Genomic DNA, 57,358 nt, shown 5'->3' with positions numbered 1-57,358 from the left:
TAGACGAGGGCGCCCTTGCCGAACGGAAGCGGCAGGACCGCCTTGTCCCAGCTGTTCAGGCGGATGGCGGGATTGCAGCTCATGCCGATGAACAGGACGGGCGCGCCCGAGATTTTCGCCAGCATGGGCAGGCCTTCGGCCATCTGACGGGCCGGACCGCGCGGGCCGTCGGGCGTGATGGCGAGGCCGCCGACCTTCAGCTGTTTCAGGCCGTCGCGAAGGGCCTGGGTTCCGCCCTTGGCCTTTTCCGCCTTGTCCTTGTTGCTGGACGAGCCGCGCACGGCGGGAAAGCCCTGTTTGGCCACGGCCTTGGCGATGAACTCGCCGTCGGCGCTGAGCGAGATCAGGGCCTTGGCGGGGGTGGCGCGATCCAGAGGCCAGCAGGCGGGGCTGAGGCCGATGCGGGAGTGCCAGAAGACGGCCAGCACGCCGCCGCCCTGTTTCCAGACGGCTTCGGCCACGCCCTCGTTCTGGTGCGTCCAGCGGATGGTGGCGAAGCAGAAGCGCATCCACTGGGCCAGAACCCAGGCGAGGGTGGACTGGATGACGGGATTTCGCAGCGGCCTCACGAGACGACCTCCACGGAATCGCCGTCCAGCGACTGTTGCCGGGCCAGTCGGGCGTAGAGGCCGCCCTTTTTCACCAGCGCCGCGTGGGAGCCCTGTTCGACCACCTTGCCCGCCTCGATCACATAGATGCGGTCGGCATTGCGGACGGTGGACAGGCGGTGGGCGATCATCAGGGTGGCGCGGCCCTCCATCAGGCGGTCCAGCGCGGCCTGGACCAGGGCTTCGCTCTCGGTGTCGAGGGCGGAGGTGGCCTCGTCCAGCAGCAGGACGGGCGCGTCCTTCACAAAGGCGCGGGCGATGGCGATGCGCTGCCGCTGGCCGCCGGACAGTCGCAGGCCCGCCTCGCCGGCGCGGGTCTGGTAGCCCTCGGGCAGGGCGGTGATGAAGTCGTGGGCGGCGGCGTTGGCGGCGGCGGCCTCGATCTGCGCCTGCGTCGCGCCGGGACGGCCATAGGCGATGTTGGCGGCGATGGTGTCGTCGAACAGGAAGGGCTCCTGCGTCACCAGGGCGATATGGCTGCGCAGGTCGTGCAGCCTGATCTCGCGAATGTCCTGACCGTTCAGGGTCACGGCGCCGGCCGTCACGTCATAGAAGCGCGGCAGCAGGCTGAGGATGGTCGACTTGCCGCCGCCCGACGGACCGACCAGGGCGACGGTCTCGCCCGGCTTCACCGTCAGGGACACGTCGGACAGGGTGGGCGCGCCGCCCTCGGCCGCGGGGGCGTAGGCGAAGCTGACGCGATCCAGCGCCACGGTGACGGGGCCGTGCACCAGGGGCGTGGCGTCCGGCGCTTCGCGGATTTCGGGCTGGATGTCGAGCGAGCCGAACAGCCGGCGCGCGGCGGTCAGGCCCTCGGTCATCACGGTCTGCAGGTTGGTCACCTGGCGCAGTGACTGGCCCGCCGACATCAGCAGACCGATGTAGGCGGCGAAGGCGCCGACGCTCATCTGGCCCTGACGCGCCTGCCAGCCCGCATAGGCCATGACGGCGGCGACCACGACCATGGCGACCAGATTGGAGAAGGGACCGGCGAAGGCGCGGGAGTCCGCGGACTTGATGACGTGGCGCTGGCGGCGGTTGACCACCTCGGCCACGCGGGCCTCCTCGGCCGCCTCGCGGTTCTCGATCTTGATCAGGCGGACGCCGTCGAGGTTTTCCATCAGGGCGGTGGACAGGTTGCCCGTCTCGACCATGGCGCCGGTGGTGGCCTTGCGCATGCGCTTGCCGAAGCGCTGCAGGACGAAGGCGATCAGGGGCGCGCCCAGCAGGACGATCAGGGTCAGCTTCCAGTCCGACCACGCCATATAGGCGATGACCGCGATCAGGGTCAGGCCGTGCTGGGTGTAGTTGACCACGCCGTTGGTGAAGGCCTCGCGCACCAGATTGGCGTCGAACAGGACGGTGGCGACGAAGCCGCCGGAATGCTGGCTGCGCAGGCGGGCCAGATCGGCGCGGATCATGGAGCCGAACAGCTTGACCTGGATGTCGCCGACGATGCCGTGGCCCAGCCGGTTGACCAGCGCCGCCTGACCCAGGGCCGCGATGGTCCAGATGACCCCGGCGCCGACGATGATGGCGGGAATGCCCAGCAGGGCGTGCTCGGGCTGGATGGTGATGACCCGCCAGATGGTGACGGGCCGGCCCAGGAACAGACCGTCGATGGCCGGCTGCAGCAGCTGGAGCACGGTGGCGGCCATGATCCCGACCACGGCGGCGCAGGCGATGGACAGGAACAGCGGCGTCCGGTGGTGCGAGAGATAGTCCCGCCAGATGCGTCCCAGCAGCGGGCGCAGGGCTTCCTTCTCGTCGTCGGCGGGAACGGGCGTCGTCATCGCTCCGAGGTCGGACGGCTGGGGGGGGAAGTCAAGCGGCCTATGACTTCAGCGGGGTCCGCGCGTCATCATCCGTAATCAGAACCACGCCTTCGGCCTCCGTGACACGCTCGGCCGGCGCGACTGTGGGATTGGACGGATAGCGGGCGCCGTCGAATTTCAGGCGCGCCTCATATCCCTCCGTGACGCCGCCGCCCGCGACGTGCACGCCGATATCGGGCAGGCCGTTCGTCCGGGTCGATAGCAGGCGGATCGGTGCGCGCGTGACGGTGGTGTCGCCCACCACCGCATAGCCATCCCCCGATCGCCGCAGGATCAGCAGATTGCAACCGCCGCTGCCGCAGACCTCGGGCCCGACGAGATAGACCAGCGTCAGGGCGTCCGCCCCGTCGCCGACCGAGCGGGCGACGTAGCTGAGCGGCGGCATGGCGTCGCGGGTTCGCGTTTGAAGGAAGGCCGTAAGGGCGGCGTCGGGCGAGGCCTCCTGCGCCGTCGCTGTCGCCGCCGCCGCACGGGGTGGTGCGTCGGGGGCGACCGGCGGCGTGGCCACCCCGGGGGTTTCGGCGGCGGGCTGGCAGGCGGCGAGGAGCACAGCGAGGGCGAGGAGCGACGAGGCAGCTTTCATGGCGCGTCTCCGGCGTTTGGCGGTCGGGATTATAAAACCACCAGATGACGATTGGCTCCTGACCCTCTATTTCCGCACCCATGTCGTCCTACGATCTCTCCACCGCCGTCGGTCGCTTCAGGGCGAAGTGGGACTATGTCTGGAAGGATCACGCCTTCCTGCGGCGATGGTTCATGAACGCCCACTGGCTGGGGCCGGATCTGGTGCGGACGAACCAGCCGTCGCCGCGGCAGCTGGCCTACTGGAAGTCGCAGGGGATCAGGACGGTCATCAACCTGCGCGGGGCGCGGGACGAGGCCTATTATGCGCTGGAGAAGGACGCCTGCGCGAAACTGGGCCTGACGCTGATCGATGCGCCGCTGGACAGCCGGGACCCGCCGCAGACGGACCGCATCCACCGCGCCAAACGGCTGTTCGAGACGATCGACTATCCGGTGCTGATCCACTGCAAGTCTGGCGCGGACCGGGCGGGAATGATGGCGGTCTTCTATCGCCACTTCCATCTGGGCGAACCGATCAGCGAGGCCATCGGCCAGCTGTCGAAGAAATACCTGCACCACCGCGAGGGCCTGACCGGGGTGCTGGACTATACGCTGGAAAAATACCTGAAGGAGGTGGAGCCGACGGGCGTCAGCTTCCTCGATTGGGTGGACAGCCCGGCCTATGACCCGAAGGCGATCCGGGCCGAGTTCAAGGGCCAGTGGTGGGGGACGCTGCTGACCGAGAAGCTGCTGCGGCGGGAGTAGGGCTCAGCCCCAGGGGCCGCGCGGACCGTCCGAGGAGGGGCCGCCGTGGCCTTCACGCTCCAACTCCGCCTCGCGGCGCGCCTTGCGTTCGGCCTCCCAGGTCCGGAACCAGCGCTTCCACGCCATCTCGCCACGCAGGGACATGGTCCACAGCACCAGCGCCATCAGCATGAAGACGAGGGCGCTGATTTCCTCGGCGCCGAGGGTGCGGCCGAACAGGGTCATGGTCGGGGGCTCTCGTCGGGGGCGGAGACCGGCGACGCGGCGGGCGTGACCGGGTCATTCCACGCGGTGTCCGCCTCGCGCGGGGCGTTGCTGCTCAGCTTCGGTTTGCGGCGCGTGGCCCAGACGACGATGCCCACAGCGAGCGCGCCGAGGGCCAGGACGATGAGGATCGGAATCATGCTCGGGCCCTCCTCTTGGCTTGGCCTTGAGAGGAAGCGCCCGAGCGGATCGGTTCGTTCCCGAAGACTAGTGTTCGGCCACGTCGCCGCGCGGGTCAATCAGACGGTGCGCGTGCAGGATGAAATACCGCATGTGAGCATTGTCCACTGTGGCCTGGGCGCGGGCCTTCCAGGCCTTGCGGGCTTCCTCATAGCTGGGGAAGGCGCCGACGAACTCGATCTGGCTCAGGTCGCGGAAGACGGGCGCATCCAGATGGCGCAGCTCGCCGCCGATGACGATGTGCAGCAGTTGGGTCGGATCAGCCTGGGTGGTCATGTTTCTATCCCGGGGGGAGGGCGGTCGTTGGGTTCACCATCTCACGCGCGGGTCTGGATAACCTGACGGAAACGGATCAGCGGGGCGCGAGCGGAATAGGCGCTGTACGCCGCACGATCAACGGGTGAAGGGCCGGAGCCGTGCAGATCAGGCTGGTTTGTCGCGGATCGGGCTGATTGAAGCGCCACGGCCGGCCGTGGTGGTCGCTGACCCTTGCCCCCGCCTCTTCGGCGATCAGGGCGCCGGCGCAGACGTCCCAGTCCCATTTGGGCGTCAGGGCGATGGCGGCGTCAAAGGCCCCGGCGGCGACCAGGGCCATGCGGTAGGCCAGGGCGTTGCGCTTCTCGTAGCGCATGGCGGGCCAAGGCTCCGGCCAGTGCGGACCCTCCATCAGCCGGGCGTCGGCCAGCACGGCGGCGTCATCCAGATCGGTGGTGTCCGACGCGCTGATCGGGCGTCCGTTCAGGGTGGCCCCGCCGCCCAGGGTGGCGACGAAGGTCTCGTTCAGCATCGGCGCATGGATGACGGCGGCGACCGGGCGGCCGTCCTCGACCACGGCGATGGGGACGCACCACCACGGCTTGTCCTTCATATAGGCCACGGTGCCGTCGATGGGATCGACCACGAAGATGCGGCGCTTCGTCAGGCGCTCGGTGGTGTCGGCGGTCTCTTCCGACAGCCAGCCGTAGTCGGGGCGGGCGGTCAGAAGGCGGTCGCGCAGCAGGGCGTCGACCGCCAGATCCGCCGAGGTGACGGGCGAGCCGCCGGACTTGGACCAGATCTTCAGCCCGGCCTCACGCTCGGCCAGCGCCAGTTCACCGGCGGCGAGGACCGCGTCGCGGATCAGGTCGAGATCGTCGGCGTAGTCCGTCATTTGCCCGCGATGGCGACGGCGTCGAACAGCAGCGACGGGCTGTTGAAGCCGCCGCGGAATTCGAGGTCGGAGCCGGGCACCAGGCGCGCCCACAGATCCTTGAGATTGCCCGCGACGGTGACTTCGCTGACCGCATAGGCGCGTTGGCCGTTCTCAAACCAGAAGCCCGAGACCCCGGCGGACCAGTCGCCCGTATTGCCGTTCAGCGAGGGGCCGAACATGGAGGTGATCAGCAGGCCGGTCCCGGCCGCGCCCATCAGGCCCGCCAGATCCTGTTCGCCGGGCTCCAGATGCAGGTTGTGGGTCGAGACGCCCGGCGGTCCCGCGAGACCGCGCGAGGCGTGGCCGGTCGAGGCGAGGCCCAGCTGGGCGGCGCTGGAACTGTTCATCAGCCAGGTCGTCAGAACGCCGTCCTCGACGAGCGACTGCTTCCAGACGGCGATGCCCTCGTCGTCAAACGGCGTCGACCCCAGACCGCGCGGGCGGAAGGGGTCGTCGATCAGGTTCACGCCCGTCGGCAGCACCGGCTGGCCCAGTTTGTCCTTCAGGAAGGAGGTCCCACGGGCGATGGAGGCGCCGGAGATGGCGCCCAGGAGGGGCGACAGCACCTGTGTCGCCACGCGGTTTTCGAAGATGACCGGAGCGGTGGTCGAGGCGATCTTGCGCGGCCCGGTGCGCTCGACCGCACGCTGGCCCGCATAGGCGCCGATGGATTGGGCGGAGGGCAGGTCGGACAGGTGGCGCACGGCGCGATGTTCGCCGCCCCGCTCCATGGCCCCGTCCTTTTCGGCGATGACGCCGACGCCCAGCGAGAAGGCCGAACCCTGGTAGGACCCGTCGAAGCCGTGCGAGGTCACCAGACGCCAGCGGCTGGACGAGGCGGCGGCATGGCCGCCCTCGGATTTGGCCACGCCGTCGATGGCGAGCGCGGCGGCCTCGGCCTCGGCGGCGGCGGCTTCCAGATCGGCGGCGCTGCGCTCGGTCGGGTCGTAGAGATCGAGGTCGGGGAAGGGGCCGTGGGCCAGGCGGTCCTGCGGGGCCAGGCCGGCGTAAGGGTCTTCGGGCGCGAGCCGGGCCATGGCGACGGCGCGCTCGATCAGGCGCGCCCGGGTCTTGTCGGACAGGTCGGAGGCCGAGACGGTCGCCTGACGCTTGCCGATGAAGACGCGCAGGCCGAGGTCGCGGCTTTCCTCACGCTCGACGTCCTCCAGCGCGCCGTTGCGCACGCCGATGGAGAGGGAGGCTCGCTCGGAGGTCACCGCCTCGGCGGCGTCGGCTCCAGCCCTGAGGGCGGCGGCGATCAGATCGGGCAGGATGTCGGAGGCGGCGGCGTCACGCGGGGAGGTCATGCCCCGATATGGCCGGGCCTCCGCCGTGGCGCAACCGCCGTCAGCCGACGGCGGCGAAGATCAGCAGGCCTGCAGAGGCGATAAAGGTCAGGTAGGTCAGCAGCATGCCCAGCATCCGACCGAGCGCGGGCTGCTTGTCCTGCCCCATGCCCCAGGCGTGCAGGATGCGGCCGAGGAAGAAGGCGCCGCCCAGCACATGGACGACCGGGGCGCTGTAGAAGACCGCCACCACGGCCAGCGCGACCAGCGCGACCGGGATGTACTCGACGGCGTTGCCGAAGGCGCGCGTGCTGTTCGTCAGCACGGGGTGGCCGCCATCTCCGACCGAGACCTTCAGCTTGCGCCGTCCGGCGCTGATCCGCATCGACAGCCACAGGATCAGCAGCAGCGACAGACCGGTCCACAGGCCGACGGCCCGGAAGGCTTCGGTGTGGAAGGCAAGCGCCTGTTCGATGGTCATGGTGTCCCTCCCCGGGGGTGTCGTCAGTTTTCGCGCGCCACCGGATAGAGGCGGTAACGATCATCGTAGAAGGGCGTGCGCTCGTAGAACCACTGCAGGCGGGCGTCGCCATTGGCGGCGAAGTCAGGCTCGGCGGCCAGCTTGGCCTCGAACGCCGCCTTCAGCGCCGGATCGGCGGCCATCATGCGCTCGGCCAGCGGGGCGATGGCGTAGCCTTCGATATATTCGACGCGGTTGAGCACCTCGGGGAACAGGCCCCAGGCGAAGAAGCTCTCCGACGATTGCGGCTCCAGCAGCAGGACGACGATGTCGCCCAGCGGCTGATCCGTCGGGACGCGGACCGAGCCCGTGGGGAAGGTCCAGTCGCGCGACTGCGGCGTGACCTGGGTCACGCTGATCTGGACGTGACCTTCGTTGGTGCGGGTGGCGATGCGCGGATCGTTCAGGCGCAGCATTTCGACCGGCACGGTGCGCGGCGCCGACAGGGTCTCCATCGTCACGCCGTGGACGCGCAGGCGCTCGATGATGTCGGTCCGGTAGGACGGCACCCAATAGGCTTCGGGCCGGCGCAGGGTCAGGGTCGGATGGGAGCCGTAGAAGGGCATTTGCCAGACCTGCGGGTCAGGCTGTCCCAGCCAGCGGATCTCCTGACGGCCGGAGGCGGGGCTGTCCCAGGTCTCGTAGGTGATGCCCTTGAACGGGCGCGTCGAGGACGGCTCGGCGTCGGATACGAAATTCGTCGGGATTTCCGCCGGGCGAAGCGCGCTGTCGGCGGCGATGGCGGTGCGCAGGTCGCGGCCGTCAGACGCCAGTAGCCTGAGCGCCTGTTCCAGGAAGACATAGGTGCCCAGCACGCGCTGTTCATGCGGTTTGAGGCTGTGGTTCTCGATCAGGATGGTCGGGACGTGGGCCGCCGAGCCCCAGCCGTTCGAGAACCGCTCGCCCAGCCCGCCGTCGTTCAGGCCCGCGCGCGGGTTCTGGTCGTCGATGCCGAACACCAGTTCGCCGGGGATGTGACCGCGCGCTTCCAGCGCCGCGTTGATGGCGGGCTTGAAGGCGGTGTCCAGCCACGTCGCGGTGGCGGGCGAGCGGGACCAGACGCCGTCCTCGCCGTTGTAGCCGTAGGTGACGTCGTACTGGTAATCCATGCCGTCAGTGACGTGGATGTCGACATAGAGATCGGGCCGGTACTTCACGATCAGGCCGCGCACGGCCCGCATCTCCGGCTGGTCCAGCTTCAGGTAGTCGCGGTTGAGGTTCTGGTTGGTCGCCGTGTGACGCCAGCCCTGGATGCGCGGTCCGCGCTGGTTGGGACGGCTGTAGGGCGAGGCCCGTTCGTGCCCGTCGACCGACAGGATGGGGATCAGGATCAGGTTGGCCCGGTCCAGCAGGTCGTCCTTGCCATAGAAGGCGATGTCGCGGAGCAGCATCATGCCCGCGTCCTTGCCGTCGATCTCGCCCGGGTGGATGCCGGCCTGGGCCAGCAGGACCGGCTTGGACGGATCGAAGGTCGCGCCGTCCTTCGAGGCGATGACGGCGTAGATCGGGCGGCCTTCGGGCGAGACGCCGAACTGCTCGATGCGGATCAGGTCCGACGCGGCGTCCAGACGATCGAACCAGGCGCGCGTGTCGGCGTAGGTCGGGCTGAAGTCATGGGCGGGGTCCGCCTCGAACGCCGTGACCCAGGGGTCCGAGGCGTCGCGCAGCAGGTCGCGGCTGGCGCCGTTCCACTCCGGCGCGGGCGGCAGGAAGGGCTGGTCCCACGGCGCGGTGTTCGGAACGGACTGGGACATGGCGGGACTCGCGAACAGAAGGGCGGCTGCGATCAGAAGGGGCGTGCGCATGACGCCCTTCCTCGACCAAATGTCCGTATCGGGCAAGCGGTGAGGCGGCGGGACTAGTTGACCCCCAGCGCGGGCGACCAGACCCCGGCCGAAATCAGGTTCAGGGCCGACATGCAGAGGGTCCACAGGCTGTAAACCAGCACTGTCAGCAGGGCGCCGACCACCACGGGCCGCCAGGGCGAGAAGGCCGCCGTCGCCGTGCCGAGGAAGAAGATGCCGAAGCCGACCCACAGACGCACCGTCGACAGGGCCGCGAAGCCCTCGTTCAGGCTCATCAGGGTCAGGAACAGCAGCCCGACAATCAGGTTGGCCGCCATGATGCAGCCGAACACCAGTCGGCGGTAGCGCCAGAAATGGTCGGTCAGGTCGATCGGCGCGTCGCTGCCCTCGGCGGAGACGCGCGGGAAGGTGACGCTGGCGGCGACATAGAAGGTCGCGGCGATGATCAGGCCCGCGATGAGCAGGGCGTGGTTGAAGGGCGCGCCCCGGAAGATGACCCAGGCCTGATTCCAGAAGGTCGCCACGTCCAGCGCCACGAAGGTCGCCAGCAAGGGCGTCAGCCAGCCGAAGCGGACCCGCTGTTTTTCCTGCAGGATGCGGGCGAAGCCGCCGACCAGTTCGGCGACGGACAGGCCCAGCAGAAGGCCGTAGAAGCTGAAGAAGAACTCGAACGCGCTCATGAAATCCCGCCCCGACGCCGCCCGACCTGCCCCGGTCGGCCGGCGCACCCTATGGGGACGGGCGCGCCGCGTCACCCCGGTGTCAAGGTTCCGGATACAGAAACGGCGGCGGTGGAAACCACCGCCGCCGTTTCAGGCCCACCTGTCTTGAGGGTCGTTCAGGAGCCGCGCTTGGCGGTGAGACGGTCGACGGTCGCCTGGGCTTCATCGCGACGGGCGGTGTGGGCGGCGATCTCGGTGCGCTGGGCCTCCGTCAGGCCACCGGCGGCGGCGCCCGCGGCCTGAAGGTTTTCGATCTGGCTGTTCAGGTCGGTGACGAGGTCTTGGGCGTCCCAGAGCTGCTGTTGTTCCGCCTGGGAAAAACGCGGGGCCTCGACACGACGGGGACGCGAAGCGCCGCGAACGCCGCCACGGCCGGTCAGGACCTGGGCGTCGGAATAGGTGGGGATGCTGATCACCGGCATGGCGGTGGCGAGGGCGAGAACAGCGACGAGAGCGCGCATAGGGAGGACTCCGTGGGCAAACGAAGTCACGACGATAGATTACAAGACTGTCATTTGAAAAGCGGGTTTCTGACACACGGCTGCGTGGTGCGGTAAAAATGCCCGCGCCCGTCCCGGGCGGCCGGGCGGTGGCGCACGATCGCCACCGCCCGTCGCGTCAGAGGGCGAATTCAGGTCGCCGGATGCTCGATGTCGTCCATCTGGCCGACGGCGCTGTTGTACCGATCGACGACCCGTTCACGGTCATCGTCGTCGCCGTCCACCTTGTAGTCCCGGTAGTAGCCGATCATGCCGTCGAGATAGTCGGCGATCATCTTGAACTCGAGCTTGTTGCCGTCGTCGGCGGCGAGGGTGCCCTCGGCCTTGCGCACCTCGGCCACGGCGGCTTCCAGCGCGGGCAGCTGGCGGTCGGCCTCGGCCCTGTTGTCAGCGATGACGGCGTCGCTGAAGTGGTCGGCCTTCTGCATCGCGTCCATCAGGGCGGCCAGTTCGCCGTGACCGGCCTTGCGGTAGGCTTCCAGCTGGGCGGCGTCACGCTTGCGCAGATAGTCGGTCAGGGCGGCGTCGAAGGTTTCGATGCCCTCAACGGCGGCCTGATAGGCGGCCTTCAGCCCGGCGTCCGCCGCCTTGCCCTGGGCCAGTCCGTCTTCACGGTAGCGTCGGGTCTCGTAATAGGGATCCAGGGTCTTCCACTGGGTCAGCAGCGCTTCAAGCCGGGGCAGAAGCGTGTCGACCGCGGCGTCCGCCGGGCCGGCCAGATCGCCGCCGCGCAGCGCACGACCTTCCTTGAGCGCCTCGATGGCGCCTTCCAGGGTCGTGATGTTTTCCGGGAAGTAGATGGAATCGCTAGAGGATTTGTTCGGAATGTCGAGTTGCTGGTAGTTGTTGAAATTCGAGCCGACGCCCCAGCTGTCATCGATCAGCTTGTTGAAGCCCTCGACGTAGTGGTTGAACTTCTCCTGCGTCGCCTGATTGCCGGCAGCCTCGGCCACCGAGGCGTTCCCGCCCTTGGCCGCGCCGCCGTCACCGCAGGCGGCCAGACCCAGAGTGAGCAGGCCGGCCGTCGCCAGAGCCAACGCACGCGTTCCCGTCTTCACCATCGAACACCCCTGTCAAAGCGGCGCGAACATTCGCGCCGGGAGATGAACGGCGAAGGTTGCGAGTGAGTTGCGTCGTCAGACTGAGGAAGGTGGTTACTTCCAGATCGGCGTCCCGTCGCCGGGCAGGCCCAACCGGTCCCACATCGCCGAAACCCGCTCGACGACCTCGGTCTCCATACGGATTTCCTCGCCCCATTCGCGCTTGGTCTCCGGCTCCCACTTGTCGGTGGCGTCGAGGCCGATCTTGGAGCCCAGACCGCTCTCGGGACTGGCGAAGTCGAGATAGTCGATCGGGGTGTTCTCGATCAGGGTGATGTCGCGGGCCGGATCCATCTTGGTGGAGATGGCCCACATGACCTGTTTCCAGTCGCGGGCGTCGATGTCGTCGTCCACGACGATCACCCATTTGGTGTACATGAACTGGCGCAGATAGCTCCAGACGCCCAGCATCACCCGCTTGGCGTGGCCGGGGTAGGCCTTCTTCATCGACACCACGGCGATGCGGTAGCTGCAGCCCTCGGGCGGCAGCCAGAAGTCGGTGATCTCGGGGAACTGCTGACGCAGCAGGGGAATGAAGACCTCGTTCAACGCCTCGCCCAGCACCGAGGGCTCGTCCGGCGGGCGGCCGGTGAAGGTGGTCAGGTAGATCGGGTCCTTCCGCATGGTGATGGCGGTGACCTGGAAGACGGGGAAGGTCTCGACCGAGTTGTAGTAGCCAGTGTGGTCGCCGTAGGGGCCTTCGGGCGCATGCTCGTCGAGCAGGACGTGGCCCTCCAGCACGATCTCGGCATTGGCCGGGACCATGAGCGGCACGGTCTTGCAGGGGACCAGCTCGGCCTTGGCGCCGCGCAGCAGGCCGGCGAACTGGTATTCCGACAGGGTGTCCGGCACCGGCGTCACGGCGGCGAGAATGGTCCCCGGATCGGCGCCGAGCACAATGGCGGCGGGCAGGGGGCCCGTCTTGCGCTTCTTGTGCCGGGCATAGTGCTGGGCGCCGCCGCGGTGGGCCAGCCAGCGCATGATCGCCCTGTCCTTGCCCAGCACCTGCATGCGGTAGATGCCGAGATTGAAGTCGTCCTCGCGCGCGTCGGACGGGCCCTTGGTGACCACCAGGCCCCAGGTGATCAGCGGCGCGGGTTCGCCGGGCCAGCAGCCCTGGATCGGCAGCGAGGTCAGGTCGATCTGGTCGCCCTTCAGCACGACCTGCTGGACCGGCGCGGTCTTCACGACCTTGGGCCGCATGGCCATGACGGTCTGCATCAGCGGCAGCATCTCCATGGCGTCGCCCAGACCCCGCGGCGGGGTCGGGTTGCGCAGGAAGGCCAGCAGTTCGCCGACCTCGCGCAGTTCGGCGGCGGTGGTGCGCTTCTTCTTGTCCAGCGTCACGCCCATGGCGACGCGCTTGACCGTACCGAACAGGTTGGCGAGGCAGGGGATGGGGCTGATCGTGCCGTCGGGCATGACCGGCTTCTCGAAGATGACCGCCGGCCCCCCGTTGCGCAGCAGCCGGGTCTGGATCTCGGTCATTTCCAGATGGGTCGAAACCGGCTCGGTCACCCGCACCAGTTCGCCCTCGGCTTCGAGGATTTCGATGAAGTCGCGCAGGGATTTGTAGGCCATGCGCTGGATTAGGCGGACGCGCGGCTCCTGTCACCTCGTCCGAGGGTGCGGTCGATCGCCACGATGATCAGGCCGACGATCAGGAACAGGGCGAGCATGGCCGTGAACCAGAAGGCGGCTTTCGCAAGGCCCAGCGCCGGCAGGTTCACGAACCAGTAGGGCCACCAGTCCGAGGCGTAGCCGTGGACCACGGTCCAGACCATGTAGAGCAGCGGGACCGACAGCCATTTGACGGCGTCGATCCAGCGCAGACGGCCCTTCGGCGTGAACAGCAGCCAGTCCAGCACGAAGGCGATCGGCATGACGTAGTGGAGCAGGCCGTTCGACACGAACAGCCAGCCCTGCGGGTCCCAGACCTGTGAAAGCAGGAAGTGGTAGGTCAGGCCGACGACGGCGATGTACATGGCCACCGCCGCGCGCACGCCCTCGCTGGATGTCGAGCGGCCCACACGGCTGTTCGGCGTCAGCGCCGGACCGGTCAGGGCCAGGACGACGATCACATTCGTCAGGATGGTGAAGTAGCTGAAGAAGTTCAGCGTCAGCTCGGCCGCGCCCTTGCCGGTCTCGCCGGTGAGCATCAGCCAATACTGCAGGCCGATGGCGAACCCGCCGACGACGGCGAAGACCGCCCGGTAGGCGCGCGACGCCGACACCCTCAGTACGCCTGCGTGTCCGACACCAGCGCCCACAACGGCAGGTGCAGGGCAGTGGTCGCGGCGCCGACGCCGAGGGTGTCGAGATGGGCGCGGCCCGCCTCGATCCGGCGGGCCTCCTCGGGCGTGATGTTCAGGCGGGCCGCGAGGTCGTCGAGGCTCATGCCGCGCTGTTCGCGCCACCGCTTGAGCCTTGCGCCGACCGCCGCGTCAGACGGATCGACGCCCGGAAAACCGAGCACCGAACCCATTGAAACCTCCCGGTGGGACGTCCTCTCGTTCGGGACGCCTCACGCCCATTCTTCATCCCATTGGAAGGTCTTGTCGAGCCAGTCGCCCAGACGGCCGTCCGGACGGGCCAGCGAATGGATGCGGTCCATCTCCTCGGCGGACAGTTCGAAGTCGAAGATGTCGAAGCTTTCCTCGGCCCGGCTGACCTTGCTGGTGCGCGGGATGGCGATGATGTTTTGCTGGATCAGCCAACGCAGGGTGACCTGACCGGCGGACTTGCCATGCGCCTTGCCGATCTCGATCAGGGTCGGATCGGTGGCGATATTGCCCTGCGCCAGCGGCGACCAGGCGGTGATCGAGGAGCCCAGCTCCCTGGCCGTGGCGATCAGCGCGGTGAGTTTGAGGTAGGGGTGGTACTCGACCTGGTTGGTGACCAGCTTCGCCTTCGACAGGCTCTGGGCGCGGGCGAATTCGAACGACGGGAAGTTCGACAGGCCGATGCTCTTCGTCAGGCCCTGTTCCTGCGCCGCGTTCAGCGCGCCCAGCGTTTCCTCGAAAGACGGTTCCGGCTTGGGCCAATGGAGCAGCAGAAGGTCGGGGGTGAAGCCGAGCGCCTCGGCTGATTCCTTCGCCTGCTTCAGCAGGCCGGCGCGGTCGAAGTGGGCGACCCAGATCTTGGTCGTCAGCCAGATGTCGTCGCGCGTCACATGACCGGCGGCGATGGCGTCGCGGATGCCGTCGCCGACGGCGGCTTCATTCTTGTAGATCCAGGCGGTGTCGATGTGGCGATAGCCGATGCGCAGCGCCTCGGCGACCATGCGGCGGGCATCCGCGGGCTCCAGGTTCCAGGTGCCGAAGCCCAGCAGGGGGATGGCGTGGCCGTCAACGGTGATGGCGGGCTGGTCGGTCATGGAACGCTCCGGGGGCAGGGGAGGCGCTTACCTATGCCGTCGCGGCGGGGGTTCAAGCAGCCAGTCCGCCATTTGATCCCAAAGGGGCTCCATGCCCTTGCGGAAGGCGCCCTCGTGGCCGATCCGTTTCACGCCGAGATCGGCGGGGGACAGGACGGTCATCTGGCGCGGGGCGTTGGGATAGATCTGCATCAGGATCGGCCCGGTGACGGGCGTGGCGATGGGATCGTCGGTGAAGATCCAGGAGTGGATCGGCGCCGTGACCGCATCGAAATGATGGGGCTTCAGCCGATCCTTCAGCTCATCGAGGAAATAGGACTCCTTGAGGCACCAGCGGCGCCAGGTTTCCCACACGCCGCGCGGCAGGTCGGTCCCGGCCCACAGGCCGCCGCCCTTGATGTAGCCGTGGCGCGCCAGGCTGAGCGGGCCGAAGCCGAGCCAGAAGAACAGCTCCATGGGATTGTAGCGGCGGTGGTGACGACCCCAGTAGCCGCTGCCGACGGAGACGAAGGCGTGTTTCGCAATGCGGTCCTGATTGGCCATGAAGCCGAGGAAGTGGCCGCCGACGCTGTGGCCGACGTGGACGACCGGCAGGCCGGGCGCGGCGTCGATCAGGGCGTCCAGCGCGGCGGGCATGTCCAGTCGGCCCCAGTCGACATAGTCCATCTCCATCGCCGCCAGATCATCGGGCCGCGATCCGGCGATGCCCCGGAAGTCGTAGGTCAGGACCGCGGCGCCCTTGCCCGCCAGATGTCGGGCGAACCGGTCGTAGAAGCCCTTGGGAAAACCGGTGCCGGAACTGACCAGCACGGCCACCGTCGGGACGGGCGAGGACACCAGCCGCATGGCCAGCGGATAGCCGTCGGCGGCCGGGGCGATGAAGTCGCGGACTGTTGGATCGGTCACGGGCGAGGTCCGTAGTGATTTGAAACGAACCTAGTCGATTGACCCCGCGTCAGGTCAAGCGCTTGGAGCCGGGCCGCGGACCGGCTAAAGGCGGCGGCTGATTTGCCGAAGAGCCATTCCATGACCGACCTTCCCGACCGCCTGTCCGTCGATCCCGACAGCCAATTCCACGACGCCGACGTTCTGGCGCAGGGCATCGGCGTCCGTTTCAAGGGCGAGGAAAAGACCAATGTCGAGGAATACTGCATCTCGGAAGGCTGGGTCCGTCTGGCCGTCGGCAACCGCGTCGACCGCCGCGGCAAGGCCCTGACCGTCAAGCTGCAGGGACCCGTCGAAGTCTGGGTCAAGGGCGAGGCATAAGCCCGCTTCACCGCACCCGGCTGCGGGTCTAGGGTCCGGCTCCACCGTTGAGTCCCCCCGGAGCCGTCATGCGTCTGTCCGCCCGTCTTCTCGCCGCCAGCGCCCTTGCGCTGAGCTTCGCCGTTCCCGCCATGGCGCAGGATGCGGCGACCATCCAGCGGGCGGAGCGCATTCGCGACGGGGCGATGCAGCAGAATATCGCGCTGGACTACGTCACCCGGCTGACGACGACCTTCGGCGCGCGCCCGGCGGGTTCGCCGTCCGAGCAGGCCGCCGCCGCCTGGGCCGCGGACTATATGCGCGAGCAAGGCTTCCAGAACGTCCGCATCGAGACCTTCCCGCTGGTCGGCTGGGAGCGGGGCGAGGAGAGCGCGTCCATCGTCGGCGATCATCCGCAGCGGCTGGTCGTCGCGGCCCTGGGGCATTCGCCCGGCACCAATGGCGTGATCGAGGCCGAGGTGGTGCGTTTTGACAGCCTTGAGGCCCTGAACGCCGCCCCGGCCGGATCGCTGGCGGGGAAGATCGCCTATGTCGACGCGGGCCAGATGGTGCGGATGCAGGACGGCGCCGGCTACGGCCCCCTGACCCGCATCCGGGGCGCCGGTCCCGCCGCCGCTGCCGCCAAGGGCGCGGTCGCCTTCATCATGCGCTCGGTCGGTTCGGACGAGCACCGCATGCCCCACACCGGCACCACCCGCTACGTCGAAGGCCGCGTGCCCCTGCCGGGCTTCGCCCTGTCGGCGCCGGACGCCAGCCAGGTGTCGCGCCTGATCGCCTCGGGCCAGACGGTGCGGCTGCGTCTGTCCTCGACGGCGCACACCTACGAGACGGTGTCCCAGAACGTGATCGGCGACATTCCCGGTCGGTCGCGTCCCGACGAGGTGATCGTGCTGGGGTCGCACATGGACAGCTGGGACCTGGGCACCGGCGCCATCGACGACGGCGCCGGCGGGGCGATCACCCTGGCCGCGGCCAAGGCGATCCGCGACAGCGGTCGCCGGCCGGCGCGGACGGTGCGCGTGGTTCTGTACGGCTCGGAAGAGGTGTCCCAGCCGACCGACACCGGCAACGGCGGCGGCGCCTATCTGCGCGGGATTGGCGCGGCGGTGGAGAAGCACATCATCGCCGGCGAGAGCGATTTTGGCGCCGACCGGGTCTATGCCCTGGGCCTGCCGCCCGGCGCCCAGAACAGCGCCTTCCAGCGCGCGGCGACGCAGGTGCTGTATCCCATCGGCGTGCTGGCCTCGGCCGAGCCGGAACTGCATGGCGGCGCCGACATTGGCCCGCTGGCCGAGGCGGGCGTGCCGGTGTTTGGCCTGAGCCAGGACGGCACCCGCTATTTCGACCTGCACCACACGGCGGATGACACCCTGGACAAGATCGATCCGGCCCAGTTGAGCCAGAATGTCGCCGCCTGGGCCGCGCTGGTGTATCTGGTCGCGGACTCGGACGTGGACTTCCGGGCGATGCGTCCGGCGACCGCAACCGGGCACTGAGACGCAGCCGCGAGCGTGGCGAAATTGGTAGACGCAGGAGACTTAAAATCTCCCGGCTTCGGTTATGCGGGTTCGAGTCCCGCCGCTCGCACCATCGTCTGCAGGCCGCTCATGGCGGCGTGACGGGCGCGGCGGGGCGCGAACTCCCATGGGCCTCCGCCTCGGCGTTGGCGGCCCGCACGGCGCTCCGGCGATCGACGAAGACGCCTTCGAACAGTCCGTCCGTGGAACTGACCCGCCACAGGGTTCCGGTCAGGCGGATGGTGACGTCGGCGGGCGGCGGGGGCGGGAGCTCCATCATGAGCGCCTCCTCAGCGCGTCCGCCTGTCGCTGCAGCGTCGCCGCGATCCGTTCCGCCGCGCCCTTGTCCGGAAAGGGGCGGGTGCAGGCGCCGTTGAGGGAAACGCTCCACCCCTCGGCCCGGGGCACGACGGCGTAGCGACGGTCCCCGCTCGTCAAACTGTGCCGGGGGGAGCAATAGCCGGTCATCATCGGCGGGGCTCCCGGCGCGAAGCGGGGACGCCGAAGGCCTGACCGAGCAGGTCCATGGTCATGCGCCACACCGTGGGCTGGGCGGCCGGTCGCGGGCGGACCGAGAGTTTGAGAAGATGATTGCGGGTCACGGAAGACCTCCTTTCGAAGAGGCTCCATTCGACGCCCGGGCGACCTAAGCGCGCCATGCGGATCGGAGACGACGTCGTAAGCCGCGCATAAAGCCGCCCGCCCGACCCTTATGCTTTCCTTATGCGCCGCGCCGGAACCCGCATGGCGGCCTTACGCGGTTCGGGAGCCTTGTCCCGTCTCCACAAGTCGGAGGCGTCGGCAATGTCCGATCTGATCTTTCTGGCGTTGGGCGGCGGGGCATTTGTGCTCTTCGCCGCTCTCGCCGCTGCAATGAAGAGGATGTGACGATGATCGTCTCCATCCTCTGGGGCGTCGGCGCGGTTGTCGTCGCCGGGTACATGATCGCGGCGCTCGTGCGCCCCGAGCGGTTCTGAGGGAGCCGCGGACATGACCCTTCAAGGCTGGGCGGAAATCGCCCTGACCCTCGGTCTGGCCTGCCTGCTGGGCTGGCCGATCGGGCTTTATATGTCGCGCGTCTGGAACGGCGAGCGGACCTGGCTGGACCCGGTGCTGAAGCCGGTCGAGGCCGTCTTCTATCGCGCATCGGGCGTTGATCCGACCCGCAGCCAAGGGTGGCTCGGCTATGCCGGGTCGCTTCTGGCGTTCAATCTGGCGGGCTTCCTGCTGCTCTACGCCATGCTGCGTCTGCAAGGCGGGCTGCCGCTGAACCCGCAGGGTTTTGACGGCCTGTCGCCGCATCTGGCGTTCAATACCGCCGTCAGCTTCGTGACCAACACCAACTGGCAGTCCTATGGCGGCGAGACCACCATGTCGGCCTTCACCCAGATGGCCGGACTGACCGTGCAGAATTTCGTCTCCGCCGCCACCGGGGCGACCATCGCCGCGGCGCTGGCGCGGGCGTTCGTCGCCAATCGGGGGGAAGGCGTCGGAAACTTCTGGGCCGACCTGACCCGAACGGCCCTCTACGTCCTGCTGCCCCTGGCCTTTGTGCTGGCGATCGTGCTGGCCGCGCTGGGACTGCCGCAGACCCTGTCGGCCCACGCCACGGCGACCACCCTGGAAGGCGGTCAGCAGACCCTGAGCCTGTTCCAGACGGCCAGTCAGGTCGCCATCAAGCAACTCGGCATCAACGGCGGCGGCGTGTTCAACGTCAATGCGGCGCATCCGTTCGAGAACCCGTCGCCCCTGACCAATCTGATCACCGCCGTGGCGATCAACGTCATGGGGTGGGCCGCCTTCTTCGCCTTCGGCCGCAGCGTGCTGGCCAGGCGCGAGGTGAAGGCCCTGGCTGTCGCCGCCCTGATCCTGCTGGGCGCCTGCACCTCGGGCATCTACATCGCCGAAAGCCAGCCGGCCCCCGCGCTCGTCGCGGCCGGGATCGAGCAACCGGTGAACATGGAGGGCAAGGAGACCCGCTTCGGCGTGGCCGCCACGTCCGCCTGGGCCGGTCAGACGACCGGCGCCTCCAACGGGTCGGTCAACGGCATGCACGGCAGCCTGATGCCGCTGGCCGGCGGATTGACGATGTTCCTGATGCAACTGGGCGAGATCCTGCCCGGCGGCATCGGCTCGGGCATCGCCATCATGGTCGTCATGGCCATGCTGTCGGTCTTCGTGGCCGGACTGATGGTGGGGCGTACGCCGGAATACCTCGGCAAGAAGATCGAGGCGCGCGAGATCCAGTACGCCATGATCGCCGTGCTGGTCCTGCCGCTGGCCATCCTCGCCTTCACCGCCATCGCCGCCGTCCTGCCCACCGCCCTGGCGGGGCTGCTGAACCACGGGCCGCACGGCCTCTCGGAGATGCTGTACGCCTACACCTCGGCGGCCGCGAACAACGGGTCGGCCTTCGCGGGTCTGACGGCCAATGCGCCGTGGTGGAACACGACGCTGGGCATCGCCATGCTGGTCGGTCGCTTCGTGCCGGCCGTCGCGGTGCTGGCCATCGCAGGCTCTCTGGTCGCCAAGCCGAAACTGGCGCCCAGCACCGGCACCCTGCCGACGCACGGCGGCCTGTTCATCGGCCTGCTGATCGGCGTCATCCTCATCCTCGGTGGGCTGCAGTTCTTCCCCGCCCTCGCTCTCGGACCCATCGTCGAGCATTTCCAGATGCTTGGCGGGGCGTTCTGATCGGACATCCCCATGACCTTCGCAAATCCTGAACTGCCGGGCGGCAAGACCCGCCCGGCGCCGCTCGCGGGCGGACTGAACGGCGCCATGCTGGGCCGGGCGCTCGGCGACGCCTTCGTCAAGCTGGACCCGCGCAAGCTGCTGCGGAACCCGGTGATCTTCACCACCTGGATCGTGGCCCTGCTGGCGACCGTTTCGGCGGTCGTGGCGGTCGCGACGGGCCAGTCGGCGGGCTTCGCGGTGCAGCTGGCGCTGTGGCTTTGGGCCACCGTCCTGTTCGCCAACGTGGCCGAGAGCGTCGCCGAAGGGCGAGGCAAGGCGGCGGCGGACAGCCTGCGCGCCACCCGGGTGACGACCAAGGCCAAGCTGATCGTCGATCCCAAGACCGGAACCATCGTGCCGACGCCTGCGCATGAACTGACCGTCGGCGCGATCATCCTGGTCGAGGCGGGCGACGTGATCGCCTCGGACGGCGAGATCATTGAAGGCGTCGCCTCGGTCAACGAGGCCGCCATCACCGGCGAGAGCGCCCCGGTGATCCGTGAAAGCGGTGGCGACCGGTCGGCGGTGACCGGCGGCACCACGGTGGTGTCGGACTGGATCAAGGTGCGGATCACCTCCGCGCCCGGCTCGACCTTCCTCGACCGCATGATCGCGATGGTCGAGGGCGCGAACCGGCGCAAGACGCCCAACGAGCTGGCGCTGTCCGTCCTGCTGGCCGGGCTGACCCTGGTCTTCCTGATCGCCGTCGTGACCCTGCTGGGGCTGGGCGCCTATTCCGGGGTCAGGCTGGACCCCATCGTGCTGGGCGCCCTGTTCATCACCCTGATTCCCACGACGATCGGCGGGCTGCTGTCGGCCGTCGGCATCGCCGGCATGGACCGGCTGCTGAAGGTCAATGTTTTGGCCACGTCCGGTCGCGCGGTCGAGGCGGCGGGGGATGTCGACACCCTGCTGCTGGACAAGACCGGCACCATCACCTTCGGCAACCGCATGGCGACGGAGGTGATACCGGTTCCGGGCGTCTCGCCCGAAGCCGCCTTGCGCGCCGCCGTCACCGCCTCGCTGGCGGATGAGACGCCGGAGGGGCGTTCCATCGTCGAACTGGGCCGCAACGCCGGGATCGCGGTGGACCTGCCGCAGGGCGCCAAGGCCATCGCCTTCACCGCCGTGACCCGTCAGTCGGGCCTTGAGCTGGACAAGGACAGCTGGCGCAAGGGGGCGGTGGATGCGGTGCTGCGGTCGCTGGAGCTGGACGAGGCTTCGGCCCCGGCGGAGTTCCGGGCGGCGGTGGATCGCATCGCCCGTTCGGGCGGCACGCCGCTGGCGGTGACGCACAACGGCGCCCTGGTCGGGGTCATCCATCTGAAGGACGTGGTCAAGCCGGGGGTGAAGGCGCGCTTCGCCGAGCTCCGGGCCATGGGACTGCGCACGGTGATGATCACCGGCGACAATCCGGTCACGGCGGCCGCCATCGCCTCGGAGGCCGGGGTCGACGACTACCTCGCCGAGGCCACGCCGGAGGACAAGATGCGCCTCATCAAGGCCGAGCAGGCCAAGGGGCGGCTGGTGGCCATGTGCGGCGACGGCGCCAATGACGCGCCCGCCCTCGCCCAGGCCGACGTCGGCGTCGCCATGCAGACTGGCGCCCAGGCGGCTCGCGAGGCCGGCAACATGGTCGACCTCGACAGCGACCCGACCAAGGTCATCGAGATCGTGGAAGTCGGCAAGCAGCTGCTGATCACCCGCGGCGCCCTGACCACCTTCTCGATCGCCAACGACGTGGCCAAGTATTTCGCCATCATCCCGGCGATGTTCGTGGTCGCCCTGCCGTCGCTCGGCGCGCTGAACGTCATGCGGCTGGGCTCGCCCGAGAGCGCCATCCTGTCGGCGGTGATCTTCAACGCCCTGGTCATCGTGGCCCTGATTCCGCTGGCCCTGCGCGGGGTGAAGTACCGGGCGGTCGGAGCCGGGAAGCTGCTGGGCCGCAACCTGCTCATCTACGGCCTCGGCGGTCTCGTCGCGCCCTTCGTCGGCATCAAACTCATCGATCTCGTGATCACCGGCCTCGGCCTGGCGTGATCCTCAAGGACCCCTCGAAAATGAATCGCAAGCCCACCTTCAAGGCCTCGGGTCGCAACGACCTCTGGTTCTCCGGCGTCTGCATCGCCGCCCTGATCGTCATCGGCGTCGCCGGGCAGGCCCGGGCCCAGGACGCCGGCGGCCCCCAGGTCTCCTGGAATGCCGCCGTGACCTCCGACTACGTGTTCCGGGGCGTCAGCCAGACCCGGGAGAACCCGGCGATCTCGGCCGGCGTCGATGCGACCTTCGGCGACGTCTACGCCGGGGGCTGGGCCTCCAATGTCGATTTCGGCGACGACACGGACGCCGAGGTCGACCTGTATGGCGGCTGGCGGTCGGAGGTCTCGGGCTGGACGGTCGATCTGGGCGGCGTGGCCTATCTGTACGCCGGTCAGCCGGACGGCGCCGACTATGACTATGTCGAGCTGAAAGCCGCCGCCTCGCGGGCCGTCGGACCGGTCACGGTCGGCGGCGCGGTCTGGTGGTCGCCGGACTTCTTCGGCGCGTCGGAGGATGAGGCGACCTATCTCGAGGCCAACGCCGCCTTTGCTCCGGCCGACCGCTGGACCCTGTCCGGCGCGGTGGGGCGGCAGTGGGTGTCGTCGGATCTGGACTACACGACCTGGAATGCGGGCGCGGCCTATGCCCTGACCGACCACCTGTCGCTGGACCTCCGCTACCACGACACCGATCAGCATGACTTCGGTGAAGCCTATGGCGCGCGCGCCGTGGCTTCGCTGAAGGCGACCTTCTGAGGAGGCGGACCATGATCTCGCAACTTCGTCCGGCCCTGGTGATGACGGGCCTCTTCACCCTGCTGCTGGGCGGCGTCTATCCGCTGGCGGTGACCGGCGTGGCGCAGGTCGCCTTCCCGGATCAGGCCAACGGCAGCCTCGTGCGCGACCGGGATGGAGCGGTGCAAGGCTCCGCCCTGATCGGCCAGCCGTTCGCGGAAGGCCGATACCTGCATCCGCGTCCGTCCGCGGCCGGGGACGGCTATGACGCCTCCGCCTCGTCCGGCTCCAACCTCGGACCCCTGAACCCCGACCTGAAGGCCGCCGTGGCCGAGCGCGCCAGCGCGATCCGGGCGGAAGACGGGGCGGGAATGATCCCCGCCGATGCGGTCACGGCCTCCGGGTCGGGCCTCGACCCGGATATCTCTCCGGCCTACGCTCGGCTTCAGGCCCAGCGCGTCGCGACGGCCCGGGGCGTTTCCGTGCAGCAGGTCCAGCGCATCATCGACCGGTCCGTCCAGAAGCCGCTGCTCGGCTTCATCGGCCAGCCGCGAGTCAATGTGCTGATGACCAATCGTGCGCTCGACGCGGAGCTGCGCGCCCCTTGATTGAACCCGGACCCGTCCCGTCCGCATCGACAGCCGCCCGGCGCAAGCGTGGGCGGCTGAAGGTGTTTCTGGGCATGTCGCCCGGCGTGGGGAAGACCTACGAGATGCTGCGCGCGGCCCGCAGGCGCAAGGCCGAGGGCGGGGACGTCGTCGTCGGGGTGGTCGAGACCCATGGGCGCAAGGAGACCGAGAGCCTGCTGCGCGGCCTGGAGGTTTTGGCGCGGGCGCCGCTGGAGCACCGCGACCGGACGCTGCTGGAGTTCGATATCGACGGCGCCCTGATGCGGCGGCCCGACCTGCTGCTGGTCGATGAATACGCCCACTCCAACGCGCCGGGCTCGCGTCATCCCAAGCGCTGGCAGGATGTGGAGGAGATCCTGGACGCCGGGATCGATGTCTGGACGACGCTGAACGTCCAGCATCTGGAAAGCCTGTCGGACGTTGTCCTGCGCATCACCGGCGTGCGGCAGCGGGAGGCGGTGCCGGACAGCGCCCTGAGCCGGGCCGACGATATCGAGGTGATCGACATCACCCCCGACGAACTGCGCAAGCGGCTGGGGGAGGGGAAGGTCTATGTCCCCGAGACGGCGCGGCTGGCGTCGGAGAATTTCTTCAAGGTCGAGAACCTGACCGCCCTGCGCGAACTGGCCCTGCGCCGGGCCGCGCAGACGGTCGACGACCAGCTGGTGGCCGCCCTGCGCGAGAAGGGCGTCGAAGGCCCCTGGGCGGCGGGCGAGCGGATTCTGGTGCTGGTCGGCGGTGATGCGATGGCGGCGACCCTGGTGCGAACCGGGCGGCGGCTGTCGGACATGATGATGGACGCGCCCTGGACCATCGCCCATGTGGAACGCCCCAGCGGCGGGGTCGCCGATGCGGTGGGCGCGGCGCGGCTGAACGAGGCGGTGAAGCTGGCCGAACAGCTGGGCGGGCGGAGCGTCCGGCTGAGCGGCGACGACGTGGTGCGGGCGGTGATGGATCACGTCCGCCGCAACAACATCACCCAGATCGTTCTGGCGCGCGGACGTGAGAACCGCTTCAGCGCCTTCTTCGGCCGCTCGCTGGCGGCCGAGCTGCTGCGGGCCTCGGAAGGGGCCGCGGTGCACATTATTACCGAGGGCGCGGCGTCCGAGCCCGTCCCGGCGTCCGCCGCGCGCTGGCTGTCGCCGGAACATCAGACCTGGGGCGGATGGGCCGGCTACGGCGTCGGCATCGCCTTCGTCCTCGCCGCGACCGGGCTCGGATTACTGCTGGATCGCAGTTTCGAACGGGTCGATCTGGGCGTCATCTATCTGGCGGCGGTGGTCGCGGCCGGGGTGCTGTACGGAATGCGGCCCGCGCTGGCGGCGGCGACGGCGGCCTTCCTGATCTACAACTTCCTGTTTTTGCGCCCGCTCTACAGCCTGGCTATCGGCTCCCCGACAGACCTGCTGACGCTGGTCCTGTTCTGGGGCGTGGCCCTGACGACGGGGGCGCTGGCGGGGCGGGTGCGCGAGCAGGTGCGCCGCGCTCAGCGCCGGGCCTCGGCGGTCTCCGCCCTTCTGGCCGCCAGCCAGATCCTGTCCGGCGCGGAAGATGCGCGCACGACGGCGAGGGCGCTGGCCGAACAGGCCTCCGCCGCCGCCGGCGCGCGCGCCGTGGTCCTGCTGCCGGAGGGGGATGATCTCGTCGTCGCGGCCTCCGCGCCGTTGAGCGGAGCCACGCTCGCCCTGGGCGACGCCGCCATGGCCGCCGCGCGCTGGGCCTGGGAGAAGGGGGAGGCCGCCGGCCACGGCACGGGCACCCTGCCGCAGACCAGCTGGACCTTCCGCCCGCTGCAGGGTGTGCGCGGTCGATCGGGCGTGGCGGGGATAGAGGCCGATGCCCTGGCCCCCGGCTCGGACGAGGAGCGGCTGGCGCTGGCCATTCTCGATCAGGGGGCGGTCGCCATCGAACGGGCGGACCTGGCGGGTCAGGCGCTGGAGACCGAGACGCTGAGGCGCACCGACCGGTTCCGGGGCGCCTTGATGAACTCCGTCAGTCACGACCTGCGCACGCCGCTGTCGGCGGTGCTGGGCTCGGCGACCACACTGATCGACTATGGCGCGACCCTGAAGCCGGAGGTGCGCGCCGATCTGTTGCTCAGCATCCGGGAGGAGGCCGAGCGTCTGAACCGCTATGTGGGCGACCTGCTGGACATGACCCGGCTGGAAGGCGGCGGGCTGAACATCCGTTCGGACTGGACCGATGTGCGCGACGTGCTGAACGCCGCCGCGGAGCGGGTGGGGCGCAGATTGGGCGCGCGCAGCTTGGCCCGCGACTTCCCCGCCCAGCTCAGTCTGGTGATGGTCGACGAGGGGCTGCTGGAACAGGCGGTGGTCAACATCCTCGAGAATGCGGTCGCCTACAGCCCGGACGGCTCGCGCATCGAACTGGCGGCCTATGAGGATCGCGGGGCGGTGGTCATCTCCATCGAGGACGAGGGCAAGGGCATTCCGACGGCTGAACTGGAGCGGGTGTTCGACAAGTTTCGCCGCATGGAGGAGCCGTCCGACCGGACCAAGGGCGCGGGGCTGGGGCTGGCGATTTCCAAGGGGTTCGTCGAGGCCATGAACGGCCGGATCGCCGCCGCCAGCCCGATCGTCGACGACCACGGAACGCGGGTGCTGATCAGCCTGCCCAAGGCCATCGCCACTCACCGCGACCTGCTATGAGGGTGTGATGTCCGCCGCCAGAACCGTGATCCTCGTCATCGACGACGAGCCGCAGATCCACCGCTTCCTGTCGCCCGCGCTGGATGCCGCGGGCTTTGATCCCAAGCGCGCCGACAGCGGGCAGGAGGGGCTGCGCGCCATCGCTCTCTGGAACCCGGACGCGGTGGTGCTGGACCTCGGCCTGCCGGACATGGACGGCAAGGATGTGCTGATCCGCGCCCGGGAGTTCTATCAGGGGCCGATCATCATCCTGTCGGCGCGCGATCGCGAGGCCGAGAAGATCGAGGCGCTGGACCGCGGCGCCAATGACTATGTCGAAAAGCCTTTCGGGGTCGGCGAGCTGCTGGCGCGCCTGCGGGCCGCGCTGCGCCAGACGACGGGGCGGGAGGCGCCCGTGGGGCCGCTGAGCGTCGGCGCGGTGACCATCGACCTGGAGCACCGTCGCATCACCCGCGCGGGCGAGGCGGTGCGGCTGACGCCGAAGGAATTCGACGTTCTGGCCATGCTGGCGCGCAGCCACGGCAAGGTCATCGGCCATCGCGAACTGCTGTCGGCGGTCTGGGGCGCGGCGCATGTCGAGGACACCCAGTATCTGAGAGTGGTCATCGGCCAGCTGCGGCAAAAGCTGGAAGAAGATCCCGCCCGCCCCGGGCTGCTGCTGACCGAGCCGGGTGTGGGCTACCGGCTGGAAGCCTGACCGTCTTCGCCTCTGTCTTCCTGAAATCGCCTGACCATTGGCAGGCGGGGACCAGACGCTCTAGGCTTGGGCGAAGCAGTCTGTGGGGCAGGGCGTGAACAAGGCCGTCAAGATCGACGACGTGGCGCGTCTGGCGGGCGTCTCGCCCATGACCGTGTCGCGGGTGATGAACCGCGTGGCCGGGGTGCGCGAGAACACGCGGGAGCGGGTCCAGGCCGCCATCGAGGAGCTGGGCTACCGGCCCAACGCCGCCGCCCGCAATCTGGCGCGGGCCGGGGCGGGGCGCCTGGGCATGCTCTACTCCAATCCCAGCGCCGGCTATCTGACCCAGTTCCTACTGGGGGCGCTGGAGGGCGCGCATCAGGTCGGCGCGCAACTGGTGCTGGAGAAGTGCGAGGCCGACGGTGACAGCGAGCGGGCCGCGGTGGCCCGGCTGGCCGAAGGCGGGGTCACGGGCGTGGTCCTGCCGCCGCCACACGGCGAGAGCTGGGCGGCGCTGGCGGCGGTGAAGGCCAGGGGGCTGGCGGCGGTGGCCGTCGCGCCCGGACGGTTCAAATCGGCGGCGCCCGCGATCCGCATCGATGATCTGGCGGCCGCGGCCGAGATGACCCGCTATCTGCTGGACCTGGGCCACCGACGGATCGGCTTCATCAAGGGCGCGGCGAACCAGACCGCGAGCGCCGAACGCCTGATCGGTTTTGAGACCGAGGTCGCGGCCTTCGGGGAACCGGTCGAGTCGCTGATCGAGGCCGGGGAGTTCACCTATCGCTCGGGCCTTGACGCCGCCGAGCGGCTGCTGGCGGCGGACCGGCCGCCGACGGCGATCTTCGCCTCCAACGACGACATGGCGGCGGCGGCGATCGCAGTGGCGCACCGGCGCGGGCTGGATGTGCCGCGGGACCTGACGGTGGTCGGCTTCGATGACACCCCGGTCGCGCAGGAAATCTGGCCCGCCCTGACCACCATCCGCCAGCCGGTCGCCGAGATGGCCGAGATGGCCGTGCGTCTGCTGGACGAGGGCGCGGTGGCGGAGGAGGACGGCGAGATCGGCGCCCAGCATCTGATCCGGCACGAACTCATCATCCGCGACTCCTCCGCAGCCCCCGCCGCCTGACCCGTGAAGACCCGCTTGACAGGTCTCGTTCCGTCCAAGAATGTTAGCGCTAACATCAGCTGCTTCGCATGTACGCGGCGGCGAGGGGGAAGCGTTGCGTATACAGGATCACCTTCCGGCCGATTGGCCCGAAGCCGTGCTGGCGGGCCGTGTTCAGACCGGGGACGGGCCGTCGCCCGTGCTGGTGCGCGACGGTCGTCTGGTCGACGTCAGCCTGACGGCTCCCACCATGGCGGACCTGCTGGCGCGTCCTGACGCCGCTACGGTCGACGGCGTGGACCTCGGCGCGATCGCCGACATGGACTTCCGCACGGCCTGGTCGGACGGCGAGATCGAGCTGCTGTCGCCGATCGACCTGCAGTGCATCAAGGCCTCGGGCGTGACCTTCGCCGTCTCGGCGATGGAGCGGGTGATCGAGGAGCGGGCGCGCGGCGATTTCAGCGCCGCCGAAGGTATTCGCGCCGATCTGGGCCGTCGCATCGGCGGCGACCTGTCGGCGGTGAAGCCGGGGTCGGAACAGGCCCAGGCCCTGAAGGCCGCCCTGATCGCCGACGGCATGTGGTCCCAGTATCTGGAGGTCGCGATCGGCCCGGACGCGGAGATCTTCACCAAGGCCCCGGTGCTGGCCTCGGTCGGCTGGGGCGCCGAGGTCGGGGTGCATCCCGGTTCGGCGTGGAACAACCCGGAGCCCGAAGTGGTGCTGGTCTGCGATCCGACCGGCCGCGCCGTCGGCGCGTCGCTGGGCAATGACGTCAACCTGCGTGATGTCGAAGGCCGTTCGGCCCTGTTGCTGGGCAAGGCCAAGGACAACAACGCCTCGGCCGCCATCGGCCCCTTCATCCGCCTGTTCGACGATCGTTTCGGCATGGACGACGTGCGTCAGGCCGAGGTCCGGCTGGAGGTCATCGGCGCCGACGGCTTCGTGATGGACGGGTCCAGCAACATGGCCCTGATCAGCCGCGATCCCGAGGAACTGGTGCGACAGGCGGCAGGCGCCAATCACCAGTATCCGGACGGCTTCGCCCTGTATCTCGGCACCATGTTCGCGCCGGTCGATGACCGCGGCGCGCCGGGACTGGGCTTCACCCACAAGGTGGGGGACCGCGTGCGCGTGTCGTCGCCGAAGCTGGGTGTGCTGGAGAACATCGTGACCACGTCGGACAAGGCGCCGCCGTGGGTGTTCGGAGTCTCGGCCCTGATGCGCAATCTGGCGCAACGCGGCCTGTTGGGGGCAAGCGTATGAGTGCAGCGATCTATCCGTCGCTGAAGGGCAAACTTGTCGTTGTGACCGGCGGGGGCTCGGGCATCGGCGCGGCCCTGACCGAGGGCTTTGCCCGGCAGGGCGCGCGCGTGGTTTTCCTCGACATCGCGGTCGAGGACTCCAGGGCGCTGGAGGCGTCGCTGGCCGATCTTTCGCCCGCGCCGATCTTCCACGAATGCAATCTGACCGAGGTCGAGGCCCTGCAGGCCTGCCTCGCCGAGATCGCCGCCGCCCACGGCCCGGTCGAGGTGCTGGTCAACAACGCCGCCAATGACGACCGTCATGCGCTGGCCGAGGTCACGCCCGCCTATTGGGACGACCGGATCGCGGTGAACCTTCGCCACCTCTATTTCGCGACCCAGTCGGTGGCGCCGGCGATGCGCGCGGCGGGGCAGGGCGTCGTCCTGAACCTGGGCTCGATCAGCTGGCACCTCGGCCTGCCCGACCTGTCGCTCTACGAGACCGCCAAGGCGGGCATCGAGGGCATGACGCGGGCGCTGGCGCGCGAACTGGGCGCGGACGGGGTGCGGGTCGCCTGCATCGTCCCGGGCAATGTGAAAACGCCCCGCCAGATGAAATGGTACACCCCGGAAGGGGAGGCCGAGATCGTCGCGGCCCAGTGCCTGAAGGGCCGGATCGAGCCGCGCGACGTGGCAGCGCTGGCGATGTTCCTGGCGTCGGACGACGCCCGTTTCATCACCGGACATGAGTATTTCGTGGACGCCGGCTGGCGATAGGTCGACGCTCAAACACAAGGGCCGACAGAGCCCGCTACGGGAGGATTGAGAATGGCAGGACCGACGGGGGGCTCAGGCCCCGACATCGCGGGCAACGACCGCGTCAATATGAGCTTCATCGCCCTGATCGTGGCGGTCGCCACCATCGGCGGCTTCATGTTCGGCTACGATTCCGGCGTCATCAACGGCACGCAGGACGGGCTGCAGAGCGCGTTCAATCTGGAAGCGCTGGGCGTGGGCTTTAACGTCGGCGCCATCCTGCTGGGCTGTGCGGTCGGCGCCTTCGCCGCCGGTCGCCTGTCCGACCTGATCGGCCGAAAGGGCGTGATGCTGTGGGCCGCCGCGCTGTTCATCATCAGCGCCATCGGCGCGGGGGCGGCGGACGTGTCCTGGCACTTCATCGTCGCGCGCTTCATCGGCGGTCTGGGCGTGGGCGCGGCCTCGGTGCTGGCCCCGGCCTACATCTCGGAAGTCACCCCGGCCTCGATCCGTGGACGGCTGTCCAGCGTGCAGCAGATCATGATCATCACCGGCCTGACCGGCGCCTTTGTGGCCAACTATGTGCTGGCGGCGACCGCAGGCGGTTCGACCGCCGACTTCTGGCTGGGCTTCCCGGCCTGGCGCTGGATGTTCTGGCTGCAGGTCATCCCGGCGGCCATCTATCTGCTGGCCTTGCTGGCCATCCCCGAAAGCCCGCGCTTCCTGGTCGTGAAGGGCCGTGACGCGGAAGCCGAAGCGGTGCTCTCCAAGCTGTTCGGTCCCGGCGCCGGCGCCCGCAAGGTGGCCGAGATTCGCGCCTCCCTGACCGCCGACCACAAGCCGAAACTGTCGGACGTGCTGGACCCCGTGTCGAAGAAGGTGCGCCCGATCCTGTGGGCCGGTCTGATCCTGGCCGTGTTCCAGCAACTGGTCGGCATCAACATCGTGTTCTACTACGGCGCGACCCTGTGGCAGTCGGTCGGCTTCTCCGAGAATGACGCCCTGCTGATCAATATCGGCTCCGGCGCCCTGTCCATCCTCGCCTGCCTCGCGGCCATGGCGGTGATCGACAGGATCGGTCGCAAGCCCCTGCTGCTGATCGGCTCGGCGGGCATGACCGTGACGCTGGCCATTCTCGCCTGGTGCTTCTCGCAGGCCCAGATCATCGACGGCGCCCCGCACCTGCCGGGCTCGGTCGGTCCGATCGCCCTGGTCGCCGCCAATGCCTATGTGGTCTTCTTCAACTTCAGCTGGGGTCCCGTGATGTGGGTCATGCTGGGCGAGATGTTCCCCAACCAGATGCGCGGTTCGGCGCTGGCCATCGCCGGTTTCGCCCAGTGGATCGCCAACTTCGCCATCTCGGTCAGCTTCCCGGCCATGGCGGTCGGGCTGGGCCTGCCGCTGACCTACGGTTTCTACGCCGTGAGCGCCTTCATCTCCTTCTTCCTGGTCCAGGCCTGGGTGAAGGAGACCCGCGGGCGCGAACTGGAAGAGATGACCGGCTGACGCTTCTCCCCGAACGGAGTACGGCGGGCGGCGCAGCGGATACCTATCTGTTGCCTCGCCCGCCGGGCTTCGACCTCTACGACTGAACTGACCAAGGACGACTTCCCATGACCGACACGCTCGAACTCTCGCACTGGATCAACGGCGAGCGCGTCGGGGCGGATCGCCCGGCCGAGAGCACCAATCCGTCGGACACCCGCGAGGTCGTGGCTCGCACGCCGGACGGCTCCGCCTCCGACGTGGATGACGCCGTCGCCGCGGCCAAGGCGGCCTTCCCGAGCTGGGCCGACGCCTCGCCGGAAGTGCGCTCGGACGTGCTGGACAAGGCTTCCAACCTGTTGATGGAGCGCAAGGAAGAGGTCGGTCGCCTGCTGTCGCGCGAAGAGGGCAAGACCCTGCCGGAAGGCATTGGCGAGACCGCCCGCGCCGCCCGCATCCTGAAGTATTTCGCCGGCGAGGCCCTGCGCCTGCACGGCCAGAACCTGGCCTCGACCCGTCCGGGCGTGGAGATCCAGACCTATCGCCAGCCGGTCGGCGTCTACGGCCTGATCACGCCGTGGAACTTCCCGATCGCCATTCCGGCCTGGAAGGCCGCGCCCGCCCTGGCGTTCGGCAATACGGTGGTGCTGAAGCCCGCCGGCCCGACCCCGGCGACGGCGGAAGCCCTGGTCGCCATCCTGCATGAGGCGGGCCTGCCCAAGGGCGTGCTGAACATGGTCATCGGCCGGGGCGGCGTCGGTCAGGCCATCGTCGACCACAAGGACGTGGCGGGCGTCTCCTTCACCGGTTCGCAGGGCGTGGGCGCCGGCGTCGCGGCGGGCGCGGTCAAGCGTCAGGCCCGTGTGCAGCTGGAGATGGGCGGCAAGAACCCGCTGATCGTGCTGGACGACGCCGATCTGGAGCGGGCGGTGAACATCGCCCTCGACGGCTCCTTCTTCGCCACAGGCCAGCGCTGCACGGCCTCCAGCCGCCTGATCGTCCAGGACGGCATCCACGACAAATTCGTGGCCCTGCTGGCCGAGAAGGTCGCGGCCCTGCGCGTCGGCGACGCGCTGGATCCGAACACCCAGATGGGCCCGGCGGTCAGCGAGGCCCAGATGGAGACCTCCTACAGCTATATCGATATCGCGCGCGGCGAGGGCGCCCGGATCGTCACCGGCGGCGGCCGCCTGAAGCTGGACAAGCCCGGCTGGTACGTCCAGCCGACCCTGATCGCCGACACCGCCGCCGACATGCGGATCAACAACGAGGAAGTTTTCGGCCCCGTCGCCTCGACCATTCGCGTCAGCAGCTATGAAGAGGCGCTGGAGATCGCCAACGGCGTCGAGTTCGGCCTGTCGGCGGGCATCGTCACCAGCTCGCTGAAGCATGCGCGGGACTTCCAGCGGCGGGCGAAGGCGGGGATGACCATGGTCAACCTGCCGACCGCGGGCGTCGACTATCACGTGCCGTTCGGCGGCTCGAAGTCGTCCAGCTACGGCGCGCGCGAGCAGGGCTTCGCGGCGGCGGAGTTCTTCACCCAGATCAAGACCAGCTACAGCGCGGGCTGAAACCCATGAGCATCGGAACCGAGCCCACCCTGATCTGGGACGTGCAGGCGGAACTGGGCGAGGGGCCGGTCTGGGATGACCGGCGCCGCGCCGTCTGGTTCGTCGACATCAAGGGCCGCAAGCTGCACCGCTATGGCGTCGACGACGGCGCGAAGGACAGCTGGGACACGCCGGACCAGACCGGTTTCGCCCTGCCGGCCGAGGATGGGTCGCTGATCTGCGGCGTGCGCGGCGGGCTGCACCGGTTCGATCCGGAGACGGGCGTCTTCACCCTGATCGTCAGGGTCGAGCAGGATCGTCCGCAGAACCGGATCAACGACGGCTTCGTCGCGCCGGACGGGACGCTGTGGTTCGGGACGATGGACGACAGCGAGGCGACCGTTTCCGGCGCGCTGTACCGATGGCGGGACGGCGAGCTGACCCGCCACGATGACGGTCACCGCGTGACCAATGGCCCCGCGATGAGCCCGGACGGGTCGGTCCTGTACCACCACGACACGACCGAGAAACGCATCTACGCCTTCGACCACGATGACGGCTATCTGGCCAATAAGCGCCTCTTCGCGGAGACCGTCGACGGCTATGCCGACGGCCCGAGCATGGATGTGGACGGCGTGCTGCATGTCGGCCTGTTCAACGGCTGGGGCATCGCGCGGTTTGCGCCGGATGGCTCGCCGCTGCCGAAGATCGAACTGCCGGTCCAGACGGTGACCAAGGCGGCCTTCGCCGGGGATGATCTGAAGACCCTGTTCTGCACCACGGCCTGGCTGGGCAATGCGGACAAGCGCGCGGCGCAGCCGACGCTGGGCGGGCTGTATGCCCTGCGCGTCGAGACTCCCGGCCTGCCGCAGGCGCGGGTCAAGCTGTGATCGTATTGCGGCGCGGCGACTGGAGACTGGTCCTGCGGCCCGAGATCGGCGGGGCGATCGCGTCGCTGGATCGGGGCGGTGTCGATATCCTGCGCCGGATGCCGGACGGGTCGACGGATGTTCTGGACGCGGCCTGTTTTCCGCTGACCCCCTACGCCAACCGCATTGCGGGCGGGGTGTTCGCGTTCGAGGGGCGGACCATCACCCTGCCGGTCCAACCGGCCTTCGCGCCTCACGCCCTGCACGGCGACGGGTGGCTGAGCGAATGGAGGGTGGAGGCCGGGAGCGAGGCGGCGGCGACGCTGGTGCACCGCCACACGCCGGATCAATGGCCCTGGGCCTATGAGGCGCGGCAGGTGTTCACCCTGTCCGACGCGGGGCTGACGGTCGCCTTGTCGATGACCAATCTGTCGGACACGCCCATGCCGGCGGGACTGGGGCTGCACCCCTATTTCCCGGTGACGGAGACGACCCGTCTGCGGTTCGCCGCGACAGAGGTCTGGGGCGGAGGGGTGGACGAGGTGCCGACGACCCTGCTGCCCGTGGCGGACATCCAGGACTGGTCGGGCGGCGCGCGCGTGACCGATGCGCCCTTCGTGGACAACGCCTATGTCGGCGGCGGGGCGGCGGTGCTGACGGACGCCGGGCGGACGACGACGGTGACCGCCTCGGCCAACGCGGGCTGGCGGCACATCTTCGTTCCGGGTGGCGACTTCTGCTGCATCGAGCCGGTGACGCATCGCCCGGACGCGGCGCATGCGCCTGAAGGGGAGGCGAGCGGCTGGACCGTTCTGGCGCCGGGCGAGACCCTGTCGATGCGGATGGACGTGGCCGTCAGGGACTGAGCGCATTGTCATCCCCGACGACGCGAAGCGGAGATCGGGGACGGTGCAAACTCATCCTCGATCCCTCCCGGAAATCGCAGCGCGATTGTCCGGGAGCAGGGCGGCCTCAGGCTGTCTCCCGGCTCGCTGCTGGCGCAGCGTCCGGGAGCTTCTGATTTTTAGATCAGCCGGCGTCCCGGATCGCGCTGCGCGCGTCCGGGATGACAAGGCTTACCGGGCGGACGACCGCCTCAGTGGTTGTCCCGGGCCTCGCCGAACCGGTCGATGATGCGGTGGTATTTGACCGCCGGTTCCAGCACGGCGCCGGTCTCCAGTTCGCCGACCATGCTGCGCTGGATTTCCTGCCAGGGCGTCTGCGAAGCCGGGTACTTGTAGCCGCCGGCGGCCTCGAAGGCGGCGCGGCGGTCCGCCAGTTCCTCATCCGAAATCAGGATGTCCGCCCGCCCGGTGTTCAGATCGATACGCAGGCGGTCGCCGGTGCGGATCAGGGCGATATTGCCGCCGGTCGCCGCTTCCGGCGAGGCGTTCAGGATCGAGGGCGAGCCGGAGGTGCCGGACTGGCGTCCGTCGCCGATACAGGCCAGGGCCGTGATGCCCTTTTTGATCAGATAGGCGGGCGGTCGCATGTTCACGACCTCGGCCGCGCCCGGATAGCCGACCGGCCCCGCGCCGCGCATGACCAGCAGGGTCTGTTCGGTGATGCCCAGCGCCGGATCGTCGATGCGGTGGTGGTAGTCTTCCGGTCCATCGAACACAACGACCGGGCCTTCGAAGGCGTTCGGGTCGTCGGGGTTCGACAGATAGCGCTCGCGGAACTCGGGGCTGATGACGCTGAGCTTCATCACCGCGGTCGAGAACAGGCTGCCGCTGAGCACGAGGAAGCCCGCCCGGGTCACCAGCGGATTGTCGAACGCGCGGATGACGTCGGGCAGTTCCGAGGTCTTTCCGCGGCAGTTGTCGCCCATGGTGCGGCCGTTGACCGTCATGGCCCCTTCCGCGATCAGCCCCTGCTCGATCAGGGCGCCGACGACGGCGGGCACGCCGCCCGCATGGAAATAGTCCTCGCCCAGATATTCGCCGGCGGGCTGCAGATTGACCAGCAGAGGGACGTCCAGCCCTTCCTCCTGCCAGGCCTTCAGGGGCACGTCGACGCCGGCATGGCGGGCCAGGGCGGTCAGGTGGATCGGGGCGTTGGTGGAGCCGCCGATGGCCGAGTTGACCACGATGGCGTTGTGGAAGGCCTCGCGCGTCAGGATGTCGGACGGCTTCAGGTCCTCGCGGACCATGTCCACGATCCGCTTGCCGGTCAGATAGGCGACCTGCGCCCGCTCGCGATAGGGCGCCGGGATCGCCGCCGAGCCGGGCAGGGACATGCCCAGCGCTTCGGCCAGCGAGTTCATCGTCGTCGCCGTGCCCATGGTATTGCAGTACCCCACCGACGGGGCCGACGACGCCACCAGTTCGATGAAGCCGTCATAGTCGATCTCGCCGGCCGCCATCATCTGGCGCGCCTTCCAGATGATCGTGCCCGAGCCCGTGCGCTCGCCCTTGTGCCAGCCGTTCAGCATCGGACCGACCGACAGGGCGATGGCCGGAATATCGACCGTCGCCGCCGCCATCAGGCAGGCGGGGGTGGTCTTGTCGCAGCCGATGGTCAGGACGACGCCGTCCAGCGGATAGCCGTACAGGCTCTCGACCAGACCGAGATAGGCCAGGTTGCGGTCCAGCCCGGCGGTCGGGCGCTTGCCGGTTTCCTGGATCGGATGGACCGGAAACTCCATGGCGATGCCGCCGGCCTCGCGGATGCCTTCGCGCAGGCGCTCGGCCAGGACGAGATGGTGGCGGTTGCAGGGGCTGAGGTCCGAACCGGTCTGGGCGATGCCGATGATCGGCTTGTCCGACTGCAACTCGTGGCGGGTCAGGCCATAGTTCAGGTAGCGCTCGAGATAGAGCGCGGTCATGTCGGGGTTGTCCGGGTTGTTGAACCAGGCGCGCGACCGAAGCGGCTTCGTCATGTCAGATCAGTTCCAGCCGCCGTCGACGACATAGTGTTGGTTGGTGATCGCCGAGGCGTCGTCGGAGGACAGGAACACCACCACGCGGGCGATGTCGTCGGGGACGAGCGGGCGTTTGAGGCACTGGTTGGCGTAGATGTCCTTCTCGGTCTCCGGGGTGACCCAGAGTTCGAGCTGGCGCTCCGTCATGATCCAGCCGGGGGCGACGGCGTTGACCCGCACACCGTGCTCGCCGAAGTCGCGGGCCAGCGACCGGGTCAGGCCCAGCACCGCCGACTTGGACGCCGTATAGGCGGCCATGCCGCCCTGACCGATGATCCACGAGCAGGAGCCGAGATTGACGATAGAGCCCTTCTTCGAGGCCATCATGTCCGGCAGCACGGCCTGGGAGGCGAAGAACTGGTGCTTCAGGTTCACCGCCATGCGGCCGTCCCAGTAGTCCTCGGTCACCTCGAGGGTGGCGTGGCGCTCATCGTGGGCGGCGTTGTTGATCAGGATGCCGACGGGGCCGAAGCGATCGCGAATCTGTCGGATGCCTGCCTTCAGGGCGGGAATGTCGGTGACGTCGCAGCGAACGAATTCGACCGCAGGGGACAGGGCGGCCGCCAGCGCCTCACCCCGGACGGCGTCCAGGTCGAGGACGCCGACGCGTGCGCCCTGCGCCACGAAGGCGCGCGTGATCGCCTCGCCGATGCCGCCCGCGCCGCCGGTCACGATGACCGTCGCGTCTTGAAGGTCCGGATAGATCGCCATCTCACTCCCGCCGCCCCGTCGGGCTGGGCCAAGATTTTATTCTTGGCTTGTTTTTTGTGCGTGAAAAATGACGGCCCGGAAGGCGTTCGTCAACGTCCGGAGTGGATCAGGCGCCCGAATGTCCCATCTCGCCCGAGATCGCCGCCGCGGCCCGACGCAGTTCCTCAACCGAGTCCGCGATGGAGCCCACGGCTGGCGTCCGATCAATGTAGGGGGTGATCAGGGTGGCCATGATGCCTTCTGCGCCCATGATCGGCGCAACCAGATCGGTGACGCCCTTCACGAAGTCGCTGGGGCGTTCCGCGTGGCCCTCGGCGGAGGCGGCCCGGGCGTCAGCTATGTAGTCGGAGACGCGCTTCTTGCCGTGACGGGCGGTCAGGGTCTCCCGCAGGTGCGCCTGTGTCCGCTCGTTGGCGAAGCCGTAGAACAGGAGGCCCGAGGTCGCCTCGATGATGTTGCGACGGTAACCGATGCGCACCGAATAGCCGAGGTCGCCCGGCGCCTCGATCCGGGCCACGACGACGATCTGGTCGTCAGAGCGGACGACGAGATGGCAGGACTGCACTGTGGTTTCCGCCAACTCGCGCATATGGGGCAGGGCGGCCTCGACCAGATCCTTGGCGGGGCCGTGGGCGATGCCGAGGGTGAACAGCCGGTTGGTCAGGCGATAGCCGGAGGCCGAGGGCTCGATATAGCCCCGGAACTCGAGCACCTGGATCATGCGGAACAGTTCGCTGACCGAGCGGCCGAGCATGGCCGACATCTGCGATGGCGTCAGTGGCGCGCCGTGCTGGGACAGCAGCTCGAGGACATCCAGCCCCTTCTCCAGCGCGGGAGCACGGTATTTGCGGCTGTCGTCGTCAAGGCTGTCGAGCATGGAATCTCCCTCAGGTGCGCGCGCCATATCTTATCACCTGTAAAAGCGATTGCCGATTGTAAAAATTGGACCTAGCGTCCGCCGTCAGAGCCGAAGACGGCCGGGGGAAACGATACCATGACGCTGGCGCCAATCGATCTGATCCTGCTCGCGGTCTACGCGGTCTTCATCTTCGCGCTGGCCCAGTGGGTGTCGCGCGACAAGGGCGGCGCCCAGAAGAACTCCACCGACTATTTCCTGGCGTCCAAGGCCCTGCCCTGGTGGGCGATCGGCGCCTCGCTGATCGCAGCCAATATTTCGGCGGAACAGATTATCGGGATGTCGGGATCCGGCTTCCTGATCGGTCTGGCCATCGCCTCCTATGAGTGGATGGCGGCCCTGACCCTGCTGATCGTCGGCAAGTGGTTCCTGCCCATCTTCCTGGCCAACAACATCTACACCATGCCGCAGTTTCTGGAGCAGCGGTACGGCGCGACCATCCGCAACGTCATGGCCGGCTTCTGGCTGGTCCTCTACGTCTTTGTGAACGTGACCTCGATCCTGTGGCTGGGCTCCATCGCCGTGACCACGGTGACGGGCCTGGACCAGATGTGGGCCATCGTCGCCATCGGCGTCTTCGCCCTGGCCTACCAGCTGTGGGGCGGTCTGAAGGCGGTGGCCCTGACGGATATCGTGCAGGTCACCCTGCTGGTCGCGGGCGGTCTGATCATCGGCTTCATGGCCTTGAGCCAGATCGGCGGCGATGCAGGCGTGATCGGCGGTTTCAGCCGTCTGACGACCGAGTTCCCCGAGAAGTTCGACATGATCCTCTCGCCCGACAGTCCCTACTTCAAGGATCTGCCCGGCATCTCCGTCATCCTCGGCGGCATGTGGATCATGAATCTGAGCTATTGGGGCTTCAACCAGTACATCATCCAGCGCGCGCTGGCCGCCAGGTCGGTGCAGGAAGCCCAGAAGGGCATCGCCTTTGCCGCCTATCTGAAACTGCTGATGCCGGTGATCGTGGTCCTGCCCGGGATGGCGGCGCTGGTGCTGGCCCCCGATCTGCCCAAGCCGGATCAGGCCTATCCGACGATGATGAACCTGCTGCCGATCGGGCTGAAGGGTATCGTCTTCGCCGCCCTGATGGCCGCGGTGGTCGCCTCGCTGGCGTCCAAGATCAACTCCATCGCCACCATCTTCACGCTCGATCTCTACGCCAAGGCCAACAAGGGCGCCTCCGAGAAGCAACTGGTCACGGTGGGCCGGATCACGGCGGTCGTGGCCATGGTCATCGGCGTCATCGCGGCCCGTCCGCTGTTGGGCGGGTTCGAGCAGGGCTTCCAGTACATTCAGGAGTTCACCGGCTTCTTCACCCCGGGCATTGTGGTGATCTTCATGCTGGGCATGTTCTGGCCCCGGGCCTCGCAGGCGGGCGCCCTGACGGGCGCCGTTCTGTCGGTGGTGCTGTCGGCGGTCTTCTGGTGGCTGCAGTCGACGGGCGCCTTCACCCTGCCGTTCATGAACCGGGTCGGCGTGGTCTTCATCGCCTCGCTGCTGGCCGCGATCATCGTCTCGCTGCTGGCGCCGCAGAAGGCGACGACCCTGCCGATCAGCTTCGCGGGCGTCAGCTACAAGACGACGACGGGCTTCAACATCGCGGCGTTGGGCGTCGTGGTCTTCCTGATCGCGGTCTATTCGCTCTGGTGGTGATGGCGCTCAGCGCGAGGGGGCGCGGGACTGGATGCAGGATGCGATAAAGGCCTCGTGCGTCGGCATGCGCTCGACCCCTTCGCGGATGATGGCTCGCATGCGGTGCAGCCGCTCCCGTGTGACATCCAGGGGGAGGATCCCGGTCATGGGGTCCGGCCGCTCGGGCCGGATGCCCTGGCCCAGCATCACGGCGATCCAGCTGGTGTCCTGAAACAGCTCGTCCTCGAACCGGAAGACCCGGCCGCGCGAGCGGAACTGATCGATCTTGAGACGAAGGCTCTGCGGGATATCCATGGCCGCCACCTGACGCCATAGCGGCGTGTCGGCGCGGGTGGTGGCGTGATAGTGCAGCACGACGAAGTCCCGCACACGCTCGTATTCCAGCTGGGACAGGCGGTTGTAGTTGTCGATGTCCGCAGCGGCGAAGCCGGTGTCCGGGAAGCTGAGCAACAGCCGTGTGATGCCCGTCTGGATCAGGTGGATGCTGGTGGACTCCAGGGGCTCCAGGAAGCCGGCTGACAGTCCGATCGCCAGACAGTTCCGGTTCCATGCCTTCTTCCGTCGCCCGGTCCTGAACCGGAGCAGATTGGGTTCGGCCAACGCCTCGCCGTCGAGCCCCTCACGGAGCCGCGCCAAGGCCTCGTCGTCGCTGATGTGGGCGCTGCAATAGACGTAGCCGTTGCCGGTCCGGTGCTGCAGCGGAATCCGCCAGCGCCAGCCGGCCTCCAGCGCGGTCGAGCGGGTGTAGGGAACGGGGGGCTCCACACGGGCGCAGGGCAGGGCGACGGCCCGGTCGCACGGGAGCCAGTGGGTCCAGTCCTCATACCCTGTCTTCAGCGCCCCCTCGATCAGCAGGCCCCGGAAGCCCGAGCAATCGATGAAGAAGTCGGCGTCCAGCGCCCTTCCGTCGTCCAGCCGCACGGCGGCGATCGCGCCGTCATCTGTCAGCTGCACGTCAGAAATCCGGCCTTCGTGCCGGATCACCCCCGCGGCCTCCGCCCGGCGCCGCAGGAAGCGGGCGTAGAGCGTCGCGTCGAAATGGAAGGCGTAGGTCATCTGCGACTGAACCGAGCGCGGGTCGGCCAGCGGGCGACTGAACCGGCCGAGACGCGCCGCGACCGCGGGCGCGGAGTAGTCGTCCAGATTGTCGTCCAGACCTTCGGCGTTCAGCCGCAGCCAGTACTGGTGGAAGGCGGCGGCATCGATCCGCGACCCGTACTGGCCGAACGGGTGGAAATACTCGTGCCCCTGACGATACCAGTCCCGGAACTGGATCCCCAGCTTGATGGTGGCTCTGGTCTCCCGGATGAACTCGTTCTCGTCGATGCCCAGAAGGGCGTTGAAGAGGAGGATCGGCGGGATGGTCGCCTCTCCCACGCCCACCGTGCCCACCGCGTCCGACTCGACAAGCTCGATACGGACGGTCCCGCGCAGGACGTGGGACAGGGCCGCGGCGGTCATCCAGCCGGCGGTGCCGCCGCCGACGATCAGGATTTTGCGAAGCGGTTCCGGCGTCATGCCAGCCCCTCCGCCGTCCGGACGCGGCGCGTTGCGAGAAACGCGCTGCTGTCGGGAAGCGTGTCCACCGCCCGGGCGATCAGCGCGGAGACGCGGTCCGCCTGCTGTGCGACCTGCTCAAGGTCCAAGCCCGCCACCTGCGGCGAGACCTTTCGTGGCCAGACGCCCAGGCCCGTGAGCACCGAGGTCCAGCTCGCCTGCCGGAACGAGTCGTACGTCGACGGCTCGATCTCCCCGCGGGCGCGGAACAGGTCCAGCCGTTCGGCGAGCGAGTCCGGCGGCGGGGTCTCCCTGCAATGCCGCCACAGCGGCCCCTCCGTCCGGCCGGCGAGATGATAGTGGGCGATGATGAAGTCCCGTACGCCGAGCCATTCCTGTTCCGTGCGGCGGTTGTACTCGGCGCTCAGCACGGGATCGAAATCCCGGTCCGGGAACAGCTCGAGCAGGCGGCCGATGCCGGTCTGGATCAGGTTGATGCTGGTCGACTCCAGCGGCTCCAGGAAGCCGGACGCCAGGCCCAGCGCCACCACATTGCCCTTCCAGGCGGACTTGCGTCGGCCGGTGACGAAACGGAGCCGGTTCGGGTCCGCGGCGGGCGGCGCTTCCAGATCCGCCAGCAATTCCTTCAGGGCGGTGTCATCGTCGGTGAAGGCGCTGGAGTAGACATAGCCATTGCCGACCCGGTGTTGCAGCGGAATGCGCCACCGCCACCCCGCGGTGAAGGCCTTTGACGTCGTGAACAGGTCCGGCGCGCGGACTGCCGCGCAGGGCAGGGCAAGGGCGCGGTCGCACGGCAGCCAGCGGCTCCAGTCCTCATAACCGGCCTGCAGCGCACCCTCGATCAGCAGTCCCCGAAAGCCGGAGCAGTCGATGAACAGGTCCGCGGACAGAGACCGGCCATCCTCCAGCGACACCGACGCGACCCGGTCCGCGTCCGCCTGCACGCCGAGAATCCGGCCTTCGATCCGCGTCACGCCCGCGGCCTCGACCAGGGTGCGGAGACGTTTGGCGTAGAGCCCGGCGTCAAAATGGTAGGCGTAGGAATAGGCCGACAGGATCGATCGCGGATCGGTCTCGGGCGGGGCGAATCGTCCCTCCCGGGCCATCACCGCGGGCACCGCCCACGGGTCGAGGCTGTCGAGACGTCCGGCGGATTTCAGCCGGAACAGATGCTGGCGGTAGGGCTGACCGTGCATCTCCGGCCCATGGTCGCCGAAGCCGTGGAAATAGCGCGAGCCGGGGGCGGACCAGTCCTCGAAGGCGATGCCCAGCTTGGGGGTCGCGCCGGTCGCCGCCACGAAGTCGGCCTCGTCCAGCCCGATCGACTGATTGAACTGACGGATCGGCGGAATGGTCGCCTCGCCGACGCCCACCGTGCCGATGGTTTCGGACTCCACCAGGGTGACGGCAGGGCGCAGGGGAATCGGCAGGGCGCGGAACGCCCGCGCCAAAGCCGCCGCCGCCATCCAGCCGGCGGTGCCTCCGCCGACGATCAGTACACTCGAGACAGCGCGCTCGCTCATGTTTCTCCCCGGTAGCCGATCTGCCGTCAGCCCTGGAGAATTCATGCCAGCTTGAGAGAACGGCGCAAGCGGAGAAATGGTAGCGCTAACAGAATTTACTTTTCAATGCGTGAAACTCCGTGCATCCTTGAAATGACGGCGCGGTCTTCAGGGGCCCCGGTCCGTCTCGGGGAGGATCGCGCTCAAGACCGCTCAAGCGGCTGGCGCATGCAGGAAGGACGAAAATATTGTCCCAGAACAAATGTGTCGGGCGCGCAGCCCTGCTTTGTGGCGCATCGCTTTTCAGTCTCGTCGCGCTGACGCCGCTTTCGGCAATGGCGCAGTCCGCGCCGGCGACCCAGGACGCGGAGGCCGAGCTCGACGAGGTCGTGGTCACCGGGATCCGGGCTCAGCTGCGGACCGCCCAGGCGATCAAGCAGGACTCGGAAGTGATCGTCGACTCGATCACCGCGGTGGATATCGGCGCCCTTCCTGACCGCTCTGTTTCGGAGGCCCTGCAGCGGGTGTCCGGGGTGACCCTGCAGCGGACCAACGCCGCGCGGGACCCCGCGCGTCTGGCCGCCGAGGGCGGCGGCGTCTTCGTGCGCGGCCTGTCGTGGGTGCGTTCGGAAACCAACGGCCGCGACATCTTCTCGGCGTCGAACGGACGGGGGCTGAGCTTCGAGGATGTTTCGGCCGACCTGCTGGCCGGCGTGGACGTCTACAAGAACGTCGCCGCCAACATGACCGAAGGCGGCATCGCCGGGACGATCAACCTGCGCACCCGGGTGCCGTTCGACACCCCCGGTTCGCTGCTGGCCGTGAACACGGACTACAACTACGGCGATCTGTCCGAGCGGGGCTTCTGGTCGGGCAGCATCATCGGCTCAAACCGTTGGGAGACGGGGATCGGCCAGATCGGCTTCCTGGCCAACATCAGCGTGTCGAACGTCGGTAACCGCACGGACTCCATTTCCGTCGATCGCTACGATCCGGTCGTGCTCGATGCGGGCAACGCCTCGGACGGCCGGGCCGCAGGCGACACCGTCTACGTACCCAAGAACCTCGGCTGGCGGACCATCGACTGGGAACAGAAGCGGACGGCGATCGCCCTGGCGCTCCAGTGGCGCCCCAGCGACGATCTGCTCATCACCCTGCAGGCGCTCGGCTCACAGGCGGACGCCTACAATATCGAGCGCGCCATCGGGACCGAAAGCATTCTGAGCCCGAACACGTCCTATCGCTACAATGACGACGACGTCTTCATCGGCGGGACGGTGCCGCAAGCCAACTACAACACCGACACCCGCGTCGGCGACGACACCAAGCGGACCGGGGATGTCTCGCTGAGCTTCGCCTACACCCCGGACTCGCCGTGGGCCTTCAGCGGTGACCTGCAGTATGTGAAGTCGACGGCCGAAATCTATTCGATGACGGCCTTCACCCAGCTGGCGAACCGTCCGGACCTGACCATCACCATCGATGGCGATCTGCCGACCGTGACCTCCACCGGCGGGACCCAGACGGACCAGTCCACCTACTGGTGGGCGGCCGCGATGGATCACATCGAGGACAATGAGGCTGACGAACTGGCCGGCCGTCTGGACGCCACCTACACCTTCCAGGAGGACGGCTTCTGGAAATCCGTCGCCCTCGGTGTTCGCGGCACCGAGAAGGACTACACCAACCGCCAGACCGGCTATAACTGGGGGCTGCTGTCCAACCAGTACTGGGGCAACGGCGGCGGCGCGGTGGTCTATCTGGACGACACGGGCTACCCGGGTGGAACCCAGGATCCGCGTCTGCCCGGCGCATCGGAACTGTTCAGCTTCACCAACTTCTTCCGCGGTGACGCGCCGGTCCCCGGCGTGGCCTGGTTCCCGACCGCCGCCCTGGTCAACGGCGGGACGGCCAATGCCTATGACATCCTGCGCAACACGCAGAGTTCGGGCTGGGGCTGGGCGCCGCTGTCGGACGACTACGAAAGCTATCGCCTGGGCGGCGGCAACGGCGGCATCACGGAGCTGACCGAAAAGACCGAGGCCGGCTATGTCTACGCCCGGTTCGGCGGCGACGAGTCCATGTTCGGTCGCCGGTTCGACGGCAATGTCGGCGTGCGGGTGGTTCGCACCAATACCCAGACCAATACGATCACCACCCTTCCGGTCATCACCGGGGCCTGTCCGCCTCCGGGCTTCCCCGCCGCGGACTGCACGGCCTTCAACCGGGCCCAGACCTTCGCGACGGGCGGGTCGCTGGACGGCGCCGCTGTCGATCACAGCTACACCGACATCCTGCCCAGCCTGAACCTGCGCGTCTTCCTGACGGATGACCTGCAGGCCCGCTTCGCCGTCTCCCGCGCCATGGTTCGGCCGGAGATGTACCAGCTTCAGCCGTTCACCAACCTGTCGATCAATTTCGAGGCGGATGGCTACACCCTGGATGATGTCGCGCCCTTTACCGGCATCGGGGGCAACCCGGCGCTGGATCCGATCAAGTCGACCAACTACGACTTCAGCCTGGAGTGGTATTTCGCGCCGACCGGCAGCGTGACGTTCGCCGCTTTCCACAAGGACATCACCGACTACATCTTCACCGGCACCGAGACCCAGTCGTTCACCAACGCCGGCGTCACCTACGACTTCCTCATGACCCGTTACGTGAACGGCGACGAGGGCACGGTCGATGGCTTCGAACTGGCCTATCAGCAGTTCTTCGACTTCCTGCCGGGCTGGATGAGCGGCTTCGGGGTGCAGGGCAACTTCACCTACATCGACAGCAGCGGCGGTCGGAACACCAGCCAGAACATCCTCGATCCGCTGCAGAACACCGCGTCGGGCGAGCAACTGCCGCTCGAAGGCATGTCGCGCACCAGCTACAATGCGGCCCTGCTGTACGAACGCTTCGGCATCTCGGCCCGACTGGCCTACAACTGGCGCGAAGAATACCTGCTGACCACCTCGGCCGCGAACGTGAACGCGCCGGTCTGGGCCAGCGACTTCGGTCAGCTTGACGGTTCGGTCTTCTACAGCATCACTGATGACCTGAAGATCGGCATCCAGTCGACCAACATCCTGAATGAGCGCACAGTGCTCAAGGTCGGCAACGAGACGCGCAAGGCCCCGTACAACTGGGTCGACACGGATCGCCGTGTCGCGATCGTGCTCCGCGCGGCCTTCTGATCGAACGGGCGAGGGGAGGGCCCGGCGGTGGGCCCTTCCCTCAGTTCGCCCAATCTCCGGGGAAAAAGACAGTGAGCGTATTCTCTGCCTGCGCGCGCCTGACCAGGGTTGCGGCGACCCTGTTCGCCCTTTCGGCGGCGGGCGCGGTTCAAGCCCAGTCCGGCCTGCCCCATGTGGCGCATCAGGACGGCCATCATGCCCTGATCGTCGACGGCTCGCCGTTCACGATCCTGGGGGCCCAGGTCAACAACTCCTCCAACTATCCGGCCCCGCTGGCCGAGGCCTGGCCCGCGATCGCCTACGTCGGCGCCAACACGGTTCAGGTCCCGATCGCCTGGGAGCAGATCGAGCCGGTCGAAGGCCGGTTCGACTTCAGCTTCGTGGACCATGTCGTCGCCGAGGCCCGTCGGAACAATGTCCGGCTGGTGCTGCTGTGGTTCGCGACCTGGAAGAACACGGCCCCGAAATACGCGCCGGCCTGGGTGAAGCTGAACCCGGACCGCTTCCCGCTTCTGAGGCACGCCGACGGCGCCGCCTCGTATGCGTTGTCGCCGCACTCGCGCACCACGCTGGAGGCGGACAAGCGGGCCTTCGTCGCGCTGATGACCCATCTGCGGCGGATCGACGGTGATGAGCATACGGTCATCATGGTCCAGCCGGAGAACGAGACCGGCACCTACGGTTCGGTCCGCGACTTCGGCCCCGAGGCTCAGGCGCTCTTCGACGGCCCCGTGCCGCAGGCCCTGCTGACCCGGCTGGGCAAGGCGCCCGGCGCCTGGAGCGAGGTGTTCGGAGCCGACGCCGACGAGTTCTTCCATGCCTGGGCGATCGGCTCCTATGTCGGTGAGATCGCCGCGGCCGGGAAGGCCGTCTATCCTCTGCCGATGTACGTCAATGCGGCCCTGCGTAACCCGATCGAGCACCAGGCCCCCAGCAGCTACGCCTCCGGCGGCCCCACCTGGAACGTGATCGAGGTCTGGCAGGCCGCGGCGCCGGCCATCGATCTGCTGGCGCCCGACATCTACGACCGCCCGTCACGCACCTATGAGGCCCATCTCGACCGGTACGGGCGGAGCGACAACGCCCTGTTCGTCGCCGAGACCGGAAATGACCGCCCGTACGCGCGCTTCCTGTTTTCGGTGCTGGGGCGCGGCGGGATCGGCTATTCGCCGTTCGGCATCGACTACACCGGCTACGCCAACTATCCGCTCGGCTCCCAGGCCGTGACCGAGGAGACGCTGACGCCGCTGCGCGAGGCCTACCGCCTCGTCGCCCCGTGGCAGCGGGTCTGGGCCCGCCTGTCCTTCGAGGGCAAGGTGCACGGCGTGTCCGAGCCGGACGACCGGTCCTCGCAGACGGTGGACCTCGGCGAATGGACCGCCACCGTGGGCTATCGCCGCTGGCAGTTCGGTCAGCCGGAATGGACCTGGCTGGGACCGCAGGACGAGGTGCCCGGTACCGGGAAGCCGAACGGCGGCGCGATTTTCGCCGAGATCGCACCGGGCGAGTTCATCGTCACCGGCTATCGCGCCCGCATCGACTTCAACGCCAAGCCCTCGACCGACGGCAAGCGCCGCATGGTGCTGCGTGTCGAGGAAGGCCATTTCGACGATCGCCAGAACTGGGTGTTCGAACGCATCTGGAACGGCGACCAGACAGACTATGGCCTGAACTTCACGGATCGCCCGCGCCTGCTGCGCGTGATCACCGCGACCTACTGACCGACGACGTTACGAGTGAAATCCATGACCCAAACCCGTCTCCTGAAGTCCGCCGCCATGGCGCTGGTTCTGGCCGCGGGGGCGCCGGTCGCGGCCTTCGCCACGCCGATGCTCCAGCAGGCCGTACCCGACCGGGTGCAGCGCCTGCCGGACGGCGTCATCGTCGTCCCGACCAGCGGCGAGGCCCGGGCGGTGCGGCTGCAGGTCTATGGCCCGCGCACCATCCGCGTCACCGCATCGCCGGACGACAGCTTCGAGGCCCCGCCCAGCCTGATGGTCACCGCCACGCCGCAGGCCACGGGCTTCGAAGTCGAGCAACGGGCCGACGTGGTCCTGGTCAAGGCCGCCGAGGTCACCGCCGAGGTTTCGCTGGCGACCGGCGCCGTGCGTTTCCTCGATCCGTCGGGTCAGGTGATCCTGGCCGAGCGCGCGAACGGTCGCGAGATCGCGCCCGTCACCATCGAGGACCAGAACGGCTCGCACCGTTACAACACCGTCCGCCAGGTGTTCGAACCGGGCGCCGACGACGCCTTCTACGGCCTGGGGCAGCATCAGCAGGGGGTCGCCAACTACCGCGGCCATGACGTCGAACTGGCCCAGCACAACATCGACGTGGGCATCCCCTTCGTTGCCTCGACCGGCGGCTACGGCCTGCTGTGGGACAACAACTCCATCACCCGCTTCGGCGACCCGCGCGAGTACGGGATGCTGGACCAGCGGCTGATCCTGCGCGACGCCACGGGCCGTTTCGGCGGCCTGACCGCCAGCTATTTCCAGAACGACGAGCTCAAGGTCCAGCGGCAGGAGCATGAGGTGAACTACGAGTTCATCCGTGACCAGCAGCGCTGGCCGGAAGGCTTCAAGCTGCAGCCCAATCAACCGACCCAGGTCGGCGACATGGGTCGCTCGGGTCAGGAAGGCGTGCGCGTCACCTGGGAGGGCACCATCGAGACGCCGCATGCGGGCGTGCACAAGTTCAAACTCTATTCGTCCAACTACGCCCGCGTCTGGATCGATGGCGAGCTGCGCATCGACCGCTGGCGCCAGAACTGGAACCCGTGGTTCCACGACTTCGAGGTCGAGCTGCCGGCCAACCGTCAGGTCTCGATCAAGGTCGAATGGATCCCCGGCGACGGCTACATCGCCCTGCGCCACCTCGATCCGCAGGCGGAGCAGGACCAGCAGGCCCTGTCGCTGTGGTCGCAGGCCGGGACCGATCTCGACTACTATTTCATCCAGGGCGACACTCTGGATCAGGTGCAGGCCGGCTATCGCGGTCTGACCGGCAAGGCGGTCATGCTGCCGCGCTGGGCCTATGGCTTCTGGCAGAGCCGTCAGCGCTACAACACCCAGGCCGAGGTCGTGGATACCGTCCGGCGCTATCGCGAACTGAACCTGCCGATCGATAACGTGGTGCAGGACTGGTTCTACTGGCCGGAAAACGCTTGGGGCTCGCACCAGTTCGACAGCGCCCGCTTCCCCGATCCGGCGCAGATGGTGAAGGACGTTCACGACCTGAACGCCAACATCATCATCTCCGTCTGGCCGAAATTCTATCCGACGACCGAGCACTACAAGGAGCTCGAAGCCATCGGCGGCATGTACACGCGCAACGTCGACATGGGCGCGCGCGACTGGGTCGGACCCGGCTACGCCAACAGCTTCTATGACGCCTACCTGCCCGCCGCGCGGGACCTGTACTGGCGCCAGATCTCGGACAGCTTCAAGGGCATGGGCTTCGACGGCTGGTGGCTGGATTCGGTCGAGCCGGACATGCACTCCAATCTCGACATCCCCGAACGCACCCTGCGGGCGGGACCGACCGCCGCCGGTCCGGGCGCGCTGGTGTTCAACTCCTACCCGCTGGTGAACGCCCAGGGCGTCTATGAGCATTTCCGCGCCGAACAGCCGGACACCCGCACCTACATCCTGACCCGTTCGGCCTGGGGTGGTCTGCAGCGCACCGGGTCGACCCTGTGGTCCGGCGACGTGGTGGCGCGCTGGGATGACCTGCGCGAGCAGGTCTCGGCGGGGGTGAACGCGGGCCTGTCGGGTCTGCCCAACTGGACCCACGACATCGGCGGCTTCGCGGTCGAGGCGCGCTATTCCAACCCGGCGGGCATGACGCCCGAGAACAAGGCCGAGTGGGAAGAGCTGAACCTGCGCTGGTTCCAGTTCGGCGCGTTTTCGCCGATCTTCCGCTCGCACGGCGAGTTCCCGCTGCGAGAGGTCTACAATCTGGCCGAGCCGGGCACGGACCTGTACGCCGCCTTCGGTGATCAGATGCGTCTGCGCTATCGCCTGATGCCGTACATCTACACCCTGGCGGGCGACACCTGGCATCGCGACGCCACCATCATGCGCGGGCTGGCGATGGACTTCGCCGCCGACCGCAAGGTGCTGGATATCAACGACCAGTATCTTCTGGGGCCGTCGCTGATGGTCGCGCCGGTGCACGAATACCGGGCCCGCAGCCGCAGCGTCTACTTCCCCGCCGGCGCCGACTGGTACGACCTGTACACCGGCCGCAAACTGGCGGGCGGACGTGAGGTCACGGTCGATGCGCCGCTGGAGCGCATCCCGGTCTATGTCCGGGCGGGCTCGATCCTGCCGACCGGTCCGCAGGTGCAATACACCGCCGAGAAGCTGGACGGGCCGATCACCCTGACCGTCTATCAGGGCGCCGACGGCAGCTTCGATCTCTACGACGACGCGGGCACGACCTACGGCTACGAGCGGGGCGAGTTCTCGCGCATCCCGCTGCGGTGGGACCAACGGTCGGGCGTGCTGACCATCGGGGCCCGCGAAGGCGCCTATCCGGGCATGCCGGCCGCCCGCACCTTCCGCGTCCGCTTCATCAACGGCGCCAACCGTTCGGCGCTGGACTGGGATGCGGCCAACGGTCAGGTGGTTGAGTACACGGGCGCGGCGGTTCAGGTTCGCCGCCGCTAGTCAGGAGACGGGTTATGGTGCTGCGGTCGGGGTCGCTGGCTCTCGCTTTCATGCTGGCGGCGGGGGCGGCGCAGGCCCAGACTCCCGCTCCGGTTTCCGCGCCCTTGATGGCGGATGTGTTCCAGGATCATGCGGTCCTGCAGCGCGGCGGACCGGTCCCGGTCTGGGGCGTCGCGGCCCCCGGCGCGACGGTGTCGGTAACGCTGGGCGCGCAGACGGCACAGGCGACGGCGGGGGCGGACGGGCGTTGGCGGGCGAATATTACGCCCCCGGCGGCGGGCGGTCCCTATGTCCTGACCGCTCAGTCAGCGCAGCAGACCCAGACCTTGAACGACATCCTGATCGGCGATGTCTGGCTGTGCTCGGGCCAGTCGAACATGGAGTTCGGCCTGCGGCAGGTCACCAACGCCGAAACCGAAGTCGCCAACTCCGCTGACCCGAACCTGCGCCTGCTGCTGGTCGGTCGCCGCAGCCTGTCGCACAGCGATGACCGCGCCTTGCCGGCGGGCAGCGTCTGGCAGGCGTCGGGTCCCGCGACCACGCCGAACTTCGGCGCCGCCTGCTATTTCATGGGGCAGGAGCTGCGCCGGACGCAGCAGGTTCCGATCGGCCTGATCTCATCCTCGTGGGGCGGGTCGATCATCGAGGACTGGCTGAGCGAAGCCTCGCTGCGGCGCGCCGGCGACTATGCCGAAGCCCTGGAAATGCTGTCCGCCTACGATGCCTCGCCGGACAACGGCGCGGCCTTCTGGAACCGGGTGTCCGAGCAGTGGTGGCGCACCAATGAGCCCGGGCTGAAGGAGACCATTCCCTGGACCGACGCCCGCTTTGACGACAGCGGCTGGGTCCTGGCCCAGCCGGAAGGCTTCTGGGAAACCGCCGGACCGACCCTCGGCAACTACGACGGAACGGGCTGGTATCGGACCTCCATCCAACTGACCCGGCAGCAGGCGCGAGGCGAGGCGAAGATCAGCCTCGGACCGGTCGATGACATGGACGCCGTCTTCGTCAACGGACACCGTGTCGGCGGCGCGCAGGGCTGGGACACGCCGCGCGGCTATGTGATCCCCGCGGGCGTGCTACGCCCCGGTCGCAACGTGATCGCCGTCGGCGTGCTCGACCTCGGCGGCGGCGGCGGCATGTGGGGCCCGGCCGAGGCCAAGCGGGTCGAACTGGCCGATGGCTCGGTCGTGTCGCTGGCCGCGCCCTGGCGGTTCAGGACCTCGGCGCAGATGAGCAGCCTGCCCGGACCGCCCCGCGCGCCGTGGATCGGCGGCAGCGGCACCACCACCCTCTACAACGGCATGGTCGCCGGACTGGGGCCCTACGCCCTGACCGGTTTCGCCTGGTATCAGGGCGAGTCCAACACCAGCGATCCGGCGGGCTACAGCCGTCTGCTGCCCGGCCTGATCGCCGACTGGCGCGCGCGGTTCGAGACTCCGCAGGCCGCCTTCCTGGTCGTCCAGTTGGCCAATTTCGGACCGGCCTGGAGCGAGCCGCACGGGTCGAGCTGGGCCGAGCTGCGGGATGTGCAGCGCGAGGTGGTCGAAGCCGATCCGCGCGCGGGTCTGGCCGTCGCGATCGATATCGGCGACCGCTACGACATTCACCCGACCAACAAGCGCGAGGTCGGCCGCCGGCTGGCGCTGGAGGCCCGGCGTCTGGCGGGCGACACGACGGTGGCGCAATCGCCGTCGCCGGTCAGCGCGGTGCGTGAGGGCGACCGCATCCGCATCGACTTCGCCCATGCGGGCACGGGACTGGTGACGCTGAGCGCGGACGACGCGGTCGGTTTCGAGGTGTGCGATCAGGACAAGGTCTGCCGTTTCACCCCGGGTGCGGTTCAGGGTGCGACCGTCTGGCTGACGGCGCCGCAGGCGGCCTTCGTGCGCTTCTGCTGGGCGGACAGCCCGGTCTGCAACCTGTACGGCCCGGACAACCTGCCCGCCGTGCCGTTCGAACTGCCGGTGCGCTAGACGAGGCCGGCGCCCCGGATGCGGAAGGCGGGCACGAAGGCGACGGCCCGGTCGGTCGGCAGGTCGATGCTCAGGCCGTCCGCCGACTGAGTGAAGGGCAGGGCGCCGCCGCCCAGCAGCTCGACGCGCTCGACCGCGCGTCCGTCCAGCGCCTGACGGCCCAACGCCCGGATGTGGATCTTGCCGTCCTCGGGCCAGTCCAGCGCGAGGGCGTACAGCGTTCCGGCGCGGGCGGTGAAACGGATGTCCTGCGCCGTCCAAGGGCGGGCTCCGCCCTCGCCATGCATGCCCGCCACGACCGCCGTCGGGCCCTCGCCATAGATTCGCCAGGGCCGGCTCTCGAAGATGGCCTCGCCGTTGACCCGGACCCATGCCGCCAGATCGGTCAGGATGGCGCGCTCGTCGGCGTCAATGGAGCCGTCGCCACGCATGGGAATGTTCAGCAGCAGGTTGCCGTTCTTCGAGACGACGTCGCACAGCCGCTGGACCACGCTCTTGGCCGGGACATAGCTGTGGTGCTCGAACCGGCTGCGGTTGTAGTGCCAGTCGCCGATGCAGGTGTCGGTCTGCCACGGCTCGGGCATCAGGCTGTCGTTGAAGCCGCGCTCGACCGTCTCGACGATGCCGCGCCGTTTCTCCGGCTCCAGCCGCTTGCCGTTCACGACCGGCAGTTCGCCGCGCCATGCCAGCGAGGCGTTGTAGAGATAGGCCGTGGCGTCCAGCCCATGCTGGCCCAGCGGCAGGCCGTAGTTATCGAAATAGACCAGGTCCGGCTTGTACCGGTCGACCAGATCCCTCTGGCGCGCCACCCATGAGCGGGTGAAGGCCGGGTTGGTCTCCGGCGGGCTTTCGATCCATTGGCCGTCGCGGGCGTCGTGCCAGGCGTTCATCTCCGCGATGGAGCCGATGCCGTTGGGCGGGGCGAAGGTGGGGCCGGTGTAGAGCTCCTGAGGGTCCAGCCCCTCCCACCAGGTTCCGGCGCCGTCGGCGCGGGTCAGGGTGGCGGCGTCATAGCGGCGGCCGGCGCGCGGCCCTTCGGCGTCATAGCCATAGGCCGTCTGCCACCAGTGCCAGGCGTGGGCGCCGTGGTTGCTGACGCCGAAGCGGAGGCCGCGCGCGCGCACCAGTCGCTCCCAGGTCCCCACGATGTCCTTGCCCGGCCCGACGCGGGTGCTGTTCCAGGGGTGATGCTTCGAGTCGAACAGGTCCAGATTGTCGTGATGCTGGGCCATGGCGACGATGTAGCGGGCGCCCGCCGCCTCATAGAGGTCCAGCAGCTCTTCCGGCCGCCACGCCTCGGCCTTCCACTGGCCGATGATGTTCAGGAACCCGGTCTCGCTGGGGTGGCCGTAGTTCGCCAGGTGGTGGTCGTAGAAGGGGTTGCCCTGTATATACATCTGGCGGCCGTACCAGTCGCCGAACTCGGGCACGCATTGCGGCCCCCAGTGGGCCCAGATGCCCAGCTTGGCGTCCCGGAACCAGTCGGGGGCGGTGTAGCCCGCGATCAGCGACTCCCACGTCGGCTTGAACGGGCCCGCGCCCGCCGCGCCGGGCACGGTCGCGCAGCCGGCAACCGGCAGGGCGGAGGCGGCGAGGCCGGCCTTCAGAAGCGTGCGCCGGGTGCTGCTCACGATTGTCCCTCCGGTTCCCCATAGACCACGCCTCGCCCGTCGGTGGCGACATAGACCCGGCCGAAGATCCGGGGGTCGCCCGCGATGGCGCGGAAACGGCGGCCGTATTCATGCCGGGCGTCGTTGACCCGGACCCAGCTGACGCCCTCGTCGTCCGAGCGCCAGACCCCGCGCACCTCGCCGCGCGTGCCGATGGCGAACAGGGCGGGGTAGGTCCGTCCGGGCGGGGCGCGACCGAAGTCCAGCATCTCGACCGACAGGTCGGAGGCGACCCTGTCGAACGTCTGCCCGGCGTTGCGGCTGCGGAACAGGCCGCCGTGGGAGACGAACCAGAGGTCGCCCTCGTGACGCGGCGTCGCCTTCAGCGGCCAGGACTGTTCGCGCCAGGTGACCCGGTCGGCGTTAAGGTCGTTCGGCAGGCCCCGGCTGGCGATCGACACGAAGCTGCGCGCGCCGTCGGTGCTGACGAACCAGCCGCCGTTCGAGAAGTCGAGCGCGTAGAGCAACTGGGGGTCGACCCGGTCCGCGACAGGCCGGAGCAGAAGGGGCAGGCCCTGCGAGGGTCGCCAGCCGGCGCCCCTGTCGTCCGACCAGACGACGCGGGGTGTCGCCAGCACGAAGGTGGATCCGTCGGCGGTCACCGTGATCGGTGCGTCCCGATAGAGGTCCATGCGCGGGTTCGACGAGGCTTCCGCCGTCCCGGTCGGGCGCGGACGCCCCAGCGGCTTCCAACTGCGTCCGGCGTCTTCGGACCAGGCGATGGTCGAGCCGTCGTGTCCGCCTGAGCCGACGCCCTCGTGCGGCGTGCCGCTGCGCACCACGATGTTTGGAGCCCCCCCGGCGTAGTCGATCTGGTTGGTGTTGGCGAACACCGGGGTGGTGAACTGCAGGTCGGGCGAGCGGTCCAGATCCTCATGCGCGAAGCCCGAGATATCGCCGAAGCCGGTCAGCAGCTTCGGCCCCGTCGGGGGACTGACCAGGGTGATGACGGCGGTCTGCTCGATCCCCTCGACCCACGGCGTCCAGTCTGTCGGCGCGTGTCGGTCGGCCTCTGAGACCCGCGTCGTGGCGTAGACGGTGGCCCCGGTCGCGTAGACGACTCGCTCGCCATCAAACGGATCAATGGCCAGGGCGGCGATCCACCAGCCGAAGTCGGGCTCGTCATTGCCCCAGTAGAGATAGGGGGTGGCGCGGACGTCACGTCGGGCCCGCTCCCGCAGGCTGGTCCATGTCTGGCCGTCGTCGGTGCTGCGCCACAGGGTGTCGCCGGGCTGCCAGCGGTTCAGGGTCGAGACCATGACGACGCCGGGCTTGGTCCGGTCGATCGCGACGCCCATGAAGCCGCCGAGGGGGCGGGGTGGAGTGATGTCGCGCCAAGCGTCGGTCCGGGTGTCCAGACGCCAGACCTGTCCGTCGGTGACCCCGTTCGGACCGATGCCGAGGGTGCAGGTCAGGAACAGGACGCCCCGGTCGTCCAGCTCGGCCTTGGCCGCCGACAGGTCGGGACGGGGGCCGCCGTCCACGGCCGCCCATGTCACGCCCGCGTCGGTGGAGCGGATCAGGCGCGGCCCGCCCGTGTCAGCGACGCCGACCAGAATGGTGCGTGATCCCGCGCCCGCGGTTCCGCTGGCCGGATCGAAGATCACGAAGGACAGGCCGCCATGCGTCGGTCCATTCCGGCTCACCGCCTGTCCGCGGACGGGAAAGCTTTCCACCCGCCGCCAGGTCAGGCCGCCGTCGATGCTGCGTTGCAGACCGTCGTGGCGCGAGCCGAAGTAGAGGATGCGGGTGTCGTTGGGGTCGATAGCCAGCCGCTCGCCCAGGCCGCGTCCATCCTCGTTGCCGCCCATGCGGAAGTCGACGGGCGTGCGCCGCCACGTCGTCCCGCGATCCCCGGAGCGCAGCATGGCGGCTGGTTCGTTGCGACTGACGCCGACGGCGGCATGGACGACGTTCGGATCGACCGGATCCGGCGCGATGCTTTCGACGCCGAAGTCACTGCCGATCGGCGTATCGTCCTGCAGCGGCAGCCAGCGCGACAGTCCGGAATCCCAACGATAGGCCCCGCCCATGTCCGACCGGGCATAGGCCAGATCGCGCTCGACGCGGCTGAAGACGATCCCGGGAATGAAGCCGCCGGCGCCGACCTTCACATTGCGCCAACGGTAGGCCGGGACCGGCTCGGGCAAGGCCGCCCCCATCAACAGGGGCGATGCCGCCAGGGCGGCGGCCTGCCTGCGTGTCAGTCCGCTTTTACCGTCCGTCATGTTTCCTCAAACCGCTTCTGTGTCGGAATGTTAGCGCTATCTAGAATGAGCTTGACGGGTTTGTCACCCATGAAGCATATTCGCACTGGTGAAAACGCGATCGCTGCTGAACTGTCGTCTGGCCCAACCCTTCGACCATTCCTTCAGCCGATCGTGGCGACCCGGCGGTCTCCCTAGAATGCCGGGTCGTGACCTTTATCGGCGCGGCGGTCATCGCCGCGCCGTTCCTTTTTCGCTACTCCCGTTCCCATGAGCGACGCGACTGTTCTGATCGGCGGGGACTGGGGGTCCAGCAATCTGCGGGTCTTCCGCATGGGCGAGGGTGGGCGGGTGCTCGACCGCCGTGCGGACCCTCGCGGCGCGACCACGCTGACGTCCGGGCAGTTCGCCGACGTCCTGACCGAGG

At 68.5% G+C, this 57,358-nt stretch carries 50 protein-coding genes and 1 tRNA gene (2 of these 51 cut by a window edge); 24 read left to right on the top strand and 27 right to left on the bottom strand.

Annotation, left to right across the window (positions count from 1 at the left end; all coding sequences use genetic code 11):
* The 3 genes in view from ACW174_RS01245 to ACW174_RS01235 are tightly spaced (at most 40 nt apart) and all read right to left on the bottom strand, a layout consistent with a single transcriptional unit that may run on beyond the window.
* Nucleotides 1–569: the 5' portion of a lysophospholipid acyltransferase family protein gene (locus tag ACW174_RS01245; RefSeq protein ID WP_492015889.1), read on the bottom strand. It extends 118 nt beyond the left edge of the window; 569 of the gene's 687 nt are visible here — the first part of the coding sequence; its start codon is at nt 567–569; its stop codon lies off the left edge, out of view.
* Nucleotides 566–2,401 (bottom strand): ABC transporter ATP-binding protein, encoded by a 1,836-nt coding sequence (locus tag ACW174_RS01240; RefSeq protein WP_492015888.1) that lies wholly within the window; start codon nt 2,399–2,401, stop codon nt 566–568. The genes ACW174_RS01245 and ACW174_RS01240 overlap by 4 nt, the downstream gene beginning before the upstream one ends.
* Nucleotides 2,402–2,441: 40 nt before the next feature.
* Nucleotides 2,442–3,026, bottom strand: coding sequence for a COG3650 family protein (locus ACW174_RS01235; protein ID WP_492015887.1), 585 nt, complete (start codon nt 3,024–3,026; stop codon nt 2,442–2,444).
* Between the two features lie 80 nt (nt 3,027–3,106).
* Between ACW174_RS01235 and ACW174_RS01230 the strand changes: the two genes are divergently transcribed.
* Nucleotides 3,107–3,772, top strand: a complete 666-nt coding sequence (locus ACW174_RS01230; RefSeq protein WP_492015886.1) for a fused DSP-PTPase phosphatase/NAD kinase-like protein — start codon at nt 3,107–3,109, stop codon at nt 3,770–3,772.
* Nucleotides 3,773–3,775: 3 nt separating this feature from the next.
* On the opposite strand, the gene ACW174_RS01225 is transcribed toward ACW174_RS01230, so the two are convergent.
* From ACW174_RS01225 to ACW174_RS01155, 15 genes are all read right to left on the bottom strand, one after another.
* Nucleotides 3,776–3,997 (bottom strand): hypothetical protein, encoded by a 222-nt coding sequence (locus tag ACW174_RS01225; RefSeq protein WP_492015885.1) that lies wholly within the window; start codon nt 3,995–3,997, stop codon nt 3,776–3,778.
* Complete coding sequence (locus ACW174_RS01220) at nt 3,994–4,176, bottom strand: hypothetical protein (protein WP_492015884.1); 183 nt, start codon at nt 4,174–4,176, stop codon at nt 3,994–3,996. The genes ACW174_RS01225 and ACW174_RS01220 overlap by 4 nt, the downstream gene beginning before the upstream one ends.
* A 67-nt stretch (nt 4,177–4,243) precedes the next feature.
* Entirely contained in the window at nt 4,244–4,492 is a 249-nt protein-coding gene (locus tag ACW174_RS01215; RefSeq protein ID WP_492015883.1) for a DUF4170 domain-containing protein, read from the bottom strand.
* Nucleotides 4,493–4,568: 76 nt separating this feature from the next.
* Complete coding sequence (locus tag ACW174_RS01210; protein ID WP_492015882.1) at nt 4,569–5,366, bottom strand: 3'(2'),5'-bisphosphate nucleotidase CysQ; 798 nt, start codon at nt 5,364–5,366, stop codon at nt 4,569–4,571.
* Nucleotides 5,363–6,715, bottom strand: coding sequence for a TldD/PmbA family protein (locus tag ACW174_RS01205; RefSeq protein WP_492015881.1), 1,353 nt, complete (start codon nt 6,713–6,715; stop codon nt 5,363–5,365). The genes ACW174_RS01210 and ACW174_RS01205 overlap by 4 nt, the downstream gene beginning before the upstream one ends.
* 40 nt (nt 6,716–6,755) lie before the next feature.
* Complete coding sequence (locus ACW174_RS01200) at nt 6,756–7,175, bottom strand: MAPEG family protein (protein WP_492015880.1); 420 nt, start codon at nt 7,173–7,175, stop codon at nt 6,756–6,758.
* Between the two features lie 23 nt (nt 7,176–7,198).
* Nucleotides 7,199–9,019, bottom strand: a complete 1,821-nt coding sequence (locus ACW174_RS01195) for a M14 family metallopeptidase (protein WP_492015879.1) — start codon at nt 9,017–9,019, stop codon at nt 7,199–7,201.
* Nucleotides 9,020–9,072: 53 nt separating this feature from the next.
* Entirely contained in the window at nt 9,073–9,699 is a 627-nt protein-coding gene (locus ACW174_RS01190; RefSeq protein WP_492015877.1) for a hypothetical protein, read from the bottom strand.
* 158 nt (nt 9,700–9,857) lie between these two features.
* The gene (locus ACW174_RS01185) at nt 9,858–10,202 is read right to left on the bottom strand and encodes a hypothetical protein (protein WP_492015876.1); all 345 of its coding nucleotides are present in this window, start codon (nt 10,200–10,202) and stop codon (nt 9,858–9,860) included.
* Nucleotides 10,203–10,372: 170 nt separating this feature from the next.
* A complete protein-coding gene (locus ACW174_RS01180) occupies nt 10,373–11,302 on the bottom strand; it encodes a DUF3829 domain-containing protein (RefSeq protein WP_492015875.1) in 930 nt (309 codons plus the stop codon).
* 93 nt (nt 11,303–11,395) lie between these two features.
* A complete protein-coding gene (locus ACW174_RS01175) occupies nt 11,396–12,922 on the bottom strand; it encodes a UbiD family decarboxylase (RefSeq protein ID WP_492015874.1) in 1,527 nt (508 codons plus the stop codon).
* Between the two features lie 8 nt (nt 12,923–12,930).
* The gene (locus tag ACW174_RS01170; protein WP_492015872.1) at nt 12,931–13,575 is read right to left on the bottom strand and encodes a Pr6Pr family membrane protein; all 645 of its coding nucleotides are present in this window, start codon (nt 13,573–13,575) and stop codon (nt 12,931–12,933) included.
* A gap of 2 nt (nt 13,576–13,577) precedes the next feature.
* Entirely contained in the window at nt 13,578–13,826 is a 249-nt protein-coding gene (locus ACW174_RS01165) for a helix-turn-helix domain-containing protein (protein WP_492015871.1), read from the bottom strand.
* A 39-nt stretch (nt 13,827–13,865) separates the two neighbouring features.
* Nucleotides 13,866–14,717 (bottom strand): aldo/keto reductase, encoded by an 852-nt coding sequence (locus ACW174_RS01160; RefSeq protein WP_492015870.1) that lies wholly within the window; start codon nt 14,715–14,717, stop codon nt 13,866–13,868.
* A 27-nt stretch (nt 14,718–14,744) separates the two neighbouring features.
* Nucleotides 14,745–15,623, bottom strand: coding sequence for an alpha/beta hydrolase family protein (locus ACW174_RS01155; protein ID WP_492015868.1), 879 nt, complete (start codon nt 15,621–15,623; stop codon nt 14,745–14,747).
* Between the two features lie 120 nt (nt 15,624–15,743).
* Here ACW174_RS01155 and ACW174_RS01150 point away from each other — a divergent pair, with 120 nt between their 5' ends.
* From ACW174_RS01150 to ACW174_RS01140, 3 genes are all read left to right on the top strand, one after another.
* A complete protein-coding gene (locus ACW174_RS01150; protein WP_492015867.1) occupies nt 15,744–15,983 on the top strand; it encodes a DUF3297 family protein in 240 nt (79 codons plus the stop codon).
* A gap of 68 nt (nt 15,984–16,051) precedes the next feature.
* Nucleotides 16,052–17,479, top strand: a complete 1,428-nt coding sequence (locus ACW174_RS01145) for a M20/M25/M40 family metallo-hydrolase (protein WP_492015866.1) — start codon at nt 16,052–16,054, stop codon at nt 17,477–17,479.
* Between the two features lie 9 nt (nt 17,480–17,488).
* Nucleotides 17,489–17,573: transfer RNA gene (locus ACW174_RS01140), tRNA-Leu, on the top strand.
* Between the two features lie 15 nt (nt 17,574–17,588).
* Here ACW174_RS01140 and ACW174_RS01135 read toward each other — a convergent pair.
* Both ACW174_RS01135 and ACW174_RS01130 read right to left on the bottom strand, forming a co-directional pair.
* Nucleotides 17,589–17,780, bottom strand: coding sequence for a hypothetical protein (locus tag ACW174_RS01135; RefSeq protein ID WP_492015865.1), 192 nt, complete (start codon nt 17,778–17,780; stop codon nt 17,589–17,591).
* Between the two features lie 187 nt (nt 17,781–17,967).
* A complete protein-coding gene (locus ACW174_RS01130; RefSeq protein ID WP_492015864.1) occupies nt 17,968–18,102 on the bottom strand; it encodes a hypothetical protein in 135 nt (44 codons plus the stop codon).
* 288 nt (nt 18,103–18,390) lie between these two features.
* Between ACW174_RS01130 and ACW174_RS01125 the strand changes: the two genes are divergently transcribed.
* From ACW174_RS01125 to ACW174_RS01060, 14 genes are all read left to right on the top strand, one after another.
* Nucleotides 18,391–18,477, top strand: coding sequence for a potassium-transporting ATPase subunit F (locus ACW174_RS01125; protein WP_492017319.1), 87 nt, complete (start codon nt 18,391–18,393; stop codon nt 18,475–18,477).
* Between the two features lie 13 nt (nt 18,478–18,490).
* Nucleotides 18,491–20,194 carry a potassium-transporting ATPase subunit KdpA gene (gene kdpA / locus ACW174_RS01120; protein ID WP_492015863.1) on the top strand — a complete coding sequence of 568 codons (1,704 nt, stop codon included), beginning with the start codon at nt 18,491–18,493 and terminating at the stop codon, nt 20,192–20,194.
* Between the two features lie 12 nt (nt 20,195–20,206).
* On the top strand, nt 20,207–22,276 hold the full coding sequence (gene kdpB / locus ACW174_RS01115; RefSeq protein ID WP_492015862.1) for a potassium-transporting ATPase subunit KdpB: 2,070 nt from the start codon (nt 20,207–20,209) through the stop codon (nt 22,274–22,276).
* 20 nt (nt 22,277–22,296) lie between these two features.
* Entirely contained in the window at nt 22,297–23,031 is a 735-nt protein-coding gene (locus tag ACW174_RS01110) for a TorF family putative porin (RefSeq protein WP_492015861.1), read from the top strand.
* 11 nt (nt 23,032–23,042) lie between these two features.
* Nucleotides 23,043–23,618 (top strand): K(+)-transporting ATPase subunit C, encoded by a 576-nt coding sequence (kdpC, locus tag ACW174_RS01105; RefSeq protein WP_492015860.1) that lies wholly within the window; start codon nt 23,043–23,045, stop codon nt 23,616–23,618.
* A gap of 74 nt (nt 23,619–23,692) precedes the next feature.
* Nucleotides 23,693–26,308, top strand: a complete 2,616-nt coding sequence (locus ACW174_RS01100; RefSeq protein ID WP_492017318.1) for a DUF4118 domain-containing protein — start codon at nt 23,693–23,695, stop codon at nt 26,306–26,308.
* A 7-nt stretch (nt 26,309–26,315) separates the two neighbouring features.
* Nucleotides 26,316–27,005, top strand: a complete 690-nt coding sequence (locus tag ACW174_RS01095) for a response regulator (protein WP_492015859.1) — start codon at nt 26,316–26,318, stop codon at nt 27,003–27,005.
* A 94-nt stretch (nt 27,006–27,099) separates the two neighbouring features.
* Nucleotides 27,100–28,119 carry a LacI family DNA-binding transcriptional regulator gene (locus tag ACW174_RS01090; protein ID WP_492015858.1) on the top strand — a complete coding sequence of 340 codons (1,020 nt, stop codon included), beginning with the start codon at nt 27,100–27,102 and terminating at the stop codon, nt 28,117–28,119.
* Nucleotides 28,120–28,213: 94 nt separating this feature from the next.
* Nucleotides 28,214–29,362 (top strand): fumarylacetoacetate hydrolase family protein, encoded by a 1,149-nt coding sequence (locus tag ACW174_RS01085; RefSeq protein WP_492015857.1) that lies wholly within the window; start codon nt 28,214–28,216, stop codon nt 29,360–29,362.
* Nucleotides 29,359–30,117 (top strand): D-xylose 1-dehydrogenase, encoded by a 759-nt coding sequence (gene xylB / locus ACW174_RS01080; RefSeq protein ID WP_492015856.1) that lies wholly within the window; start codon nt 29,359–29,361, stop codon nt 30,115–30,117. The genes ACW174_RS01085 and xylB overlap by 4 nt, the downstream gene beginning before the upstream one ends.
* Nucleotides 30,118–30,168: 51 nt before the next feature.
* A complete protein-coding gene (locus ACW174_RS01075) occupies nt 30,169–31,602 on the top strand; it encodes a sugar porter family MFS transporter (RefSeq protein ID WP_492015855.1) in 1,434 nt (477 codons plus the stop codon).
* Nucleotides 31,603–31,709: 107 nt separating this feature from the next.
* Nucleotides 31,710–33,152 (top strand): aldehyde dehydrogenase family protein, encoded by a 1,443-nt coding sequence (locus tag ACW174_RS01070; RefSeq protein WP_492015854.1) that lies wholly within the window; start codon nt 31,710–31,712, stop codon nt 33,150–33,152.
* Between the two features lie 5 nt (nt 33,153–33,157).
* Complete coding sequence (locus tag ACW174_RS01065; protein WP_492015853.1) at nt 33,158–34,021, top strand: SMP-30/gluconolactonase/LRE family protein; 864 nt, start codon at nt 33,158–33,160, stop codon at nt 34,019–34,021.
* Entirely contained in the window at nt 34,018–34,866 is an 849-nt protein-coding gene (locus ACW174_RS01060) for an aldose 1-epimerase (protein WP_492015852.1), read from the top strand. The genes ACW174_RS01065 and ACW174_RS01060 overlap by 4 nt, the downstream gene beginning before the upstream one ends.
* Nucleotides 34,867–35,096: 230 nt before the next feature.
* Here the strand turns inward: ACW174_RS01060 and ACW174_RS01055 are convergent, their stop codons facing one another.
* The 3 genes from ACW174_RS01055 to ACW174_RS01045 form a co-directional block, all read right to left on the bottom strand.
* Nucleotides 35,097–36,881: an IlvD/Edd family dehydratase gene (locus tag ACW174_RS01055; RefSeq protein ID WP_492015851.1), complete on the bottom strand. Its 1,785-nt coding sequence runs from the start codon at nt 36,879–36,881 to the stop codon at nt 35,097–35,099.
* Nucleotides 36,882–36,887: 6 nt separating this feature from the next.
* Nucleotides 36,888–37,634 carry an SDR family NAD(P)-dependent oxidoreductase gene (locus ACW174_RS01050; RefSeq protein ID WP_492015850.1) on the bottom strand — a complete coding sequence of 249 codons (747 nt, stop codon included), beginning with the start codon at nt 37,632–37,634 and terminating at the stop codon, nt 36,888–36,890.
* 106 nt (nt 37,635–37,740) lie between these two features.
* The gene (locus ACW174_RS01045; RefSeq protein WP_492015849.1) at nt 37,741–38,511 is read right to left on the bottom strand and encodes an IclR family transcriptional regulator; all 771 of its coding nucleotides are present in this window, start codon (nt 38,509–38,511) and stop codon (nt 37,741–37,743) included.
* A gap of 117 nt (nt 38,512–38,628) precedes the next feature.
* Between ACW174_RS01045 and ACW174_RS01040 the strand changes: the two genes are divergently transcribed.
* Complete coding sequence (locus tag ACW174_RS01040; RefSeq protein WP_492015848.1) at nt 38,629–40,203, top strand: sodium/sugar symporter; 1,575 nt, start codon at nt 38,629–38,631, stop codon at nt 40,201–40,203.
* Between the two features lie 6 nt (nt 40,204–40,209).
* On the opposite strand, the gene ACW174_RS01035 is transcribed toward ACW174_RS01040, so the two are convergent.
* Together ACW174_RS01035 and ACW174_RS01030 are read right to left on the bottom strand one after the other, a co-directional pair.
* Nucleotides 40,210–41,721, bottom strand: coding sequence for a tryptophan halogenase family protein (locus tag ACW174_RS01035; RefSeq protein WP_492015847.1), 1,512 nt, complete (start codon nt 41,719–41,721; stop codon nt 40,210–40,212).
* Nucleotides 41,718–43,244 (bottom strand): tryptophan halogenase family protein, encoded by a 1,527-nt coding sequence (locus ACW174_RS01030; protein ID WP_492015846.1) that lies wholly within the window; start codon nt 43,242–43,244, stop codon nt 41,718–41,720. Before ACW174_RS01030 ends, ACW174_RS01035 begins: the two co-directional genes overlap by 4 nt.
* Nucleotides 43,245–43,558: 314 nt before the next feature.
* Between ACW174_RS01030 and ACW174_RS01025 the strand changes: the two genes are divergently transcribed.
* The 4 genes from ACW174_RS01025 to ACW174_RS01010 all read left to right on the top strand — a co-directional run bounded on the left by ACW174_RS01025 (nt 43,559) and on the right by ACW174_RS01010 (nt 53,054).
* Nucleotides 43,559–46,405 carry a TonB-dependent receptor gene (locus ACW174_RS01025; protein WP_492015845.1) on the top strand — a complete coding sequence of 949 codons (2,847 nt, stop codon included), beginning with the start codon at nt 43,559–43,561 and terminating at the stop codon, nt 46,403–46,405.
* A 71-nt stretch (nt 46,406–46,476) separates the two neighbouring features.
* Complete coding sequence (locus tag ACW174_RS01020) at nt 46,477–48,126, top strand: DUF5597 domain-containing protein (RefSeq protein WP_492015844.1); 1,650 nt, start codon at nt 46,477–46,479, stop codon at nt 48,124–48,126.
* Between the two features lie 24 nt (nt 48,127–48,150).
* Complete coding sequence (locus ACW174_RS01015; protein WP_492015843.1) at nt 48,151–51,078, top strand: TIM-barrel domain-containing protein; 2,928 nt, start codon at nt 48,151–48,153, stop codon at nt 51,076–51,078.
* Nucleotides 51,079–51,092: 14 nt separating this feature from the next.
* Complete coding sequence (locus ACW174_RS01010) at nt 51,093–53,054, top strand: sialate O-acetylesterase (protein WP_492015842.1); 1,962 nt, start codon at nt 51,093–51,095, stop codon at nt 53,052–53,054.
* Here the strand turns inward: ACW174_RS01010 and ACW174_RS01005 are convergent.
* Both ACW174_RS01005 and ACW174_RS01000 read right to left on the bottom strand, forming a co-directional pair.
* Complete coding sequence (locus tag ACW174_RS01005; protein ID WP_492015841.1) at nt 53,051–54,685, bottom strand: alpha-L-fucosidase; 1,635 nt, start codon at nt 54,683–54,685, stop codon at nt 53,051–53,053. The two genes, ACW174_RS01010 and ACW174_RS01005, sit on opposite strands and share 4 nt — an antisense overlap.
* Nucleotides 54,682–56,952: a xyloglucanase gene (locus ACW174_RS01000; RefSeq protein ID WP_492015840.1), complete on the bottom strand. Its 2,271-nt coding sequence runs from the start codon at nt 56,950–56,952 to the stop codon at nt 54,682–54,684. Before ACW174_RS01000 ends, ACW174_RS01005 begins: the two co-directional genes overlap by 4 nt.
* A gap of 249 nt (nt 56,953–57,201) precedes the next feature.
* Between ACW174_RS01000 and ACW174_RS00995 the strand changes: the two genes are divergently transcribed.
* Nucleotides 57,202–57,358, top strand: partial view of a 2-dehydro-3-deoxygalactonokinase gene (locus ACW174_RS00995; RefSeq protein ID WP_492015839.1) — the 5' portion only. The gene runs 725 nt beyond the window's last position; 157 of the gene's 882 nt are visible here — the first part of the coding sequence; it begins with the start codon at nt 57,202–57,204; its stop codon lies beyond the right edge, outside the window.

The sequence above is a fragment of the Brevundimonas sp. AVps31 genome (genome assembly GCF_058681355.1).
Note: the sequence above shows the minus strand (reverse complement) of the source record. Positions and strands in the feature narration are given on the sequence as shown.

Bases quoted from the DNA above. Each gene is read 5' to 3' on its own strand.
- ACW174_RS01240 (WP_492015888.1), bottom strand. From the start codon at position 2,401: ATGACGACGCCCGTTCCCGCCGACGACGAGAAGGAAGCCCTGCGCCCG.
- ACW174_RS01235 (WP_492015887.1), bottom strand. From the start codon at position 3,026: ATGAAAGCTGCCTCGTCGCTCCTCGCCCTCGCTGTGCTCCTCGCCGCC.
- ACW174_RS01230 (WP_492015886.1), top strand. From the start codon at position 3,107: ATGTCGTCCTACGATCTCTCCACCGCCGTCGGTCGCTTCAGGGCGAAG.
- ACW174_RS01225 (WP_492015885.1), bottom strand. From the start codon at position 3,997: ATGACCCTGTTCGGCCGCACCCTCGGCGCCGAGGAAATCAGCGCCCTC.
- ACW174_RS01220 (WP_492015884.1), bottom strand. From the start codon at position 4,176: ATGATTCCGATCCTCATCGTCCTGGCCCTCGGCGCGCTCGCTGTGGGC.
- ACW174_RS01215 (WP_492015883.1), bottom strand. From the start codon at position 4,492: ATGACCACCCAGGCTGATCCGACCCAACTGCTGCACATCGTCATCGGC.
- ACW174_RS01210 (WP_492015882.1), bottom strand. From the start codon at position 5,366: ATGACGGACTACGCCGACGATCTCGACCTGATCCGCGACGCGGTCCTC.
- ACW174_RS01205 (WP_492015881.1), bottom strand. From the start codon at position 6,715: ATGACCTCCCCGCGTGACGCCGCCGCCTCCGACATCCTGCCCGATCTG.
- ACW174_RS01200 (WP_492015880.1), bottom strand. From the start codon at position 7,175: ATGACCATCGAACAGGCGCTTGCCTTCCACACCGAAGCCTTCCGGGCC.
- ACW174_RS01195 (WP_492015879.1), bottom strand. From the start codon at position 9,019: ATGCGCACGCCCCTTCTGATCGCAGCCGCCCTTCTGTTCGCGAGTCCC.
- ACW174_RS01190 (WP_492015877.1), bottom strand. From the start codon at position 9,699: ATGAGCGCGTTCGAGTTCTTCTTCAGCTTCTACGGCCTTCTGCTGGGC.
- ACW174_RS01185 (WP_492015876.1), bottom strand. From the start codon at position 10,202: ATGCGCGCTCTCGTCGCTGTTCTCGCCCTCGCCACCGCCATGCCGGTG.
- ACW174_RS01180 (WP_492015875.1), bottom strand. From the start codon at position 11,302: ATGGTGAAGACGGGAACGCGTGCGTTGGCTCTGGCGACGGCCGGCCTG.
- ACW174_RS01175 (WP_492015874.1), bottom strand. From the start codon at position 12,922: ATGGCCTACAAATCCCTGCGCGACTTCATCGAAATCCTCGAAGCCGAG.
- ACW174_RS01165 (WP_492015871.1), bottom strand. From the start codon at position 13,826: ATGGGTTCGGTGCTCGGTTTTCCGGGCGTCGATCCGTCTGACGCGGCG.
- ACW174_RS01160 (WP_492015870.1), bottom strand. From the start codon at position 14,717: ATGACCGACCAGCCCGCCATCACCGTTGACGGCCACGCCATCCCCCTG.
- ACW174_RS01150 (WP_492015867.1), top strand. From the start codon at position 15,744: ATGACCGACCTTCCCGACCGCCTGTCCGTCGATCCCGACAGCCAATTC.
- ACW174_RS01145 (WP_492015866.1), top strand. From the start codon at position 16,052: ATGCGTCTGTCCGCCCGTCTTCTCGCCGCCAGCGCCCTTGCGCTGAGC.
- ACW174_RS01135 (WP_492015865.1), bottom strand. From the start codon at position 17,780: ATGATGGAGCTCCCGCCCCCGCCGCCCGCCGACGTCACCATCCGCCTG.
- ACW174_RS01125 (WP_492017319.1), top strand. From the start codon at position 18,391: ATGATCGTCTCCATCCTCTGGGGCGTCGGCGCGGTTGTCGTCGCCGGG.
- kdpA (WP_492015863.1), top strand. From the start codon at position 18,491: ATGACCCTTCAAGGCTGGGCGGAAATCGCCCTGACCCTCGGTCTGGCC.
- kdpB (WP_492015862.1), top strand. From the start codon at position 20,207: ATGACCTTCGCAAATCCTGAACTGCCGGGCGGCAAGACCCGCCCGGCG.
- ACW174_RS01110 (WP_492015861.1), top strand. From the start codon at position 22,297: ATGAATCGCAAGCCCACCTTCAAGGCCTCGGGTCGCAACGACCTCTGG.
- kdpC (WP_492015860.1), top strand. From the start codon at position 23,043: ATGATCTCGCAACTTCGTCCGGCCCTGGTGATGACGGGCCTCTTCACC.
- ACW174_RS01100 (WP_492017318.1), top strand. From the start codon at position 23,693: ATGTCGCCCGGCGTGGGGAAGACCTACGAGATGCTGCGCGCGGCCCGC.
- ACW174_RS01095 (WP_492015859.1), top strand. From the start codon at position 26,316: ATGTCCGCCGCCAGAACCGTGATCCTCGTCATCGACGACGAGCCGCAG.
- xylB (WP_492015856.1), top strand. From the start codon at position 29,359: ATGAGTGCAGCGATCTATCCGTCGCTGAAGGGCAAACTTGTCGTTGTG.
- ACW174_RS01075 (WP_492015855.1), top strand. From the start codon at position 30,169: ATGGCAGGACCGACGGGGGGCTCAGGCCCCGACATCGCGGGCAACGAC.
- ACW174_RS01070 (WP_492015854.1), top strand. From the start codon at position 31,710: ATGACCGACACGCTCGAACTCTCGCACTGGATCAACGGCGAGCGCGTC.
- ACW174_RS01065 (WP_492015853.1), top strand. From the start codon at position 33,158: ATGAGCATCGGAACCGAGCCCACCCTGATCTGGGACGTGCAGGCGGAA.
- ACW174_RS01055 (WP_492015851.1), bottom strand. From the start codon at position 36,881: ATGACGAAGCCGCTTCGGTCGCGCGCCTGGTTCAACAACCCGGACAAC.
- ACW174_RS01050 (WP_492015850.1), bottom strand. From the start codon at position 37,634: ATGGCGATCTATCCGGACCTTCAAGACGCGACGGTCATCGTGACCGGC.
- ACW174_RS01045 (WP_492015849.1), bottom strand. From the start codon at position 38,511: ATGCTCGACAGCCTTGACGACGACAGCCGCAAATACCGTGCTCCCGCG.
- ACW174_RS01040 (WP_492015848.1), top strand. From the start codon at position 38,629: ATGACGCTGGCGCCAATCGATCTGATCCTGCTCGCGGTCTACGCGGTC.
- ACW174_RS01035 (WP_492015847.1), bottom strand. From the start codon at position 41,721: ATGACGCCGGAACCGCTTCGCAAAATCCTGATCGTCGGCGGCGGCACC.
- ACW174_RS01030 (WP_492015846.1), bottom strand. From the start codon at position 43,244: ATGAGCGAGCGCGCTGTCTCGAGTGTACTGATCGTCGGCGGAGGCACC.
- ACW174_RS01025 (WP_492015845.1), top strand. From the start codon at position 43,559: ATGGCGCAGTCCGCGCCGGCGACCCAGGACGCGGAGGCCGAGCTCGAC.
- ACW174_RS01015 (WP_492015843.1), top strand. From the start codon at position 48,151: ATGACCCAAACCCGTCTCCTGAAGTCCGCCGCCATGGCGCTGGTTCTG.
- ACW174_RS01010 (WP_492015842.1), top strand. From the start codon at position 51,093: ATGGTGCTGCGGTCGGGGTCGCTGGCTCTCGCTTTCATGCTGGCGGCG.
- ACW174_RS01000 (WP_492015840.1), bottom strand. From the start codon at position 56,952: ATGACGGACGGTAAAAGCGGACTGACACGCAGGCAGGCCGCCGCCCTG.